This is a genomic window from Cupriavidus sp. (genome assembly GCF_057315035.1).
The window spans coordinates 1-55,915 of record NZ_DBHKYV010000024.1 but is presented as its reverse complement, the minus strand read 5'-3'; the positions used below and the strand labels follow the sequence as shown (position 1 = coordinate 55,915).

The 55,915-nt window shown below is 64.7% G+C and carries 53 protein-coding genes (1 of these 53 cut by a window edge); 28 read left to right on the top strand and 25 right to left on the bottom strand.

Going from position 1 to position 55,915, the window contains the following annotated elements; all coding sequences use genetic code 11:
* A protein-coding gene (locus tag ACO550_RS24805; RefSeq protein ID WP_315596545.1) for an O-acetyl-ADP-ribose deacetylase crosses the window boundary here: on the bottom strand, positions 1-84 show its start. Its footprint begins 438 nt before the window's first position; only the first 84 of its 522 coding nucleotides appear in the window; its start codon is at positions 82-84; the stop codon falls past the left edge of the window.
* Positions 85-366: 282 nt separating this feature from the next.
* Between ACO550_RS24805 and ACO550_RS24800 the strand changes: the two genes are divergently transcribed.
* The 3 genes from ACO550_RS24800 (at position 367) to ACO550_RS24790 (ending at position 2,909) form a co-directional block, all read left to right on the top strand.
* A complete protein-coding gene (locus ACO550_RS24800; RefSeq protein WP_315596550.1) occupies positions 367-1,365 on the top strand; it encodes an alpha/beta hydrolase fold domain-containing protein in 999 nt (332 codons plus the stop codon).
* Between the two features lie 115 nt (positions 1,366-1,480).
* Positions 1,481-2,464 carry a tripartite tricarboxylate transporter substrate-binding protein gene (locus ACO550_RS24795; protein ID WP_315596546.1) on the top strand — a complete coding sequence of 328 codons (984 nt, stop codon included), beginning with the start codon at positions 1,481-1,483 and terminating at the stop codon, positions 2,462-2,464.
* Between the two features lie 7 nt (positions 2,465-2,471).
* Complete coding sequence (locus ACO550_RS24790) at positions 2,472-2,909, top strand: YbgC/FadM family acyl-CoA thioesterase (RefSeq protein WP_315596547.1); 438 nt, start codon at positions 2,472-2,474, stop codon at positions 2,907-2,909.
* Positions 2,910-2,963: 54 nt separating this feature from the next.
* On the opposite strand, the gene denD is transcribed toward ACO550_RS24790, so the two are convergent.
* The 7 genes from denD to ACO550_RS24755 all read right to left on the bottom strand — a co-directional run bounded on the left by denD (position 2,964) and on the right by ACO550_RS24755 (position 9,890).
* On the bottom strand, positions 2,964-3,935 hold the full coding sequence (gene denD / locus ACO550_RS24785; protein ID WP_485994990.1) for a D-erythronate dehydrogenase: 972 nt from the start codon (positions 3,933-3,935) through the stop codon (positions 2,964-2,966).
* 19 nt (positions 3,936-3,954) lie between these two features.
* Entirely contained in the window at positions 3,955-4,737 is a 783-nt protein-coding gene (gene otnI, locus ACO550_RS24780) for a 2-oxo-tetronate isomerase (protein WP_315597051.1), read from the bottom strand.
* Positions 4,738-4,767: 30 nt separating this feature from the next.
* Entirely contained in the window at positions 4,768-6,126 is a 1,359-nt protein-coding gene (locus ACO550_RS24775) for an MFS transporter (protein ID WP_315597052.1), read from the bottom strand.
* A 182-nt stretch (positions 6,127-6,308) separates the two neighbouring features.
* Complete coding sequence (gene otnC, locus ACO550_RS24770) at positions 6,309-6,947, bottom strand: 3-oxo-tetronate 4-phosphate decarboxylase (protein WP_315597053.1); 639 nt, start codon at positions 6,945-6,947, stop codon at positions 6,309-6,311.
* Positions 6,944-8,218, bottom strand: coding sequence for a 3-oxo-tetronate kinase (gene otnK / locus ACO550_RS24765; RefSeq protein WP_315597054.1), 1,275 nt, complete (start codon positions 8,216-8,218; stop codon positions 6,944-6,946). Before otnK ends, otnC begins: the two co-directional genes overlap by 4 nt.
* Positions 8,219-8,222: 4 nt before the next feature.
* Complete coding sequence (gene ltnD / locus ACO550_RS24760) at positions 8,223-9,122, bottom strand: L-threonate dehydrogenase (protein WP_315597055.1); 900 nt, start codon at positions 9,120-9,122, stop codon at positions 8,223-8,225.
* Positions 9,123-9,146: 24 nt separating this feature from the next.
* Positions 9,147-9,890, bottom strand: a complete 744-nt coding sequence (locus ACO550_RS24755; protein WP_315597056.1) for a FadR/GntR family transcriptional regulator — start codon at positions 9,888-9,890, stop codon at positions 9,147-9,149.
* A 176-nt stretch (positions 9,891-10,066) separates the two neighbouring features.
* Here ACO550_RS24755 and ACO550_RS24750 point away from each other — a divergent pair, with 176 nt between their 5' ends.
* Positions 10,067-10,501 carry a GNAT family N-acetyltransferase gene (locus tag ACO550_RS24750; protein WP_315597057.1) on the top strand — a complete coding sequence of 145 codons (435 nt, stop codon included), beginning with the start codon at positions 10,067-10,069 and terminating at the stop codon, positions 10,499-10,501.
* 161 nt (positions 10,502-10,662) lie between these two features.
* Here the strand turns inward: ACO550_RS24750 and ACO550_RS24745 are convergent, their stop codons facing one another.
* From ACO550_RS24745 to ygfZ, 3 genes are read right to left on the bottom strand one after another with little or no spacing between them, the layout of a single operon-like run.
* Positions 10,663-11,520, bottom strand: a complete 858-nt coding sequence (locus ACO550_RS24745; protein ID WP_315597058.1) for an NRDE family protein — start codon at positions 11,518-11,520, stop codon at positions 10,663-10,665.
* A 33-nt stretch (positions 11,521-11,553) separates the two neighbouring features.
* Positions 11,554-11,844, bottom strand: a complete 291-nt coding sequence (locus ACO550_RS24740; RefSeq protein ID WP_315597059.1) for a DUF4936 family protein — start codon at positions 11,842-11,844, stop codon at positions 11,554-11,556.
* 19 nt (positions 11,845-11,863) lie between these two features.
* Positions 11,864-12,874: a CAF17-like 4Fe-4S cluster assembly/insertion protein YgfZ gene (gene ygfZ, locus ACO550_RS24735; RefSeq protein ID WP_315597060.1), complete on the bottom strand. Its 1,011-nt coding sequence runs from the start codon at positions 12,872-12,874 to the stop codon at positions 11,864-11,866.
* Positions 12,875-13,101: 227 nt separating this feature from the next.
* Between ygfZ and mltG the strand changes: the two genes are divergently transcribed.
* The 7 genes from mltG (at position 13,102) to ACO550_RS24700 (ending at position 18,443) form a co-directional block, all read left to right on the top strand.
* A complete protein-coding gene (gene mltG / locus ACO550_RS24730) occupies positions 13,102-14,100 on the top strand; it encodes an endolytic transglycosylase MltG (RefSeq protein WP_315597061.1) in 999 nt (332 codons plus the stop codon).
* A 4-nt stretch (positions 14,101-14,104) separates the two neighbouring features.
* Positions 14,105-14,707 carry a dTMP kinase gene (gene tmk / locus ACO550_RS24725; protein ID WP_315597062.1) on the top strand — a complete coding sequence of 201 codons (603 nt, stop codon included), beginning with the start codon at positions 14,105-14,107 and terminating at the stop codon, positions 14,705-14,707.
* Between the two features lie 86 nt (positions 14,708-14,793).
* On the top strand, positions 14,794-15,816 hold the full coding sequence (locus ACO550_RS24720) for a DNA polymerase III subunit delta' (protein WP_315597063.1): 1,023 nt from the start codon (positions 14,794-14,796) through the stop codon (positions 15,814-15,816).
* Positions 15,817-15,922: 106 nt separating this feature from the next.
* A complete protein-coding gene (locus ACO550_RS24715) occupies positions 15,923-16,339 on the top strand; it encodes a PilZ domain-containing protein (protein ID WP_315597064.1) in 417 nt (138 codons plus the stop codon).
* A gap of 43 nt (positions 16,340-16,382) precedes the next feature.
* Positions 16,383-16,892, top strand: coding sequence for a GNAT family N-acetyltransferase (locus tag ACO550_RS24710; protein ID WP_315597065.1), 510 nt, complete (start codon positions 16,383-16,385; stop codon positions 16,890-16,892).
* Between the two features lie 17 nt (positions 16,893-16,909).
* Positions 16,910-17,707: a YchF/TatD family DNA exonuclease gene (locus tag ACO550_RS24705; RefSeq protein WP_315597066.1), complete on the top strand. Its 798-nt coding sequence runs from the start codon at positions 16,910-16,912 to the stop codon at positions 17,705-17,707.
* Positions 17,700-18,443, top strand: a complete 744-nt coding sequence (locus ACO550_RS24700; protein WP_315597067.1) for an ankyrin repeat domain-containing protein — start codon at positions 17,700-17,702, stop codon at positions 18,441-18,443. Before ACO550_RS24705 ends, ACO550_RS24700 begins: the two co-directional genes overlap by 8 nt.
* A gap of 21 nt (positions 18,444-18,464) precedes the next feature.
* Here ACO550_RS24700 and ACO550_RS24695 read toward each other — a convergent pair whose 3' ends face one another.
* Both ACO550_RS24695 and pdxR read right to left on the bottom strand, forming a co-directional pair.
* Positions 18,465-19,523, bottom strand: coding sequence for a J domain-containing protein (locus ACO550_RS24695; RefSeq protein WP_315597068.1), 1,059 nt, complete (start codon positions 19,521-19,523; stop codon positions 18,465-18,467).
* Positions 19,524-19,689: 166 nt separating this feature from the next.
* Positions 19,690-21,108 carry a MocR-like pyridoxine biosynthesis transcription factor PdxR gene (gene pdxR, locus ACO550_RS24690; protein WP_315597069.1) on the bottom strand — a complete coding sequence of 473 codons (1,419 nt, stop codon included), beginning with the start codon at positions 21,106-21,108 and terminating at the stop codon, positions 19,690-19,692.
* A gap of 307 nt (positions 21,109-21,415) precedes the next feature.
* Between pdxR and ACO550_RS24685 the strand changes: the two genes are divergently transcribed.
* The 7 genes from ACO550_RS24685 (at position 21,416) to ACO550_RS24655 (ending at position 28,229) form a co-directional block, all read left to right on the top strand.
* A complete protein-coding gene (locus ACO550_RS24685; protein ID WP_315597070.1) occupies positions 21,416-23,005 on the top strand; it encodes a cbb3-type cytochrome c oxidase subunit I in 1,590 nt (529 codons plus the stop codon).
* Positions 23,006-23,007: 2 nt separating this feature from the next.
* Positions 23,008-23,613, top strand: a complete 606-nt coding sequence (locus ACO550_RS24680) for a cbb3-type cytochrome c oxidase subunit II (protein ID WP_315597071.1) — start codon at positions 23,008-23,010, stop codon at positions 23,611-23,613.
* Entirely contained in the window at positions 23,610-24,224 is a 615-nt protein-coding gene (locus ACO550_RS24675; protein ID WP_315597072.1) for a c-type cytochrome, read from the top strand. The genes ACO550_RS24680 and ACO550_RS24675 overlap by 4 nt, the downstream gene beginning before the upstream one ends.
* Positions 24,190-24,855: an SCO family protein gene (locus ACO550_RS24670; protein WP_315597073.1), complete on the top strand. Its 666-nt coding sequence runs from the start codon at positions 24,190-24,192 to the stop codon at positions 24,853-24,855. The genes ACO550_RS24675 and ACO550_RS24670 overlap by 35 nt, the downstream gene beginning before the upstream one ends.
* Positions 24,852-25,526, top strand: a complete 675-nt coding sequence (locus ACO550_RS24665) for a hypothetical protein (RefSeq protein ID WP_315597074.1) — start codon at positions 24,852-24,854, stop codon at positions 25,524-25,526. The genes ACO550_RS24670 and ACO550_RS24665 overlap by 4 nt, the downstream gene beginning before the upstream one ends.
* Before the next feature lie 47 nt (positions 25,527-25,573).
* Positions 25,574-26,761, top strand: coding sequence for a DUF3391 domain-containing protein (locus ACO550_RS24660; RefSeq protein ID WP_315597075.1), 1,188 nt, complete (start codon positions 25,574-25,576; stop codon positions 26,759-26,761).
* Positions 26,762-26,888: 127 nt separating this feature from the next.
* Positions 26,889-28,229: a mechanosensitive ion channel domain-containing protein gene (locus ACO550_RS24655; protein ID WP_315597076.1), complete on the top strand. Its 1,341-nt coding sequence runs from the start codon at positions 26,889-26,891 to the stop codon at positions 28,227-28,229.
* 236 nt (positions 28,230-28,465) lie between these two features.
* On the opposite strand, the gene purT is transcribed toward ACO550_RS24655, so the two are convergent.
* The 4 genes from purT to ACO550_RS24635 form a co-directional block, all read right to left on the bottom strand.
* Positions 28,466-29,668, bottom strand: coding sequence for a formate-dependent phosphoribosylglycinamide formyltransferase (purT, locus tag ACO550_RS24650; RefSeq protein WP_315597077.1), 1,203 nt, complete (start codon positions 29,666-29,668; stop codon positions 28,466-28,468).
* Positions 29,669-29,779: 111 nt separating this feature from the next.
* Entirely contained in the window at positions 29,780-31,966 is a 2,187-nt protein-coding gene (locus ACO550_RS24645) for a TonB-dependent siderophore receptor (RefSeq protein ID WP_485994992.1), read from the bottom strand.
* 188 nt (positions 31,967-32,154) lie between these two features.
* On the bottom strand, positions 32,155-32,943 hold the full coding sequence (locus ACO550_RS24640) for an IclR family transcriptional regulator domain-containing protein (RefSeq protein ID WP_315597079.1): 789 nt from the start codon (positions 32,941-32,943) through the stop codon (positions 32,155-32,157).
* Between the two features lie 14 nt (positions 32,944-32,957).
* Complete coding sequence (locus tag ACO550_RS24635; protein ID WP_315597080.1) at positions 32,958-33,740, bottom strand: IclR family transcriptional regulator domain-containing protein; 783 nt, start codon at positions 33,738-33,740, stop codon at positions 32,958-32,960.
* 139 nt (positions 33,741-33,879) lie between these two features.
* Here ACO550_RS24635 and ACO550_RS24630 point away from each other — a divergent pair, with 139 nt between their 5' ends.
* Genes ACO550_RS24630 through ACO550_RS24620 form a run of 3 tightly spaced genes read left to right on the top strand, consistent with a single transcriptional unit; the run spans position 33,880 to position 37,292 of the window.
* Positions 33,880-35,037: an acyl-CoA dehydrogenase family protein gene (locus ACO550_RS24630; RefSeq protein WP_315597081.1), complete on the top strand. Its 1,158-nt coding sequence runs from the start codon at positions 33,880-33,882 to the stop codon at positions 35,035-35,037.
* Positions 35,038-35,076: 39 nt separating this feature from the next.
* On the top strand, positions 35,077-36,057 hold the full coding sequence (locus tag ACO550_RS24625; protein WP_315597082.1) for a tripartite tricarboxylate transporter substrate binding protein: 981 nt from the start codon (positions 35,077-35,079) through the stop codon (positions 36,055-36,057).
* A gap of 14 nt (positions 36,058-36,071) precedes the next feature.
* Positions 36,072-37,292 (top strand): CoA transferase, encoded by a 1,221-nt coding sequence (locus tag ACO550_RS24620; protein ID WP_315597083.1) that lies wholly within the window; start codon positions 36,072-36,074, stop codon positions 37,290-37,292.
* Between the two features lie 71 nt (positions 37,293-37,363).
* Here ACO550_RS24620 and ACO550_RS24615 read toward each other — a convergent pair whose 3' ends face one another.
* The 6 genes from ACO550_RS24615 to ACO550_RS24590 all read right to left on the bottom strand — a co-directional run bounded on the left by ACO550_RS24615 (position 37,364) and on the right by ACO550_RS24590 (position 42,951).
* Positions 37,364-39,343, bottom strand: a complete 1,980-nt coding sequence (locus ACO550_RS24615; RefSeq protein WP_315597084.1) for a hybrid sensor histidine kinase/response regulator — start codon at positions 39,341-39,343, stop codon at positions 37,364-37,366.
* Positions 39,333-40,166, bottom strand: coding sequence for a sensor histidine kinase (locus tag ACO550_RS24610; protein ID WP_315597096.1), 834 nt, complete (start codon positions 40,164-40,166; stop codon positions 39,333-39,335). The genes ACO550_RS24615 and ACO550_RS24610 overlap by 11 nt, the downstream gene beginning before the upstream one ends.
* 118 nt (positions 40,167-40,284) lie before the next feature.
* Positions 40,285-41,331, bottom strand: coding sequence for an ATP-binding protein (locus ACO550_RS24605; protein ID WP_315597085.1), 1,047 nt, complete (start codon positions 41,329-41,331; stop codon positions 40,285-40,287).
* Positions 41,306-41,716 carry an ATP-binding protein gene (locus ACO550_RS24600; protein ID WP_315597086.1) on the bottom strand — a complete coding sequence of 137 codons (411 nt, stop codon included), beginning with the start codon at positions 41,714-41,716 and terminating at the stop codon, positions 41,306-41,308. Before ACO550_RS24600 ends, ACO550_RS24605 begins: the two co-directional genes overlap by 26 nt.
* A gap of 1 nt (position 41,717) precedes the next feature.
* The gene (locus ACO550_RS24595) at positions 41,718-42,077 is read right to left on the bottom strand and encodes an STAS domain-containing protein (RefSeq protein ID WP_315597087.1); all 360 of its coding nucleotides are present in this window, start codon (positions 42,075-42,077) and stop codon (positions 41,718-41,720) included.
* Between the two features lie 16 nt (positions 42,078-42,093).
* Positions 42,094-42,951, bottom strand: a complete 858-nt coding sequence (locus ACO550_RS24590; RefSeq protein ID WP_315597088.1) for an STAS domain-containing protein — start codon at positions 42,949-42,951, stop codon at positions 42,094-42,096.
* 265 nt (positions 42,952-43,216) lie between these two features.
* Between ACO550_RS24590 and ACO550_RS24585 the strand changes: the two genes are divergently transcribed.
* Genes ACO550_RS24585 through pdeM form a run of 5 tightly spaced genes read left to right on the top strand, consistent with a single transcriptional unit; the run spans position 43,217 to position 49,602 of the window.
* A complete protein-coding gene (locus tag ACO550_RS24585; RefSeq protein WP_315597089.1) occupies positions 43,217-43,495 on the top strand; it encodes a hypothetical protein in 279 nt (92 codons plus the stop codon).
* A 29-nt stretch (positions 43,496-43,524) separates the two neighbouring features.
* Positions 43,525-44,607 carry a ligase-associated DNA damage response exonuclease gene (locus ACO550_RS24580; RefSeq protein ID WP_315597097.1) on the top strand — a complete coding sequence of 361 codons (1,083 nt, stop codon included), beginning with the start codon at positions 43,525-43,527 and terminating at the stop codon, positions 44,605-44,607.
* A complete protein-coding gene (locus ACO550_RS24575; RefSeq protein ID WP_315597090.1) occupies positions 44,604-46,265 on the top strand; it encodes an ATP-dependent DNA ligase in 1,662 nt (553 codons plus the stop codon). The genes ACO550_RS24580 and ACO550_RS24575 overlap by 4 nt, the downstream gene beginning before the upstream one ends.
* The gene (locus ACO550_RS24570; RefSeq protein ID WP_315597091.1) at positions 46,262-48,919 is read left to right on the top strand and encodes a ligase-associated DNA damage response DEXH box helicase; all 2,658 of its coding nucleotides are present in this window, start codon (positions 46,262-46,264) and stop codon (positions 48,917-48,919) included. Before ACO550_RS24575 ends, ACO550_RS24570 begins: the two co-directional genes overlap by 4 nt.
* A complete protein-coding gene (gene pdeM, locus ACO550_RS24565; RefSeq protein ID WP_315597092.1) occupies positions 48,916-49,602 on the top strand; it encodes a ligase-associated DNA damage response endonuclease PdeM in 687 nt (228 codons plus the stop codon). Before ACO550_RS24570 ends, pdeM begins: the two co-directional genes overlap by 4 nt.
* Positions 49,603-49,680: 78 nt before the next feature.
* On the opposite strand, the gene ACO550_RS24560 is transcribed toward pdeM, so the two are convergent.
* Complete coding sequence (locus tag ACO550_RS24560) at positions 49,681-51,588, bottom strand: PAS domain S-box protein (RefSeq protein WP_315597098.1); 1,908 nt, start codon at positions 51,586-51,588, stop codon at positions 49,681-49,683.
* 242 nt (positions 51,589-51,830) lie between these two features.
* On the opposite strand from ACO550_RS24560, the gene ACO550_RS24555 reads away from it, so the two are divergent.
* Positions 51,831-53,000, top strand: a complete 1,170-nt coding sequence (locus tag ACO550_RS24555; RefSeq protein ID WP_315597093.1) for a Rieske 2Fe-2S domain-containing protein — start codon at positions 51,831-51,833, stop codon at positions 52,998-53,000.
* On the opposite strand, the gene ACO550_RS24550 is transcribed toward ACO550_RS24555, so the two are convergent.
* The gene (locus ACO550_RS24550) at positions 52,967-54,046 is read right to left on the bottom strand and encodes an oxidoreductase (RefSeq protein ID WP_315597094.1); all 1,080 of its coding nucleotides are present in this window, start codon (positions 54,044-54,046) and stop codon (positions 52,967-52,969) included. The genes ACO550_RS24555 and ACO550_RS24550 overlap by 34 nt on opposite strands.
* A 132-nt stretch (positions 54,047-54,178) precedes the next feature.
* Between ACO550_RS24550 and ACO550_RS24545 the strand changes: the two genes are divergently transcribed.
* Complete coding sequence (locus ACO550_RS24545; RefSeq protein ID WP_315597095.1) at positions 54,179-55,756, top strand: phospholipase D-like domain-containing protein; 1,578 nt, start codon at positions 54,179-54,181, stop codon at positions 55,754-55,756.
* Positions 55,757-55,915: the final 159 nt, after the last annotated feature.

The following is a 55,915-nucleotide window of genomic DNA, read 5'->3' as shown; positions in this document are numbered from 1 at the left end:
TCCGCTATTGGCTGCGTTGACGATGGCGTCGACTGCCATCCGCGTAATGTCCCCGTGCACAACCTGCAAGTGTTCGCCAGTCATGGTGTCTCCTGTTTGATCGGGCCTGCTGATCCTGCGTCATGCGCTGCATTCCTACCAAGCATAGGCGGCGAACGTGCAGTTCGCAGCATGGCCGGTGATCGCGCAAAAGGTGTAGCAAGAGGCGTCCTGAGGGTTATTTCGTAATGCTGCATGCCGGAAACGCTGGCATGATACGAAAATCGAACGACCGTTCACTATTCGACTATTCGAATCTTGTGGTCTTGTCAGGACCTGGCTGGCTATCGGTCTAATATGTCCGATTGTCTGGCTACCATCGTCAATATGTCCGCTCAACCGTCACCATCCGTTCCCGGCTTGCCTGCCCAGCCGCTCGACCCGCAGGTCGCGCAGTTGCTTGAACTGATTGCGAGGGCCAAACGGCCGTCGATCCATACGATGGAACCGGCGGATGCCAAGATCGGCTATGAGAAAAGCGCGCCGATCCTTGACCTGTCACCGGCGCCGGTACACGGCGTCGAGGATCTGACAGTCCCGGCGCGCGACGGGTTCGATATCCCGGTACGGCTCTATGCGCCGCGCGAGGCCAGTTGGGCGGATCCATTGCCGCTGCTGGTCTATTTCCATGGGGGTGGCTTTACCGTCGGCAGCATCAATTCGCATGACTCGCTGTGCCGTGTGTTCTGCAATGGCGCGCAATGCCTGGTGCTGTCGGTTGACTACCGGCTCGGTCCCGAATGGAAATTCCCGACAGCGGCCAACGATGCATTCGACGTGCTGCAGTGGGTATTTGACGAGGCCGCCCGGCTTGGCGCCGATCCCGAACGCATTGCGGTCGGTGGCGACAGTGCCGGTGGCACGCTGGCGGCCGCCTGCGCAATCCAGGCGCGCAACACTGGCCTGGCGCCGGTGCTGCAACTGCTGATCTATCCCGGCACCAGCGCGCGCCAGGAAACCGCCTCGCATCGCGCGCTGGCCGAAGGCTACTTGCTGACCGCGGAGATGATCCAGTGGTTCTTTGCGCAGTACCTGGACCAGGACGCCAGCCGCGATGACTGGCGTTTTGCGCCACTCGACGGTGGCGGGCAGGGGGCTGAGGTCGAGGGCGTGTGTCCGGCGTGGATCGCGGTGGCGGGCTACGATCCCTTGCATGACGAAGGGGTCGCGTATGCGGCAAAACTCGAAGCGGCCGGCGTCAATGCAACGCTGGCCGACTACCCGACCATGATTCACGATTTTTTCAAGCTCGGACGTTTTATTGGTGCCGTTGCCGGTGCCCATGCCGATGCAATTGCCGCATTGCAGGGGGCTTTTGACCGATAGCGTCCGGATTTCGGCCTGACTCCCATAAAAAGCAGATGGAGCGGGCCAGCTACTGATTTGTGGTTTGATCGAAGTCGCAACAGTGCATTTTTGCAGCAGAAGGAGACAAAGACTTATGCAACGCCGCCACTTTATGGCCCATATGGGCATGATTGCCGCATCGGCCGCAGTTGGAATGGCCGCCATGCCGGCACACGCGCAGGCGGACAAGTTCCCGAACCGCCCGATCCGGCTCGTGATCGGCTACACCGCGGGCGGTTCCACCGACATTCCGTTCCGCGTGCTCGCGGACAACGCCTCGAAGATCCTGGGCCAGCCCGTGATCGTCGAGAACAAGCCCGGTGCCGGCGGCGTGCTGCCTGCCCAGATGATGCAGGCCACCGCGCCGGACGGCTACACGCTGGCCCAGGTGGCCATGCCCGTGTACCGCCTGCCGTACACCACCAAGATCAACTGGGATCCGGTCAAGGACCTGAGCTATGTGATCAACCTGGCCGGCTATTCGTTCGGCCTGGTGGTACCGGCCGATTCGCCGATCAAGACGATGCAGGAGTACATCGCCTATGCCAAGGCCAACCCGGGCAAGCTGACCTACGGTTCGCCGGGCTCGATGACCACCTTGCACCTGACCATGGAAGACCTTGCGATGCGCCAGGGCGTGCAGTTCTCGCATATTCCATACAAGGGCAATTCGGAATCGATGCAGGCGCTGCTCGGCGGTCACGTGATGTCGGTGGCCGACACGCCGGCCTGGGCGCAGTATGTGGAATCGGGCAAGCTGCGGTTGTTGTCCACGTGGGGCGAGAAGCGTTCGCCGCGCTTCCCGAACGTGCCGACGCTCAAGGAACTGGGTATGGGCATCGTGCAGACTTCGCCGTTTGGCCTGGTGGCCCCGAAGGGCACCGATCCGGCAATCGTCAAGAAGCTGCATGACGCGTTCAAGCAGGCCATGGAAATGCCGAATTATCGCGAGTCGCTGGCCAAGTTCGACATGGAGCCGTACTACATGAGCAGCAGCCAGTACACGGCCTTTGCAGCGGATACGGTCAAGCGCGAACGCGCGATCATCGAGAAGCTTGGCCTGGGCAAGCCCCAGTAAGACGCAGATGGCCAGCGAAGATTTCCGGCACAGCGTGCCGCTGCGTGTCCGGTGGGCCGAGGTCGATCCGCAATCGATCGTCTTCAACGCCCACTACCTGACTTACTGCGATATCTGCGTGACCGAGTACTGGCGCGCGGTAGGCATCCGCTATCCGGAGGACGTGCTGCACGCGCATGGGGTGGATATCTTCGTGGTCAAGTCCACGCTCGAGTACCACGCGTCCGCGCGTTTCGACGACATGCTGGAGATCCGTGGCCGCATGGCGCGGCTGGGCCGCTCGAGCATGCTGTTCCGCGTGGAAATGTATCGTGGCGACCAGCACCTGATCACCGGTGAGATCGTCTACGTGTGTGCCGACCCGAAGACGCAGAAGTCGGCACCGATCCCCGCGCAGGTCAGGGAAACGATCGATGCCTGGGAGCTGGTGAAGCCGGTGGGGTGAGAAGCTTGGCTCCCCTCTCCCGCCGTGCGGGAGAGGGGAGAAACCAACTTGATTTCAGAGCTTGACGCCCGCATCCTCCGCATACGCGCGGATGACATCGTCAAAGCTGGCATCGCTTTCGAAACCCAGTTCCACGGCGCGTGCCACATCCCATGCCGCCGGCCACGTGCCGACGATCTTCTCGACGCGTTCCTCGCGCTCCCATGTCACGCGATCCGCCACGGCATCGCCTGCCACGCGGCGCAGCGCTTCCACCATCTGCGCTGCCGTGACCGACAGTCCCGGCAAATTCACCACGCGACGGTTGCCAAAACGCGCGCCATCGAGCTCGATACCATTGACCAGCGCCTGGATTGCACCGCGCGGCGACAGCAGCCACAGCGAGGTGTCCGGTGCCACCGGGCAGTTGGCCGCCACGCCCGACAGCGGTTCACGAATGATGCCGCTCGCAAACGACGACGCCGCTGCATTGGGCTTGCCCGGGCGTACGCTGATGGTCGGCAGGCGCAGCACGCGGCCATCGACAAAGCCCCGGCGGCTGTAGTCGGACAGCAGCAGCTCGCCAATTGCCTTTTGCGCGCCGTACGACGATTGCGGATTCAGCGCGGTGTCGTCCTGCACCACCGGCGGCAGCTTGCCGCCGTAGACCGCCACCGAGCTCGTGAACACCACGCGTGGCTGGTGACCCAGCTGGCGGCAGGTTTCCAGCAGCGCGCGCGAGGCATCCAGGTTCACGCGCATGCCCAGGTCGAAGTCGGCCTCGGCCTGTCCGCTGACCACCGCGGCCAGGTGGAAGATGGCGCCGGTGTCCTTGTCGATGGCCTGCGCCAGCACGGCAGGATCGGACAGGTCGCCCGTAACGACACGCACGCGCGCATCGTCGATTTGTGGTGCCACCACGTCGAGCAGCGTAAGTTGCTCGATCGTGACGGCCTTGCCTGCGAGGCTCAGCGCGCCGCGCTTGAGCAGCAGCCGGGCCAGTTGCAGGCCCAGGAAACCGGCGCCGCCGGTGATCAGTACTTTCATGGTTGCAGTGATCCGGTGATTAACGTTGCAGATATGGCTTGAGCCAGCCCAGTCCGTCCGAGGTACCGGCACGTGGCCGGTATTCGCAGCCGATCCACCCGCTATAGCCCAACTGGTCGATCACGTCGAACAGGTACGGATAGTTCAGCTCGCCGATATCGGGCTCGTGCCGTTCGGGTACGCCGGCAATCTGGATATGGCCGATGCCGGCAAAGTCGCGCTGGAGCTTCTTCGCGAGGTCGCCTTCCATGATCTGGCAGTGGTAGCAGTCGAACTGCACCTTGAGGTTGGCTGCGCCCACCTGCTGGCAGATGGACTGGCCGTCGCCCTGCAGGTTCAGGAAGTAGCCCGGCATGTCGCGCGTGTTGATCGGCTCGATCAGCACCGTGATGCCATGGGCCGCGGCCGAGGCCGCCGCATAGGCCAGGTTCTCCAGGTAGACGGCACGGCAGCGCGCACGGTCGGCATCGGCAGGGATAATGCCGGCCATCACGTGAATGCGGTCGTTGCCGATCACGGCCGCATATTCCAATCCCTTGGCAAATGCGGTGCGGAACTCGGTCTCGCGGCCGGGCAGGGCGGCCATGCCGCGCTCGCCGGCGGCCCAGTCGCCGGGGGGCGCGTTGAACAGGGCCTGGGTCAGGCCGTGGTCGTCGAGCCGTTGGCGGATCTCGGCAGCCGGATGATCGTACGGGAACAGGTACTCCACGGCCTGGAAGCCATCCTTCGCGGCAGCCGCAAAGCGGTCCAGGAAATCGTGCTCCGTGTACATCATCGAGAGGTTCGCGGCAAAGCGCGGCATGTCAGGTCTCCTTGAACGACAGAATCAGAATCAGCGGTTCACCATCTTGGCCGGGGTCAGCCATACCAGCAGCGCACCCATGACCAGGATCGCGGACAGCACGTACATCGGCAGCTGCGTGCTGTGGGTCAGGTCCTTGAGCGCGCCCACCATGTATGGCGAGACAAAGCCTGCAAGGTTGCCGACCGAGTTCACCACGGCAATGCCCGATGCGGCGGCAATCCCGCTCAGGAAGGCGGTTGGCAGCGACCAGAACAGCGGCGCGCAGGTCAGCACACCGGCGGCGGCCAGCGACAGCGCCGCGATGGACACCGTCGTATTGTGGGTGAACGACGCCGCGATGGCAAAGCCGGTTGCGCCCATCAGCGCCGGCACGATCAGGTGCCAGCGGCGCTCACGGCGCGCATCGGCGCTGTGGCCCAGGATATTCATGACCACGATCGCGCACAGGAACGGGATTGCCGACAGCAGGCCGATGTTCAGGTTGCCGGTCACGCCGCTGGCCTTGACCAGCGTCGGCATCCAGAACGTCAGCGCATATTGGCCGGTCACGAAACAGAAGTAGATCAGGCACATCCACCACACGCGGCGGTCACTGAAGACCGCGCCCAGCGAGTGCACGTTGCGTCCACCCGCAGTGGTGGCGGCGGCAGCGGCGGCGCGCTCGTCTTCCTCGACATTGCGCTTGAGCACGCGCTTCTCGTCATTGCTGAGCCACGGGGCCTTGTCGATGCCGTCGCGCAGCACGAAGATCGTCACGATACCGATGGCGAATGCGGGCAAGGCTTCGATCAGGAACATCCACTGCCAGCCGGCCCAGCCGTGCGTGTTATGGAACGCGTCCATGATCCAGCCCGACAGCGGGTTGCCGAACATGCCGGCTACGGGAATGCCGGACATGAACAGCGCGATCATCTTGGCGCGGCGGTGCGACGGATACCAGTAGGTCAGGTACAGGATCACGCCCGGATAGAAGCCCGCTTCGGCCAGGCCCAGCAGGAAGCGCATCACATAGAACTGGGTCGGCGTCTGCACGAACACGAAGGCGGCCGAGATGATGCCCCATGTGATCATGATCCGCGCAATCCAGATCCGCGCGCCGATGCGGTGCATCAGCAGGTTGCTGGGTACCTCGAACAGGAAGTAGCCGATGAAGAACAGCCCGGCGCCGAGCCCGAACACGGTCTCGGAGAACTGCAGGTCCTGCGCCATCTGGAGCTTGGCAAAGCCCACGTTGACGCGATCGAGATACGCGATCACGTAGCACAGCATCAGGAACGGCATGATGCGCCAGAACACCTTGTGATAGGCGCGTTTTTCGATCACGCTGTCGGCGTCTAGCCGTGCGTCGGCGGCAGGGGTCCCCACCGCGGGGTTGGATGCGGTCATCTGGAAGTCTCCTTGGATCTTGAACCGGCTGAGGGTTGCGCCCTCTCCCGCATGGCGGGAGAGGGCCGGGGAGAGGGCAGGGCGTTGTTATAAGACGTCGCCAGAACTGGCGCTTGCCCTCTCCCCCAACCCCTCTCCCGCGTGCGGGAGAGGGGAGTAAAACCGTGCGTGCTACAACGTGGTCACCACCTCGCCTTGAATGTGTCGCGCAGTTCCACCAGCGCCGCTTCGTCAAGCGGTGCGGGCCTGTCCCTGAGCATCATCCACAGCTTGGCCGTTTCCTCGAGTTCCTCTAGCGCGTACGCGGCGCGCGAAACGCTGTCTTCCCAGACCACCGGGCCCAGGCGCGCCAGCAGCACACCGCGCACGTCGCGGGCCAGTTGCGCCACGCGTGCGGCCACGGCCGGATCGCCGGGACGGTGGTACGGAATCAGCGGGATATGGCCAACCTTCATCACGTAGTAAGGCGTGATCGGGGGCAGCACATCGTCGGGTTGCCAGACGCCGGCCAGCGTCAGGGCAACCAGATTGGTCGAATGCGTGTGGACCACGCCATGCGCATCCGGGTTGTTGTCATAGACACAGCGATGCAGCGTCAGGGTCTTCGACGGCTTGTCGCCCGAGACCCAGCTGCCATCGCTGGCCACCTTCGCGACCTTGGCCGGATCGAGCGTACCCAGGCAGGCATCGGTCGGCGTGATCAGCCAGCCATCGTCGAGCCGCGCACTGATATTGCCAGCGGTGCCAACCGTATAGCCACGCTGGAACAGGCTCGCGCCGACGCGGCAGATCTCTTCGCGCAGTGCGTTTTCCTTGCTCATTGCGCGGCTCCCAGCGCCTGCAGCGCCTCGTCGAAGAAATTCTCGGCGCCGAAGTTGCCCGACTTCAGGGCCAGCGCCAGCGGTTCATCGTCGAGCGTGACGGTGGCGGGTACGCCCGGTGCAATCTGCTTGCCGATGCGCAGCGATTGCACGCCCAGTGCCTGTACCACGGCGCCCGAGGTTTCGCCACCGGCTACGACAAAGCGCCGCGTGCCGCGTGCCTTGAGGCTGGCCGCGATGCAGGCCAGCGCGTGTTCAACCAGTTCACCGGCGCGGGCCACGCCAAGCTCGGCCTGCACGGCCTTGACCTGCTCGGGAGTTGCTGTCGCGTAGATCAGCACCGGTTGGTCGTGCTCGCGTGCAAAGGCCAGCGCTTCATCGACCACGGCTTCGCCGCGCGCCAGGCGCAACGGGTCGATCCGCAGCGCGGGGCGCCGCTGGGCGATCCAGTGGGCGACCTGACCATTGGTGGCACGCGAGGCGCTACCGGCCAGCACCACACCATGACCGATGACGGCCGGTACTTCGGCGGCATCGGTACGCGCCGGCAGCAAGCCGGCACGGCGGAAATTCTCGGGCAGGCCCAGCGCAATGCCCGAGCCGCCAGTAATCAGTGGCAGCGCGGCGCAGCCTTCGCCCAGTGTGAACAGGTCGGCGTCGGAGATCGCATCGGCAATGGCCAGCTTCACGCCTTCGCCGCGCAGGGCATCGATGCGTGCGCGCACCGCGTCGGCACCCTTGGCCACGGTGTCATAGCGCAGCAGGCCCACTTTCGACTGGCTTTGCCGCTGCAGCACGCGTACCAGGCTTGCATCGGTCATCGGCGTGAGCGGATGATGTTCCATGCCCGATTCATTGAGCAGGGTGTCGGCCACGAACAGGTGGCCACGGAAGATGGTGCGGCCATTCTCGGGGAACGCCGGACAGGCAATCGTGAAATCGCTGCCCAGCGCTTCGAGCAGCGCTTCGGCCACCGGGCCGATATTGCCGGCGTCGGTGGAATCGAACGTCGAGCAATACTTGAATACGAACTGGCGGCAACCCTGCTCGCGCAGCCAGTGCAGCGCCGCCAGCGATTGTTCGACCGCCTCGCTGGCGGGGATCGTGCGCGATTTCAACGCGACGACGATCGCATCGGCCTGTACGGTCGACGTGGGTACGCCAATGGTCTGCACGGTACGCATGCCATTGCGTACCAGCGTGTTGGCAAGGTCGGTGGCGCCGGTGAAGTCGTCGGCGATGCAGCCCAATAGCGGGCGATTCACGGTCATCGCGTTACTCCTTGGCCTTGGCCGCGGGCAACTCGATGCCCGGGAAAATCTTGATCACGGCTGAATCGTCTTCGCCGCCATGGCCAGCGGTGGACGCCATCATGAACATCTGGTGAGCGGCAGCGGACAGCGGCAACGGGAATTTGCTGGTGCGCGCGGTGTCGAGCACCATGCCAAGGTCCTTGACGAAAATGTCGACGGCGGACAGCGGCGTGTAGTCGCCCGACAGGATGTGCGGCACGCGGTTTTCAAACATCCAGGAATTGCCCGCGCTATGCGTGATCACGTCGTAGAGCGCGTCCGGATTCACGCCTTCGCGCAGGCCCAGTGCCATGGCTTCGGCAGCGGCCGCGATATGCACGCCGGCCAACAACTGGTTGATGATCTTGACCTTCGAGCCGGCACCGTGGGCATCGCCCAGGCGATAGACCTTGCCGGAGATGGCCGCGAGTACGTCTTCGGCCAGTGCATAGGCTTCGGCCGGGCCCGATGTCATCATCGTCATTTCGCCACTGGCCGCGCGCGCGGCGCCGCCCGAGACCGGCGCATCGAGCATGTGCAGGCCCTTTGCCGCCAACCGCTTGCCCAGTGCTTCGGCAAAGCCGGGCGGCACGGTGGCGCTGGCAATCACGAGCTTGCCCGCGGCCATCGTGGCCACCGCGCCTTGCTCGCCGAACAGCACGGCTTCGGTCTGCGCGGCATTGACCACCAGCGTGACGACCACCTCGCAGCGCTCGCCGAGTTCGGCAGGGCTGGCGCACGGCACGCCACCGGCATCGGCAAAGCGCTGCAGCACCTCAGGGCGCAGGTCGCATGCATGAACCTTGAAACCGGCGCGCAGCAGCGATTGCGCGACGCCGTTGCCCATTGCGCCCAAACCGATGACGCCAATATTCCTGGACATGGATAACTCCTGAATTGAGTGCGATTAGTGCGACGGGCCGGATGGCAGGTCGCTGGCGGTGGCATCGTCTTCGCCCAGTTGGGAAAGACGGCGCGCCGCGTTGTACATGTGGTTCTGTGCCGCATTGCGCGCGGCATCGGGATCGCCCGCACGAATCGCGGCGACGATGGCCTGGTGTTCCTCGCGCACCTGGCGCGAGAAATCCTCGCGGCGCGCTTCGTTGGTCCGCGTGACGCGCGTGGCGGTCTCGAGGTACTGGCTCAGGAACGCCAGCGTCTTGAGGAAATAGGGGTTGCCGGTGGCCTCGGCAATGGCACGGTGAAACGCCACGTCGGCGGCGACACCATCGCCACCGACCGAGACTTCGGCATCGATGCGTGCCAGTGCGGCGTCGATGGCGGCCATGGCCGAATCGCTGCGGCGGCGCGCGGCCTGCGCGGCGACTTCGGCTTCGATCGAGCGGCGCAGTTCAACGATCTGCAGCACCGATTCCAGCGCGTCGAGATCGGTGTAGTCGATGCGCAGTGGGCGAATGCCAGCCTGATCGGTCACGAACACGCCGCTGCCCTGGCGCGATTCCACCAGTCCTTCGTACTTGAGCCGTGCAATCGCTTCGCGGATCACAGTGCGGCTCACGCCGAACTCTTCGGACAGCACGGCCTCGGTCGGCAGCTTGGCGCCACGCGCAAACACGCCGCCCTGAATCTTTTCGAGCAGCTGTTCGGCCACGCTGTCGGTCAGTGCACGGGCTGGAATTTTCTGGAACATGGTTATCACGTCATCCGGTAGTCAGGTCATCATACAAATTTCACAGAAGGATGGCAGGGGGGTTATCCCTAGGCTGGTGCAACGTGGTGGTCGATAATCGCACCGACGCAATAAGCACCCGGATCGGGCACGGCGTATGATTGCGCCTCTCTTCAGCTTCTGCACAGCCAATCATCATGTCCGCATCCAATGTTTCCGTTCTGGTCTGTAACTGGGATGACGCCCGCGAACGCGCGCGCGCCATCCGCTATGCCGTGTTTGTGGAAGAACAGGGCGTACCGGTGGAACTGGAGTGGGACGAGATGGACGCGCCGAGCTGGCACGCGCTGGCGTTTGCCGCCGATGGCACACCGATGGCGACCGGCCGGTTGCTACCGGACGGCCATATCGGTCGCATGGCGGTGCTCAAGGCGGCACGCGGCACGGGCATGGGTGCCCGGGTGCTGGATGCATTGATGGCCAAGGCTGCCGAGCTGGGCTATCCGGAACTGATCCTCAATGCCCAGACCCATGCGGCGCCGTTCTATGCGCGCGTCGGATTCGAGCAGGTAGGGGATGAATTCGAGGAAGCTGGCATCCCGCATGTGGAGATGCGCAAGCGGATCGGGTAAGCGCGTTATCAGTCGTTATGCGCTCCCCTCGCCCACGAAGTGGGAGAGGGGTGGGGGAGAGGGTATCGAGGTTCAAATTGCGACTTGTCTCAGATTGAGCCGCTGGCCCTCTCCCCCGGCCCCTCTCCCGCGGTGCGGGAGAGGGGAGAACCCAGTCTGGGTTAACGTGGCGCGGGTACGGTTCCCGGATCGCGCGCTACATTAAGGCGGCCCTGATAGGCAACTTCGCCCGTCTGTCCATCGGCATCGAAGCTGCGTTCAACAAAATCGAAGCGGCCATCGTGCTTGACGCGCAGTACGGTGCTGGCACGCGTGCCGTAGCTTGGCGAGCGGATAAACGCCGACGACAGCAGTTTTTCCCATTCCGGCGCCACGCCGGTACTCGGCAATTCCCAATCGGGCGCCTGGCGTGCGTCGGCCAATAGCTGCAGGTAGGGCTCGGGACTGGCGCCAAGCTGTCCGCGATCGGCGGCCAGCACCTCGCACAGCGCACCGACACGGCTGCGCACCTTGGGCCATGGCGTATCGAGCAGCGCGTTCGACATGCCATACAGGCCCGGTTTCAGCTTCTGTGGCTGGCGCGACTTGGATCGGTTGCTGTACCACCAGAGATCGTGCAGGTCGCTGGCCAGCAGGTTGAAGCCGTTATAGGCGCCATGCGCGCCGGCCAGTTCGTGCAGGTATTCGTCGGGGGTCTGTTCGCCGCGCAGGAAATGCGCCACCAGTTCACCGCGCGAACGTGCGTCGGTGCGTTTTTCGGAAGGGGCGCGATAGTTGGTCAGCGCGGCAAAGCGCGCGCCAGGGGCGTGACGCGCATGGTGCGCGTCGCCGCCGGCAATGCCCATCCAGGTTCCGGCATCGCCAATCACCTCCGCCAGGTCGCGGCCGCCCAGCACCTCTGGGGCATCCTGCCACCAGTGCGCAGCCGCCGCGGGGCGGGCATAGAATTCGTCGCGGTTGCCAGCAACCACCAGGGCATAGTCCGGGTGCGATTGCCAGGCCACCAGAATCAGGCACATATTGCTTCCTTTACCACTTGCGGATCGCCGATGTCAGAGGACATCGAGATCGACGAAGCACTCGCTCATGCGGTCGCCGCTGATCCATTGCGCCAGTCCGCTCTGGCGCCACAACCCGTCCAGCGTGGCTTCGAACGCGGGCGGTATGTCTGCATAGCACTCCATCCACGTCTGCTGGCCGGCACGAGTCTCCGGCCTGCGCATCAGCGTACCACCAATCCCGGTCGCCTCGGCGACCGTTTCCATCCAGCGGTGCCAGTGCGGCAGCGCTGCGGCGGCGCGGTCGTCCGGTACCTTGAAGTAGACGTAGAGATGATCGCTCATGACGAAGTTCCCGTGGCGTTCAACCGGCCGCTTCGGCCTCGTTTGGCAGCGGCACTTCGTACGGCAGCGCACGTGTGCTCACCGCGGCGCCGTCCGCGGACCCCAGATGCAGGGCGCCGGCGGCCGCGTCGATCTTCAGTTCGGCCAGGCCATCCCAGCCACCTTGCGGCGCGGCAGCGGCATTGACGATCATGCCGCAAGGCTGGCCCGGATCTTCGGGACGGAAGATCTCGGCAGCGGCGGGCGGTACGTCGCCTTCGCCATGCACCAGCCACATGCGACGCTTGAGCGTACCGCGATACTGGCTGCGCGCCACCACTTCCTGGCCGGGATAGCAGCCCTTGCGAAAGTTGACGCCGCCGATCAGTTCGAAGTTGATCATCTGCGGCACGAATTGCTCCTGCGTGGCGGTGGCGATACGCGGGATACCCGAGCCGATATCGAGCCAGTCCCAGAAAGCCGGTGCGGCCGTGGCCAGCGTAGCGCCCAGTGTCTGGCGCAGCGCATCGATCCGGTCGGCAGGGCCAACCAGTTGCCAGCGCGGCTCACCAGCGGCATCTGCGAGGCGGATCACGGTCACGCCGTCGGCATGTGCAACGGCCAGAGGGCCTTGCGGTGCGGGCAGGCCGGCTTGCGCGAGCGCGCTTTCGGCGTTCGCGCCGGCCACGCCGAGCACGCGGTGGGTGGTGCCCAGGTCGGTCAGCTTTGCCTTGGCGCGCAGCACGAACATGCTCAGGCGCTTCTGGATCGGCGGCTGGATCTCGGCCGATAGCTGCAGCACGATGCCGTCGGCATCGCGCCACATCAGGAAGCTGGCCATCAGGCGGCCTTTCGGCGAGCAGTAGCCAGCCAGCCGCGCGGTATCGACCGACAGGTCTTCCACGGCATTGGTGAGCTGGCTGTGCAGGAACGTGGCGGCATCGTCGCCGGCCACGCGGATCAGGCCAAGCCCGGCGGGCGCGGTCACGATGCCGGTGCTGGTCAGGGTGGCAAGACTGTCGGCGAGGGACGGGAATTCAGTGGCGGACATGCAGGCGGATCCTGGGAGACTGTTGGATGCGGGTTGGATACGGTAACTGGGGGCGACCGGGTCATTGCGCAAGGCAGGGCCGCGGCGCATGCGTTGCAGTAACGCTCGGTGACACATTGGGCACAAGGCTCCCGGTATTATATTGGCCTGTCGTCATTCCGACCGGCCACTCCAAATGATCCCGACCTGCCGGCGGGGGCATGGCGTCCGGTCTTTGTCCTGCTTACATGAAACGTCTGTTCCTGCGCCTGGTCGGGGTTGTGCTGATTTTCGCGGTTGCCGCCGCGGGCGGCTTTGCCTGGTGGGCCCATCAACCGCTCCGCCTGTCGGCATCGCCGGTCGAAGTCATTATCAAGCCGAATTCCGGCGTGGCCAGCGTTGGCCGCCAGATCCAGCGTGGCGGCGTTGCCATGGATCCGCGCCTGTTCCAGATGCTGGCCCGTGTCTCCGGACATGGCGCCGACCTGAAGGCCGGGGGCTACCAGTTCGAAACCGGCGTCACACCGCTTGACGTGATTGGCAAGCTTTCCAGGGGCGAGGTTACCCATTACGTGGTCACGGTGATCGAGGGCTGGGAATTCCGCAAGATGCGCGCCGCCGTGGATGGCAGCCCGGCCCTGAAGCACGACACGCAGGGCATGTCCGACGGCGATCTGATGAAGGCAATTGGCGCCACGGAACCGTCGCCGGAAGGGCTGTTCTTCCCGGACACCTATCTGTTTGCGCGCGGCAGTAGCGATATCGAGCTGTACAAGCATGCCTACCGCGCCATGCAGAAGCGCCTGAACGACGCGTGGAATGCCCGCGCGTCGGACTTGCCATACAAGACCCCGTACGAGGCCCTGGTCATGGCTTCGATTGTCGAAAAGGAAACCGGGCAGGCCGCCGAACGGTCGATGATTGCCGCGGTGTTCGTGAACCGGCTGCGCAAGAACATGATGCTGCAGACCGACCCGACCGTGATCTACGGCATCGGCCCCGACTTCGATGGCAATCTGCGCAAGAAGGATCTGCTGACCGACACCCCGTACAATACGTACACCCGGACTGGTCTGCCACCGACGCCCATCGCGCTGCCAAGCCTGGCCTCGCTGGCCGCGGCCACCACGCCGGCGCCGTCCGATGCGCTGTACTTCGTGGCCCGTGGCGACGGCAGCAGCCATTTCTCGAACTCACTTCCCGAACACAATCGCGCGGTCGACAAGTACCAGCGCGGCAAACCATAACTTCATGCGCGGCAAATTCATTACCTTCGAAGGCATCGACGGCGCGGGCAAGAGTACCCATATCGAATGGGTGGCCGAGCGCCTGCGTGCACGCGCCACTGTCGTGACGACCCGCGAGCCCGGCGGCACGCCGCTGGGCGAAGACCTGCGCGGACTGCTGCTGCATCGCAAGATGGATCTCGAAACCGAGGCCTTGCTGATGTTCGCGGCACGGCGCGAACACATCGCGCAAGTCATCGAGCCTGCGCTGGCGCGTGGCGACTGGGTGATTTCCGACCGCTTCACCGATGCGACCTTTGCCTACCAGGGCGGCGGCCGCGGCCTGCCACGCGAGCGGCTGGAAGTACTGGAGCAGTGGGTGCAGGGCGGCTTGCAGCCAGACCTGACGCTGCTGTTCGACGTGCCGCTGGAAACCGCCGCCGCACGCCTGGCCAATGCGCGCGAGCCGGACAAGTTCGAGGCCGAGTCGCGAGCCTTCTTCGAGCGCACGCGTGCCGAATACCTGCGCCGAGCTGCCGAGGCACCCGCGCGATTCCGCGTGATCGACGCCACGGAGTCAATCGATGAGATTCGCGTAAAGCTTGAGAAGATAATCTCAAGTATTTGATTTTAATTGTTTATATTTTCGGAGTGATATCGCTGCGCGAAGCTCCGACAATACATGAAGCCCGAAGGCTAACTGACTGAACTGGCATGCTTTATCCCTGGCAACGAGAAGACTGGCAACGCCTGACCGCGCTACGTGACCGACTGCCGCATGCGCTGCTGCTGCACGGCCAGCAAGGCATCGGCAAGCGTGACCTGGCGCTGCATTTCGCCCAGGGGCTGCTTTGCGAAACGCCACTGGCCGACGCCCAGCCATGCAATACCTGCGGTGCCTGCCACTGGTTCGGCCAGGGCAATCACCCCGATTTCACGGTGGTGCGGCCCGAAGCGCTGGACGCCAGTGGCGATGCCGAGGGCGATGGCGAGAGTGGCGGCGGCGGCAGCAGCAAGAAGAAGGCGCCGAGCAAGATCATCCGCATGGAACAGGTGCGTGGGTTGATCGAGGCGGTGGGCGTGGGTACGCACCGGGCGGGCCTGCGCGTGGTGGTCGTGTATCCGCTCGACGCCTTGCAGACCGAGGGTGCCAATGCGCTGCTGAAGACGCTGGAGGAGCCGCCGCCGTCGACGGTCTTCCTGCTGGTCACCGACCGTATCGATCGCGTGCTGCCGACCATCCTGTCACGCTGCCGCCAGTTTTCGCTGACCCGGCCCACGGGCGCCGCCGCGCTGGACTGGCTGCGCAGCCAGGGTGTGGCCGATGTCGAGGCGCAACTGGCCCTGGCAGGCGGTGCGCCGCTGACCGCGCTGCATGCTGCCGAGGCGGAAGAGCAGCCGTTGCAGCGCTGGCTGGTGGGCCAGCTTGGCGCGGGTGCGGCCTTTGACGCGCTGGCCGCCGCCGAGCAGTTGCAGAAGCTGCCGGTGCCGGCGGTGCTGGGCACCTTGCAGCGCTGGAACTACGATCTGCTGGCGTTGAGCCTGGGGATGGGCGGGGCGCGCTATTTCCCGAAAGAGCAGGCCGCACTGGGCCGTTGCGCTGGCGCCACCGATGCCCACCGGCTGCAGGCGTTTGCCGCGCGGCTGGTCAATCACCGGCGCAGCGAGAACCATCCGTTGGCTGCGCGCCTCGTGATGGAGTCGGTTTTCCTCGATTACCGCCAATTGTTCCGCTAGCCCATACAAAGGCGTAGGCATCGCGGGGCACACGTGGTAAAAATCGAGGCACGTATTTCCCAAATCCAATAGCTCGCGCAAAGCGGGCAAAGCCAAGGGGTCAACCATGAACGCACCAGTCACGATACCGGCACGGCCGGCGTCGCCTGCGCCAGCCAGTCCTAGTCCTTCAGGAACTGCCGCCCCGCAGCGGCCCAATGTGCTGTCCTTGTCGATCAAGGATCAGGCCGGGCTCTACGGCGCCTATATGCCGTTCCTGACGCGTGGTGGAATCTTTGTGCCGTCGAACCGGCCATTCCGGCTCGGCGAGCAGGTATTCCTGGTGCTTTCATTGCTGGACCGGCCACAGAAGTACCAGGTGCAAGGTACCGTGGCATGGATCACCCCGGCCGGCACGCCGATGAAGACGCCCGGCGTGGGCGTGCATCTGCCGGACGATGACAACGGCCGCTCGCTCAAGCGCGCGGTTGAGGAACTGCTGGGCAAGACGATTGAATCCGGGCGGCCCACGCAGACCCTATAACCTAATGAATGACGCGAGGTCTTCCTCGCAAGTCTTTGGATGTATGAGTAATTCTGGTTTTACAGTGCGCCTGGCGACGCGCGATGACCTGGCTGGCATCGTCGACATATACAACAGCACGGTGGCGTCGCGCATGGTGACGGCCGATACCGAACCGGTCTCGGTGGCGTCGCGCGAAGCGTGGTTCGACGCCCATCAGCCCGAGCGCCGTCCGCTCTGGGTATGCGATGCCGCCGATGGCCGCATGGCCGGCTGGGTCAGCTTCTCGGACTTCTATGGCCGCCCGGCGTATGGCGCCACGGCCGAGGTGTCGATCTATCTGCACGAGGATTTCCGTGGCCAGGGTTTGGGCCGCTTCCTGCTGGAAGCAGCGATTGCCCATGCCCCAAAGGTTGGCGTGGATACGCTGCTCGGCTTTATCTTTGGCCATAACGCACCGAGCCTGGCGCTGTTCGAGCGCCATGGGTTTGCGCGCTGGGGCGACCTGCCGCGCGTTGCGGTGCTGGACGGGGTCGAGCGCGACCTCGTGATTCTCGGCCGCCGCCTGGCCTGATCCGTCCGGGGTACGCGATGTTTGTTGATTCCCACTGCCATATCGATTTTCCAGACCTGGCCCAGCGTCTGCCCGAGTTGCTCGAGAACATGCGGGCCAACCAGGTCACGCATGCGTTGTGCATTTCGGTGACGCTGGAAGACTTTCCGCGTGTGCTGGCGCTGGCCGAGCAGCATCCGAACCTGTATGCCTCGGTCGGTGTGCATCCCGACTACGAGGAGGATGCAGAGGAACCTACGCTGGAGCGCCTGGTAAGCCTGTCCGCGCATCCGCGCGTGGTAGGTACCGGTGAAACCGGCCTCGATTATTACCGCCTCAATGGCCGCAGCATCGCCGACATGGAGTGGCAGCGCGAGCGCTTCCGCACCCATATCCGTGCCGCGCGCCAGACCGGGAAGCCGTTGATCATCCATACGCGTTCGTCGGCCGATGACACCTTGCGGCTGATGCGCGAGGAAAACGCCCGCGAAGCCGGGGGCGTGATGCATTGCTTCACCGAGACCTGGGATATCGCCAGGCAGGCGCTGGACGAGGGTTTCCATATTTCGTTCTCGGGCATCGTCACGTTCAAAAGCGCTGCCGACCTGCAGGAAACCGCACGTAAGGTGCCGCTGGACCGGATGCTGATCGAAACCGATTCGCCGTACCTGGCCCCGGTGCCGTATCGTGGCAAGACCAATGAGCCGGCCTGGGTGCGCCATGTGGGCGAGTTCATCGCCAAGCTGCGCGGGGTGCCGGTGGAAACAGTTGCGGAACAGACGACGGATAATTTCTTTCGTCTTTTCAAGCACATAGATAGGAATTCTCATGCTTGAGATGAAGATTCGACGGCTGGCATCGACCATTGTTCTGGTCGGTTGCACGGCCATGGCGGGCTGTGCGCTGGTGCACGCGGCGCCCGCAGACGATATGCGCAAGGCGGTGGAATTCGACGACGGCAACACCGTGCAAAAACTGCTGGCGCGCGGTGTGGACCCGAACCTGGTGGATAACCGCGGCAATCCGATGCTGGTGGTGGCGCTGCGCGAAAAGTCGACCAAGGCGGCCACGGCACTGATCAAGGCCAAGAACATCGACTTCGAGAAGACCAATCCGGCCGGCGAGAACGCCGTGATGATGGCTGCGCTGCAGGGTCAGCTCGACATGCTCAAGCTGATGGTCGACGGTGAAGAAGCCGAGGTGAACAAGAAGGGCTGGGCGCCGTTGCACTATGCGGCCACGAATGGCCACAACGACGTGGTCAAGTACCTGGTGGACCATGCCGCGTATATCGACGCGGAGAGCCCCAACGGCACCACACCGCTGATGATGGCCGCGCGCGGCGGCCATATCGAGACCGTCAAGCTGCTGCTCGACGAAGGCGCCGACCTGCGCCTGAAGAACCAGCAAGGCATGACCGTGATCGATTTTGCCGAGCAGTACAACCAGAAGGAAATTGCCGACGGCCTGAAGTCGCGCTGGCAAAAACTCTACGGCAACGTGCCGGCGCCGGCGCCCAAGCCCAAGCCTTATACACCGCCCAACGGCCAGCCACAGCCGCAAGCCCACTAGGCTGACGGCTGAAGCCGGCTGCTACGGAAACTCGCGCTCGGAGATCGGTACCGAGCGCGACGTGCCGCCCGGCACCGCATAGAGCTTGAACAGGTTACGGTTGGCGCTGGTGCCGCCAGCCTCGCGGATTTCCGCCAGTTCAAAGCGCTCCGAACGGTAGATCTCTCCTGTATCGAGGCTTTGGTAGCGCAAGTCATAGCTGCCGGGCGCGATGTTTTCCATCGTGAAGGTCGATTCACCGCGCACGAAGCTGGTGCGCACGGGCAGTGGCGTGTTGCCGTCGATGGCCACGAGCTTCAATAGCACATCCGACCGACTTCCCGAATTGTCGACCGTCAGCGTCGATAGCCCGCTACCGGCAAGCACCGGATAGCCAGGCAGATAGCCCGAAGTGTCGGGCCACGGCAGCCCGCGCGGTGTCAACGACGGGCGCACATATCTGGTATCGCGTACCACGCTAGCCGTGCTGGGCGTCACGGATCTTGCCAACACCTGCACGGCGCTGGCTGGTGCGGGCCTGGCAATGGCACGTTCGGCGGAGGCTTCGCTGACTGCCGACCAGTCTCCCAGCATGATCACGATGACGGCGCCAATCGCCGCATACAACGCGAACGATCCATACTTTGGCAGCGGGGTGGCCGGGCCATGGTTGACCGGACGCTCGGCGCGCTCGCGGCGGGGGCGGCGTGGCCGCGGTGGAGGTTCGGATGCAGGCTCGGCTTCCCGGGTGCCGGCACGCGGGCCGGGCTTGGCCGCCTGGCGTGGTGGCGGCTGCCGATGCGCGGTCTGGGGATGGCCCTGGGCTTGTGCCGCTGCCGCGCGTTGCGCTTGCGCACGCCGCTGCTTCCGTTCGGCATCGATTTTTTCCTGCGCCGTGATCCACTGATCGTGCTCCGCGCGCCGTTCCGGATCGCGCAGCACGTCATAGGCCGCGTTCAGCAGCCGCATGATGCGATTGGCTTCCTCGCTGTCGGCGTGGCGATCAGGATGGTATTTCTGGCTCAGGGACTTGTACGCGGCCCGGATGACTTCGGGCGGTGCGTCGCGTGAAACCTTGAGGTTGTCGTAGTGGGTATGCATCAAGCGGAATGGACGCAATAGCGGTAGTCGACCACAAATAACGGCAAGCCTCCGCCATTTTCAAGTCCGCATGCGCGTGCCCTGGGGCGGCGACGCAAGTTTTGCGCGATCGGCAGTGCCAGTCTGCGGCTTGCCGAACAAAGCAGACAATTGTGGTGCCGCTGCGTCAGAGCGCCCTGGCCAGGCGCGTCAGGCCAGCCTCGATCTGATCCACGCCGATGCCGCCATAGCCGAACAGGATGCCGGGCCGGACCCGCTGGGTGCCGAACATGCCCGAGATGCCATACAGGCCCACCGAGGCCCGCGCGGCGCTTTCTATCACGGCGGCCTCGTCCACGCCGTCCGCCAGCACTGCCACCAGATGGATGCCGGCTGCCGATGGTAGTGGCTTGAACCAGCGCGACAGTTCGCGATCGAGACCATCCAGCAACATCGCGCGCCTGGCCGCGTATTCCTTGTGCATGCGGCGCAGGTGCTTGGCGAAGTACCCGTCGAGCATGAACTTGGCCAGCGCAGTCTGGGTCATCGTGCAACTGTGCCAGTCACCGACCTGCTTGGCCTTGCGCAACGCCGCGGCCAGTGGCGCGGGCGGAATCACATAGCCGATGCGCAGTTCAGGAAAAATGGTCTTGGAGAAGGTGCCCACGTAGGCCACCACGCCCGCGTTGTCGAGACCCTTGAGCGATTCCATGGGCCGGCCTTCGAAGCGGAACTCGCCGTCGTAATCGTCCTCGATCACCAGCGCGCCATGCTGCCGCGCCCAGTCGAGCAAGGCGAGACGCCGCTCCAGTGCCATCGGCATGCCCAATGGAAACTGATGCGATGGCGTGACATAGACCAGCCGCGCATCGGCGGGCAGGGCGTCGACCACCAGGCCATCGGCGTCGACAGGCACATGCACCACGCGCGCGCCGAGCGCCGCAAAGATGGCGCGTGCCGGCGGATAGCCAGGGTCTTCCATGGCCACCACATCGCCGGGCCGCAGTACCACGCGTGCCAGCAGGTCGATGGCCTGCTGCGCGCCCTGGGTGATGACGACTTCGCGCCAGCTACCGACCACGGCACGGCTGAAGGCAAGGTAGCGTGACACGGCCATGCGCAGTTCCTGTTCGCCGGCCGGATCGCGATAGCTGCCGCGGCCGCGCGCCTGCACGCGTAGCGCATGATTGATGCAGCGGCGCCATTGGTCGAACGGAAACAGTTGCTTGTCGGTGACACCACCCACGAAGTCGTATTCGGGAGGTGCCTCGGAGCGCGTGAACGGCAGGGCTTCGGGCAGTGTGTCCCAGACCGTGTCCGTGGCCTGCAAGACCGGGCTACGTGTTGCTGCCGGGGTCAGCCGGGTCATCTCAGCCGCCACGAAGGTGCCGTCTCCAGTACGGGTACGCAGATAGCCTTCGGCGATCAGCCGTTCAAACACATCGAGCGTGGTCTTACGCGACACGCCGAGCTGGCTGGCCAGTTCGCGCGTGGAGGGCAGGCGTTCGCCCGGCGCCAGGCGGCCGTCGACCACGCCGGCGCGCAACTGCCGATAGATCTGGCCGGCCAGCCCCTGGCGGCCGTGAAGGGTCAAGTGCACGTTCATGGAGTTTGGCAACAGGCGTGGTCTGGGCCACGGTTCGAGGCTGCGCTGGCTACCTGTACGGCCAGTGGATTGGCTGCATATTATGAACCGGTGACGCGGCCTGCCAGTTGCACCTAAGGATGATTGCCGCGATTCTATTTAAAAGGTATTTGTAATGCAAGATTTTGGGTGGTTACCCGAAAAATGAAAAAAATGGCTATGTGCCATGAGCCGGCTTCAGTCGTAATCTCCGCTCGAAACGCCCCTTTGTGCGGCGCCATATCCGAGTTGTTCCGCCCCCGATGTCCGCCTCGCATGCGAGCCTGCCATGAACACCGTAGCCATACTGTTGTCGGCCTTCCTGCTTTCCGTGATTGCGCTTGCGGCGTTTATCTGGAGCATGCAGAAGGGCCTGTTCGATACCTCGCCAGCCGCCGCGCGCGTGATCTTCGACGATGGGGAGACCGGCCATCCGGAAGATCCAGCGTCAAGTACTGGTGACCACGATATCGGCGCAGCGTCGCGCGAGGCGGCCGACCAGTCTTCAGCGCCGGTGGTCTTCCTGTTCATCTGTTGCGCGATGGTGTGGCTGCTGGTGGCTTCGGCCGCCGGCCTGACCGCATCGGTCAAGCTGCACGAGCCCGATCTGCTGGCATCGGTGCCGTGGCTGTCGTTCGGGCGCATCCGTACCATCCATCTCAATGCCGTGGCTTACGGATGGGCGCCGATGGCGGGGCTCGGCATCGCCATGTTCCTGTTGCCACGGCTACTCAAGACCGAACTGGTCGGGGCGCGCTGGGCCGTGCTGGGCGCCGCGCTGTGGAACGCGGGGCTGATTGCCGGCATCGGCAGTATCGGCGCCGGGATTTCCGATGGGCTCGAATGGCTCGAGATTCCATGGCAGGTCGATATCCTGCTCGTGATTGGCGGTGCCTTCGTGGGCATTCCGCTAGTGCTGACACTGGTGAACCGCAAGGTCGATCACCTGTACGTGTCGGTTTGGTACATGGGGTGTGCGCTGTTCTGGTTCCCGGTGCTTTTCCTGGTCGCCAATTTCCCGGGACTGCATTTCGGCGTGGAGCAGGCCACCATGAACTGGTGGTTCGGCCATAACGTGCTGGGCCTGTTCTATACGCCGCTGGCGCTGGCATCGATCTACTATTTCCTGCCGAAGATCATCGGCCAGCCCGTGAAGTCCTACGGTTTGTCGCTGCTGGGGTTCTGGGCACTGGCGTTCTTCTACGGGCAGGTTGGCGGCCACCACCTTGTGGGCGGTCCGGTGCCGGGCTGGCTGATCACGCTGTCGATCGTGCAGAGCATGATGATGCTGATTCCGGTGATTGCGTTTTCGATCAACCAGCACCAGACGCTGCGCGGCAATTTCCGGCGGCTGATCGATTCGCCGACGCTGCGCTTCGTGACCTTCGGCGGCATGATGTACACGCTCAGTTCGATCCAGGGATCGTTCGAGGCGCTACGCGCGGTGAACCGCGTGGCGCACTTCACGCACTACACCGTGGCGCATGCCCATCTGGGCCTGTACGCGTTCGTCAGCTTCGCATTCTTCGGCGCGATCTACTTCATCGTGCCGCGTGTCACGGGGCGCGAATGGCCGTACCGCTGGCTGATCTATTGCCACTTCTGGCTGGCGGTACTGGGCATCGGCATCTATTTCATCAGCCTGACCATCGGCGGCTGGCTGCAGGGGCTGGCCATGCTCGATGCCGCGCGCCCGTTCATGGATTCGGTGCTGCTGACCGTGCCATACCTGAAGGCGCGCTCGCTGGGCGGGCTGTTGATGCTGACCAGTCATCTGTGTTTCGTGGCCAATTTTGTCTGCGCGATCTTCGGCATGGGCCCGAATCGTGATCGGCCGGCGCTGTTCCACCAGGGCCGCAAGCCTGCACAGGGAGTCTGACCGTGAATAACGAAAGCGTCCTGTTGGCAGGCGGCATGACGATGCTGGCGCTGGCCACCAGCGCACTGGTGGTGCTCCCGTATCTGCAACTGCACGACGTGAAGCCGACCGAGGGCCTGAAGCCCTATACCGCAGCCCAGTTGCGCGGCCGCGAAGTCTATATCGCCAATGGCTGCATCTACTGTCATTCGCAGCAGCCGCGCGACAGCAGCTTCGCGCCCGATGCCAAGCGCGGGTGGGGTCGGGCTGCCGTGGCCAGCGACTACTACTACGACAAGCCGCACCTGCTGGGCACCATGCGCACGGGCCCCGACCTGATGAATATCGGCGTGCGCCAGCCCAGCGCCGACTGGCACCTGGGTCACCTGTACCAGCCGCGTGCCTACGTTGGCGGCAGCATCATGCCGAGCTATCCGTACCTGTTCGACGTCAAGGACGCGCCCGAGACCGGCGAGAAGGCCGTGCCGCTGCCACCCGGCTATGCGCCCATCGGCAAGGTCGTGGTGCCCACCGCCGCCGCGCTGGACCTGGTGGCCTATCTGCAATCACTGAACCGCACCGGTGCCGTGCTGCCGCCGCCAGAGGTTCCGGAGACCCGCACGCCATGACCGATCAACAGGAAAAACGACAGGCCGATGCGGCGCGTGCCCGCGAGCTGGAAGACCCGCACGAGAACCGCATGCCGATTCCACGCTACGTGCTGGCGCTGGTGGCCGTGCTGGTGGCATGGGGCGCCTGGTATATCGTGACGGCGCCGATCGACCAACCGCCCAGTCTCGGGGACCAGCGCACGACCGCCGACCTGCAGGGCAAGCCGAAGGCCGCCGGTGGTGGCGCCGCCGTGGATGGCGCGGCAATCTTCCAGGGCCGTTGCGTGGCTTGCCATCAGGCCAACGGGCAGGGTCTGCCCGGCGTGTTCCCGCCGCTGGCGCAATCGGAATGGGTCAATGGCAAGGATGCCAAGGCAGCGCAGATCGTGTTGCGCGGCGTGACCGGCAAGCTGACGGTCAAGGGTACGGCGTACAACGGTGCCATGCCCGCGTTTGCCGATCAGTTGAACGATGCCGAGGTTGCGGCTGTGCTGACCTATGTGCGCAGCCAGTGGGGCAATGCCGCGCCGCCCGTGACCGCGGAGACCGTTGCGGCGGCGCGCGCCGACACCGCGGCCATGAAGGTGCCGTTCGATGGCGATGCCGCACTGGGCGCGCCGGGCGGCTAGGCCGGCTCCGTGGCTGGTGTTATGTGCCGCACTGGTGTGCGGCGCGGCAGCCATCCATTACCTCACATACGGGCTGCGTGCGTGGACGCTGGACCAGCGGCGCGAGGCGCGTATCGCCAGCCATGCGTTGATGCTGCCTGCCATCGATCTGCTCAACCAGCATGGACAACGGTTGCGCCTGTTCGCGGATTCGGCGCAAGGATCCGTGCCAGCGGTTTACATCGTCGATTTCATCTATACGCGGTGTCCGTCCGTGTGCCGGGCGCTGGGCGCCGAGTTCGCCCAACTGGCGCGGCAACTGGCCGCCGACGGCATGTCAGGCCGTATCGGCCTGGTGTCGCTGTCGTTCGATCCGCGCGATACCGTTGCCGATCTGCTGGGCTATGCGCAAACCTATCGCGCCCGCACGCCCGACTGGCAGGTGGTTGCCGCAGGGTCCGCTGAAGCCATGGCCGCGCTGTTGCGCCAGGCCGATGTGATTGCGATTCCAGACGGGCAGGGCGGCTTCGAACACAACGGCGGGCTCCATGTCGTTGACGCGCATGGCCGCGTGCTGGCCGTCTACGCGCTGGAAGATTTTCACGCTGCCTATGCATTCGCGCTGGCCCATACGCGCGGGAGCCGGCCATGATGCGCCGTCGTACATGCCTGACTGCGTGTCTGGCCCAGGTCGTGTGCCTGTTGCCGGCGTTGCCACCGCTGCGTAGCCGGTTCGAGGCGTCGATGGCTTTGCTGATGCTGGGCCTGCTGCCATGCCTGTTCGCGGCTGGCTGCCTGGCGCCGTTGCTGTTGCCGGAGCGTCGCCGTGCCCGCCTGATCGTTCGGCTGCGACCCCATGCACTGACCCTGCTGGTGGTGGCATCGGTCGGCTATGGCATCTGGATGCTGCCGATTGCAATCGATCTGTCGCGCCTGTCAGCGGGGCTCGGATTGGTCCGCGACCTGTCCGTGTGGGTGGCAGGCATGGCCGCTGTAGTCGCCATGCGTGTGGCGCCATGGCCACTGGTGTTGTTTTTTGGCGGCAACATGGTCTGGATGGGCCTGACTTTTGGCATGCTGTTCGTCGACGCGCAAATGCGGCTCTGCGCGAATTACCTGCTTGGTGACCAGCGCATTGCGGGTGCTGGCCTGGCGGCATACGCAATCGCGCTCGGTACCTGGCTGCTGGTCTGGGCGACGCGGCAGGCAGAGGGAGCGAAAACGGCTTCCAGTCAAAAAATACTAAAGAAATCCGGTCGGCTGCCGATAAAGGCGGCCAAAGATAAGAATCAGAGCAAGGGGCCTGACAAGAGCCCCGCTTGAACGGGAAACGCGAAGGCCGCTTCGCGCCCATTGATAGGGGCTAGTGCATGCTGAGAAGAATCAAGGCAGAACAACTGCAGGTAGGCATGTTCGTGGCCAGACTGGGTGGGCCGTGGATCAACCACCCGTTCTGGCGCTCGCGCTTTCTGGTTACCAGCGACGAGCAGGTAGAGCAGATCCAGTCCGCCAGTGTGCAGGATGTCTGGATCGACATCCTCAAGGGGCGCAATCTTCCGACGCCGGCCACGCCGGAAATGATGGAGGCCGATGTCAGCAACGACCCGGAATCCAGCTTCGAGGAAGAACTCGAACGCGCGCGCGAACTGATCAAGACCGGGCGCGCGCTGATCGGCAACCTGTTCAACGACGTGCGCATGGGTCGCGCGCTGGAAGCCAATGGCGCGCTGCTGCTGGTGGATTCGGCGTCCACGTCGCTGTCGCGCCATTCGCAGGCACTGCTGGCCATGGCCCGGCTCAAGGCCAAGGACGACTACACCTACCTGCATTCCTTCTCGGTCTGCGCCCTGATGATCGCGGTGGGCCGCAACCTGAAGCTGCCGGATGGCGAAGTGCGTGAACTTGGCGTGGCCGGACTGGTGCATGACATCGGCAAGCTGACCTTGCCGGAATCGCTGCTGATGAAGGCGGGCGACCTGACGCCACGCGAGGAAGAGCAGATGCGCCGCCACCCGTCGGCGGGCTACCGGATCCTGAACGAGGCCAGGCTCTATACGAACATCCCGCTCGATGTGTGCGTGCATCACCACGAGCGCGTGGACGGGCGCGGCTATCCGTTCGGCCTGGTCGAGCACGAGATCAGCATCCACGCCAAGATCGCGGCAATCTGCGATACCTACGATTCGCTCACCTCGCCGCGTCCGAATCATCAGGCGTGGTCGCCGGCGCGCGCCATGGAATACATCGCCGTGCGCGTGGACACGCTGTTCGACCGGCGCGTGTTCAAGGCCTTTACGCGTACGGTTGGCATCTATCCGCTGGGTACCGTGCTGCGCTTGCGCTCGGGCCGCCTGGCGGTGGTCTGCGGCCAGAACCAGGACGAAGCGTTGCGCCCGCGCGTGATGACGTTCTATTCGGTGGCCGAGTCGAAGCCCTTGGCGCCCGAAGTGCTGGACCTGACCCAGAGCGAAGACACCGTGATTGCGTTCGAGGAAGCCAGGCATTGGGGCTTTACCGACGAGCAACTGATGGCGATGTACGCGCCGCACGCGCAATAGGGCGGCTTGCCGGTTCGGCGCACTGAGATTATTCCGAATTTTGTAGCAAATGCACGTGAAGGGTGGCAGTCCGGCGCATGGCTAGTAGACTTGTGGCCTGTCCGGACCGAACGAAGCTTTACCCGTCATGACATTCGACGCCCTGCTGGACCTGTTCCAGCAACGCATTCCAGCCCATCCGTGGGCGCAGATCTCGTTGTACGTACTCGCGCTGGTGCTGATCGCGGCCTTGGCGCAATGGCTGATCGCCCGCGTGGTGGGGCGGGTCGTCTATCGCGTCCTGAGCCTGTCGGGCAATCGCGAGTGGGCGGCGGCGCTGATGCGCCACCGTACCTACCGCAGGCTCGGCTACGCGGTATTCCTGGCCGTGATCACGGTCGGCATCAGCCAGGTGCCGGATCTGGGCAAGTTCTCGACATTGATCGAGCGGCTGGCCCATGCCGGAACGTGGGTCAGCGTGTTCCTGATGCTGTCCGGCGTGCTCGGCGCGTGGCAGACCGTGTTCGCCAACAGCCGGCGCGCGCAGACGCGCTCGATCAAGGGCTATGTACAGATTGCCCAGTTGGCCTTGTGGCTGGTCTGCGGTGTACTGGTGCTGTCGATCCTGATCGACCGTTCGCCGTTGTGGATGCTGTCCGGCATCGGTGCAATATCTGCGGTGTTGCTGCTGGTGTTCAAGGACACGCTGCTGTCGCTGGTAGCCAGCACGCAGCTGACGTCGAACGACATGCTGCGCATCGGCGACTGGATCGAGATGCCGCAGTCCAATGCCGACGGCTTCGTGATGGATATCGCGCTGCATACCGTCAAGGTCAAGAACTGGGACAACACCGTAACCACGGTGCCGACCTACAAGCTGTTCTCGGAAAGCTATCGCAACTACCGGCACATGTTCGAGTCGGGCGCACGCCGCATCAAGCGCACGCTGCGCATCGATGCCACGACCGTACGCTTTCTCAGCGATGATGAAATCACGTCGCTGATGCGCTTCCGCTTGCTGCACGATTACCTGGAGGTCAAGCAGCAGGAGGTGGAGCAATCCAACCGTGCGCTGCTGGGCGAGAACACCGATCCGGTCAACCGCCGCCGGCTAACCAACCTGGGCACATTCCGCGCCTATGGCATCGCGTTCCTGCGCGCGCATCCCGATATCCATCATGACCTGCTGCTGAACCTGCGCATGATGGAACCCGATTCGCAAGGTATCCCGATCGAGGTCTACTGCTTCAGCACGCGTACGGGCTGGACGGACTACGAACGTATCCAGGGCGATATCTTCGACCACCTGTTGGCGATCCTGCCGGAACTGGGATTGCGGCTATACCAGGCGCCTTCCGGCGCCGATCTGAGCGGCCTGCGCGAGCATTCGCAGTATGGTGCCCATGCGGCGCTGGCGGCAGCGGCGACGGATCCGGGCGCGCGTGATCCGATGGTGGCGCATACAGATAGAGCAGACCGGATCGCTTGATTATGGCGATTTGTGGGTTTGCTCCCCTCTCCCGCGTGCGGGAGAGGGGAGCAGACCGTCGGTGAAAATTTGGCGATAGCCGTCGCTATGCGCTCCCCTCGCCCACGAAGTGGGAGAGGGGTGGGGGAGAGGGCATGGCGCTTCAAATAGCGACTTGTCTCAGCTTGAGCCGCTGACCCTCACCCCCGGCCCCTCGCCCGCGCGCGGGCTGAGGGGGCAAACTGTCAGCAGAATCTTCAGGCCTTGCGCGGCTTGACCTTGCTTGCGGCTTCCTTGGCGCGGTCGCGTGCGGTGTCGACATCCGCGGCATAGGCCAGTGCCACGCCCATGCGACGCTTGGTGAACGATTCGGGTTTGCCGAACAGGCGCAACTCGGTCTGCGGTACGCGCATTGCTTCATCGACGCCATCGAACACAATGCCTTCGGCATCGACGCCGCCGTAGATCACGGCGCTGGCACCCGGAGCGCGCAGCGTGGTGTCGACCGGCAAGCCCAGAATGGCGCGGGCATGCAGTTCGAACTCGTTCTGCCATTGCGAGATCATGGTCACCATGCCAGTGTCGTGCGGACGCGGGCTGACTTCGCTGAACCAGACCTGCTCGCCCTTGACGAACAGTTCCACGCCGAACAGGCCCTGGCCGCCAAGGTCGGCGGTCACGGCGTGCGCAATATGCTGGGCGGTCTGTAGCGCCTTGGCGTGCATCGGGTGCGGCTGCCAGCTTTCCACATAGTCGCCGCTGACCTGAACATGGCCGATCGGTTCGCAGAAATGCGTTTCCACTTCGCCGTTGGCGCCCAGTGCGCGTACAGTCAGCAGCGTGATCTCGTAGTCGAAATCGATAAAGCCTTCCACGATCACGCGGCCATGGCTGACGCGGCCACCGGCCATTGCGTAGTCCCATGCTGCCTTGACGCCTTCCGGGCCGTCGATCTTGCTCTGGCCCTTGCCCGAGCTGCTCATCACGGGCTTGACCACGCAGGGATAGCCGATGCCGCCATCGATGGCGGCCTGCAGTTCTTCGAGCGAATCGCAGAACTTGTACGGGCTGGTGGGCAGGCTCAGCGTCTCGGCGGCCAGACGGCGGATGCCTTCGCGGTCCATGGTCAGGCGGGCGGCGCGCGCGGTAGGAATGACGCGGACCACGCCAGCAGCTTCCAGTGCTTCAAGCGTCGGGGTGGCAATGGCTTCGATCTCGGGCACCACCAGGTCGGGGCGCTCGGCTTCGATCAGCGCCTTGAGCTGGTCGCCGTCGCTCATCGTGATCGTGCGCGCATGGTGGGCTACCTGCTGGCCCGGTGCGTTCTCGTAGCGATCCACGGCAATGGTTTCCACGCCAAGCCGCTGCAGCGCGATCAACACTTCCTTGCCAAGCTCGCCGGAGCCCAGCAGCATGACTTTGGTGGCGGACGGGGAGAGGGGGGTTCCAAGGGTGGTCATGGCGGGCGGCTCGCGGCAGGAAGAAAAGACGCGATTGTAGCAAGCCACCCCGGGTTTTTTCCCACTCCCGCGTGCGGGAGTGGGGCGCCAGGCGGCGCGATCAATACCGGATCAATACGCGATCTTCGCGCTCAGGCTGATGGCGCGCGGGTCGGCCGGCTGGATGTAGTTTTCATACTGGAAGCCCCAGTAGCGCTTGTTGGTCAGGTTGGTCAGCGCCGCACGCAGCGTGAGTTCCTTGCCAGCCACACGCGTGTTGTACGTGGCACCGAGGTTGAATACCGTGTAGCCGCCCAGCGTCAGGTCGCCCGCGGCACGTGCCTTGGTGGTGCCCGTGTACTTGCCGTCGACCCCAAGCTTCAGGCCCGGCACGAATGGTACGCGGTAGGCCACGCGGCTGGTCAGGATGAAGTTCGGCGCGCCCGCCACGCGGTTGCCGATATTGTCCTGGCCCTTGCTGTAGTAGCTGTCCAGGTACATTGCGCTGCCACCCACTTCCCATTGCGAACCGATGCGCGTCGAACCGGCAACTTCCAGGCCCTGGTAGATCGACTGGCCGTCCTGTACGAACGTGGGCAGGGCGCTGGTGCCGTTGAACTGGCTGAACTCGCTGCGGCGTTCGATGCGGAACAGGGCAGCCGTGGCGTTCCACAGGCCCTGGTCGGTCTTCACGCCCACTTCATACTGGCGGCTCTTGGCCGGCGTCAGCCCCTGGCCCGCGTTCGCATACGAAGTACTGACAATGCCACCACCATCGAACGATTCCACGTAGCTGGCATAGAACGTCGTGCTGGCCAGCGGCTTGTACATGATCGCCGCCGTGGGCGTCAGCAGGCCGTTCTTGGTGAAGTTCGTGTCGCCCACGCCGGTACCCGTGAAGCTGTTCTGCTCGTAATTGGTTACGCGCAGGCCGGCCAGTACCGACCATTGATTGGTCAGGTGAATCGTGTCGCTGACGAAGGCGGCTTTCTGGGTGGTATCGCCGGCGCGGTACTTGTTGAAGCCAACCTGGCTCCAGTAGACGCCCGTATACGGCGCAAAGATATTGCCGTTGGCCAGTTGCGTGTACACGAAGTTGTTGCTGTAGCGGTCGATCTGCTTCTGCCAGCTCAGGCCCGCCACCAGTTCATGACGGAATGGGCCAGTGCGGAACTTGCCCTCGACCTGCGTGGTCCAGTTGCTGAATTGCTGGCTTTCGGCACCGTCGTAGCGGAAATCGGTGTAGTCGCCCGCCGAGTTGTACAGGTTCAGCGTGGTTTCGTTCCGGCTGCGCGACTGCTTGCTGAAGCTGTAGGTCGTGCTGAGGGTCCAGTCCGGGTTGAGGTTGTAGCGCAGACCGGTCTGGTACACCTGCAGGTTCGAGTAGAAGTGTGCGTCCGGACCCGCCTGCAGGCCGCCGCGGCCATTGATCACGCCCGGGATCTGGCCGTTGGTGGGGATACCGCCGATATAGAACGACGGCGTCGCGCCAAAGGTATTGCGATCCTGGTAGATGCCGTCAAAGGTCCAGGTCAGGTCGCGCGTGATGCGGGCATCGAGGCCCAGCGATACCGAATTGCGGTTCAGTCCAACGGCATTGGACGGCTTGCCTTCCTCGTGCGTCACGTTCAGGCGGTAGCCGAACATGTTGTCCGGGCCCGCGCGGCCACCCAGGTCGACGTGCTCGGTCCACACATGCGACGAACGGTAGCCCAGTTCCACGCTGGCCGTGAACTGGTCGGTCGGCTTCTTGGTGACGTAGTTCACCGTGCCGCCAGGATTGCCGAAGCCGTACATGAAGCCCGACGCGCCCTTGAGCAGTTCAACCTGTTCGAGTTGCTCGTACGGCAGGGTCAGCCCGTAGCTGATGAACGGCATGCCGTTGATCTTGTACGCGTTGCGCCAGTCCAGCTGCAGGCCCCGCACCGTGGTGTACGACGCCCACGCGTTATTCCCGTTGCTGTTGTCCGAGACCGAGGCGTCGTTGAAGAAGATGTCGCCGACCTTGGTCACCTGGCGGTCAGCCAGGTCTTCACCGGTAACCACCGTGGTGGAGAACGGAGTGTCGAGCTGCGAGCGGCTACCCAGCGCGCCGCCCGAAGCTTTCTTCTGGAGCTGCGGGCCGATGTCGACTTCCTGCTTTGCACTGACGGTCACCGACGGCAGTGCCTGATCGGCCGGTGCCGTGGGTGCCGTTTGTGCCAGCACGGTTCCGCAGAGCGGAAATCCGGCCAGTACCGCAATGCGGGCGAAAGCGGCAAGGGGGCGGATGCGCGAAGGGGCGTGCTCCCGGCGATAGGCCGGAGTCTGGCAGGACATCATGATGCGTTGGCTCGTAATAAGAATGTAAACACAAATGCGAACGACTCGCATTAGCTTTAAGGGCGAATAATCCCAGCGCGCCGTTACGGCGTCAAGCCATGTCCCGGCCGGGCAGTGACTACTGTGGTATTTCGATCAAGCGGGGAGTTGACTGCTCAAGTGAGGGCGTGGTGTGCCTCAGCGGCTCAGCGCAAGCCAAGCAGACTTTCGAGGTGATGGACCACCGTTACCAGCCGTGGCCCGACAAACTTCTGCATGTCCGGAAATGTGCCGGCACGCGCGCGCACTCCGCTGTTGAGCACGAACCATTGCGAATCCACTGGCCTGCACAGTGGAACCGCAAATGCAAAGACGTCGTGGCGCCATTCCGCACGGTTGGAGCAGAAGCCAAGCTGTTCCAGATCCTGGCGCGCCTGCGTCAGTCCCGCTTCGGCACGGCGCACCGCGTCGGGGTCTTCAAGGCGTAACCGGTTCAGCACCGGGTCGCGCAATTCGGCCGGCACCCGGCATAGCCAGGCTTTGCCAATGGCCGTGGTCAGCATCGGCAATGCCGCGCCAATGTCGGGTGGTACGACGAGGTTGTCGGTAGATCGCGCCGTTTCGACGTAGATCATCTGGGTGCGATCGCGAATGCCCAATGACACGGCACCATCGACTTCATCGGCCAGCGCCTTCATCAACGGCCGTGCCACCTGGCGGATCTGCATGCTGGCCAGCAGCGGATACCCCGGCGCCAGCACCGGTGCGCCCAGCCGATACTTGCCCAGTTCAACCTCGTGCCGCAGGTAGCCGAGCACAGTTAGCGTGTGCGTAAGCCGCGCGACCGTGGATTTCGACAATCCGGTTCGCTGCACGAAATCCTTGTTGCCGAGCAGTACTTCTCCGGGTCGGTAGGCCAGCAGGATGTCGAGTCCGTTGGCCAGCGTATTGGCGAACTGGCGGTCCCTGGCTTCGTCGGTGTTGCCTGCTGTCATGGGATTCCTTCCAGTCAGGAGGTCAGCAGTGATTCGACTTCGGCAACCAGCGCCAGCAGGGCCGGGCCCATCTCGTGCTCGAGTTTGCGTGGTGTCATGCGCGCGGCGGGGACGCCGCAATTGAACACCAGGATCTCGCCGTCGATCGGTTGGCGCATGGGTACCGCAACCGCATGCACATCGCGCAGCCAGTCACCGGGCGAGCGTGTGAAGCCCAGCGTGGCCAGATCGTTGACCGCGGCGGGAATGGCATCGGCATGGCGCCGCCAGTCGTCGGGTTCGGCCAGGTGCAACGCGTCGAGTACCGTCGCACGCAGTTCGGCCGGGGCCTGCGCAAGCCAGGCGCGGCCCATCGCCGAGGCCAGCATGGGCAGCGCCGCGCCAATATCGGGGCGGAACGCAATGGCGTCGTGGCCCCGGCTGGTTTCCACGTAGACCATGCGTAGACGGTCACGCAGCCCCAGCGATACGGAACCGCCCATGCGGTCGGCCAGCGCCTTCATCAGCGGGCGGGCCACCTGGCGCACGCGCAGGCTGGCCAGTAGCGGATAGCCCAGCGACAGCGCGGTGGAACCGAGCCGATAGCGGCGCAGCCGCGTGTCATACAGCAGCAGGCCGCGTGCCGCCAGGGTGTAGGTCAGCCGGCTGATGGTGGCCTTTGACAGCCCCGTTCGCTCGGCCAGTTCCTTGTTGCTCAATACCGTCTCGCCCACTCGAAAGCACTGCAGCAACGACAGGCCATGGGCCAGCGTCGTGGCGAAAGCGGGATCGGGGTGGTGTCGGGTCGATCTGGGCATGGGCATCGCACGCATCTTACCGAAGCAGTGTGGCGCCTGGCGGCTCGATGTTCAAGATAGCGAAACAACAGTATTGGCATATCGAAGCCGGGCGTAGTCTCGCGCTCATCATCCAGAACAGAAATTGGAGCGAGACACGATGATCCGAGACCCCGAGGTGTTCCAGCCATTCCTGCACTCGCTGCAGCGTTTTGTCCGGGAAAAGCTGGTGCCGCGCGAGGCGGAGGTGGCCAGCCGCGACGAGGTGCCGCAAGACCTGGTCGACGCGATGGCCGCGCAAGGCATGTTCGGCTATTCGATTCCCGAGGAATTTGGCGGCGCGGGCATGACCACCGAGGAACTGGTGCTGGCGGCCATCGAATTGTCGCAATGCTCGGTGGCTTTCCGGGCGCGAGTCGGTACCAACACGGGCATCGGTTCCGAGGCCCTGGTCGCCGATGGCACACCGGAGCAGAAGGCGCGCTACCTGCCGCTGCTGGCCAGCGGCGAAGTGACCGGATCGTTTGCACTGACCGAGCCCGATGCCGGTTCCGACGCCACGGCCCTGCAAACCACGGCGCGCCGCGATGGCGACCACTACATCCTGAACGGCACCAAGTGTTTCATCACCAATGCGCCCATCGCGGGGCTGTTCACGGTCATGGCGCGCACCGATCCTGACAAGCCGGGCGCGAGCGGTATCTCGGCGTTGCTGGTGCCGCGCGATACGCCGGGGCTCAGCACCGGCCAGCCGTACCAGAAGATGGGGCAGGCCGGATCGCCGGTGTCGGAAGTACATTTCGATAACTGCCGCGTGCCGGTGGCCAACCTGATCGGCGGCGAAGAGGGTCAGGGCTTCCGTACCGCAATGAAGGTACTGAACAAACAACGCATCCACCTGGCCGCGCTCTGCACGGGACCAGCGATTCGCATGCTCGACGACGCCGTGCGCTTTGTTACCGAACGCAAGCAGTTCGGCCAGCCGCTGGCGGACTTCCAACTGGTGCAGGCGATGATCGCCGATTGCCAGACCGAGATCCACGCGGCCCGCGCACTGATCCTGGAAACCGCGCGCAAGCGCGACGATGGCCAGGACGTCACCATGGAAGCGTCGATCTGCAAATACTTCGCCTCGGAAATGTGCGGCCGCGTGGCTGACAAATGCGTGCAGTTGTTTGGCGGCTACGGCTACATCGCCGACTACGGTATCGAGCGGTTCTATCGCGATGTGCGTTTGTTCCGCCTCTATGAAGGCACCAGCCAGATTCACCAGATCAACATCGCGAAGCGCACCTTCGCACGGGGCGGCAGTCGCTGAGCCCGGCCCCCACATATAGGCACATAGACGGAGACCCTCATGTTCAAGCCCATCCTGATCGCGGCCGGCCTGTTGTGCGGCATGGCGCTGACTTCCACGCACGCCGCCGAAGCCGAAGCCAGATACCCAAGCAAGGTGATTCGCCTGGTGGTGCCGTTTGCGCCGGGCGGGTCCACCGATATCGTGGCGCGGCTGATTTCAGAACCACTGCGCGAGGAACTGGGCCAGACGATCATCGTCGACAACCGTCCGGGCGCGGGCGGCAATATCGGCGGCGATATCGTCGCCAAGGCAGCCCCTGACGGCTATACGCTGCTGATGGCCGCCGCAGGCCAGGCCGTGATCAATCCGAGCCTGTACGCGAAGATGAGCTATGACCCGGCCCGCGACCTGGCAGCCGTGACGATGATCGCGCGTGACCACAACCTGATGGCGGTCAACGCGTCGCTGCCGGTCAAGAATGTGAAGGAGTTCATCGCTTACGCCAAGGCGCATCCGAACAATGTCACGTTCGGCTCGCCCGGCAATGGCAGCCCGGCGCAACTGGCCGGAGAACTGCTGAACCGGACGGCTGGGCTCAAGATGCAGCATGTACCCTACAAAGGCAGCGGCCCGGCCGTGGCCGACCTGATAGCCGGCCATATCACGCTGATGATCGACAATATGCCGGCGCTTTGGCCGCATGTGCAATCGGGCAAGCTGCGTGCGCTGGCCGTGACCAGCGAGAAGCGCGCCTCCGGTGCACCCGAGGTGCCGACCGCCGAAGAGGCCGGGCTCAAGGGCTATGTGGTGACGGCATGGAAGGGCCTGATGGTGCCGGCCAACACGCCGCGCCCGATCATCGACAAGCTCAACCACGCCGTGGTGAAGGTGCTGGCGCGGCCGGAGATCCGCAAGCGCCTGATCGAACAGGGCGCCGAGCCGGTCGGCAACACACCGGAACAGTTCACGCAGCAGATCCGCTCGGATACCGCATGGTGGGCCGCGCTGGTCAAATCCACCGGCACCACGCTCGACTGACCGGAGCTATGCTCATGCAACGCAATCTCAGCAATGCCGGTGGCCCGCTGTCCGGCATCCGTATCCTTGACATGGCGACCGTGATTGCCGCCCCATTCTCGAGCACGCTGTGCGCGGACATGGGAGCGGAGGTGGTCAAGCTCGAACTGCCCGATGGCAGCGACCCGCTACGCGGCCTGGCGCCGGTGAAGGGCGACCTTGCGCTGTACTGGAAGGTCACCAATCGCGGCAAGCGTGGCATCACGCTCGATGTGCGCAAGCCGGCGGGCCGTGAACTGTTCCTGCGCATGCTGCCCGATTTCGACGTGCTCGTGGAAAACTTCCGCACTGGCACACTCGATCGCTGGGGGCTGGACCTCGCCACGCTGCAGCGTGCCAATCCACGGCTTACGGTGCTGCGGCTGACTGGCTTTGGCCAGACCGGCCCTTATGCGCGGCGTGCCGGGTTTGCGCGCATTTTCGAAGCCATGAGCGGATTCACGAACCTCAGCGGCGAAACCGATGGCGCGCCGCTCCATATGAACTACCCGATGGGCGATATGGTGGCAGGCCTGTTCGGTGCGTTTGCGATTGCCAGTGCCATGGCCGAGCGGCGCTTGCCCGGCAACGATGCACTGCCGGGCCAGGAGATCGACCTGTCGGCCACCGAGGCGCTGTTTCGCATGCTGGAGCCACTGGCTGTGGAGTATGAACAGTTGGGGCAGGTACGCCAGCGCGCCGGCAATCGCGCGACGTATACGGCGCCATCGAACATGTACGCGACCGCGGACGGAGAATGGGTGTCGCTGGTGGCATCGTCAGGCGCGATCTTCACGCGGCTATGTCGCGCGCTTGGCCAGCCCGAGATTGCGGACGATCCACGCTTCGCGACCAACCCGGCCCGTGTGCGCCATCTCGATGCGCTCGACAGCGTGATCGCCGACTGGTTTGCGGCGCACCCTTACGCCGAGATTGCCCGTACGCTCGATGCGCACGAGATCCCGTTCAGCAAGATTTTTTCGATTGCCGACATCGTCGACGATCCCCATTTCCAGGCGCGCCAGGCCATCGTGCGCCTGCCCGACCCCGACCTTGGCTCGATCCCTGCGCCATGCGTGGTGCCCCGGTTCTCGCGGCATGCGGCAGTGCCGATGCGCAGCGGACCCGGGGTAGGGGAGCACAATGCGGAGGTTTATGGCGCGTTGGGGCTGACGGCGGAGGATGTTGAGGGTTTGCGGAGGGATGGAGTGGTGTAGCGTTGACCGAGGCGATACCCGTCGTTATGCGCTCCCCTCGCCCATGAAATGGGAGAGGGGGGCTGAATTGGCTACCGTGACAGCGCCAGGGCCATCTCGATGGCGTCCATCAGTTCCTGCAGGCGTAGCGGTTTGCCGCATACGGCATCGAAGCCTGACTCGGTGGCAATGCGGCGGTCCTGCTGGCGGGTGAACGCGGTCAGGGCCACGGCGGGGACGCGCGGCAGGCTTTCCACGGCCTCGCGCATGCGGATCTCGCGGATCAGGTCGTTGCCGTCGCGGCCAGGCAGGCCGATGTCGCTGATGATCAGGTCCGGCACGCGGCGCGCGAACTCGTCGAGCGCCTCGTCGCAGTCGCGCGCGGTGCGCACATGCGCGCCATAGTCGCTCAGGATTGCGGCCAGCGCCGCCGATGCATCGGCATCGTCTTCGATCACCAGCACATCCAACGCCCGGAGCGGCACCGACTGTTGCAATGCCGGCCCGTTTTCCGCCGGCGCATCGGCAGTGGCGCCATCCTCCAGCGGAATCGTAATTTCGAACGTGGCGCCCTGGCCCACACCGGCGCTGAAGGCGTGCGCCGTGCCGCCATGCATTTCCGCCAGGTGCTTGACGATGGCCAGCCCCAGCCCCAGGCCGCCATGCTTGCGCCGGTTCGTATCCTCGCTTTGCGTAAAGCGGTCGAACAGCAGCGGCAGGAACTCGGCGGGAATGCCACGCCCCTGATCAATCACGCGTACGCGCAGATTGTCGGCATCGGACGATGCCTCGATGCGTACCGTGCCGTCTTCCGGCGAAAACTTGATTGCATTCGAGACCAGGTTCCACAGGATCTGCTGGAAGCGTGCGGCATCGAGCCATGCCGACCGGGTCAAGGTCGGGGCCAGTTCGACGGCCAGTGTCACATGGCGTTCCTCGGCCTGGGCCTGCATGGTGTCCATCGTGCCGCGCACCACCTCGGCCGGGTTCACGCGCTCGCGTTCCAGCCGCATCTTGCCGACATTGAGCATCGACACATCGACCAGGTCGGCCACCAGGCGGCGCTGAATGCCGATATTGCGTTCCACCGCGGCCAGGCCGCGGCGGCCTTCCTCCGAATCGATATGGCGTGACAGTACGTGCGTCCAGACCGAAATCACATTGAGCGGATTGCGCAGTTCATGCGACAGTATCGCGATGAAGTCGTCCTTCATGCGATTGAGCCGTTCCACGGCCGCGCGGGCGGCCTGTTCGCGTTCGATCAGCTGTTCGCGCTGGTGCTCCAGGTTGACATGGTCGGTGATGTTCGACACCACCGCTACCTTGACGCCGGTTTCCAGTACCGCCGAAATGCTCCACTCCAGGTGCATGGTCTCGCCACGCACGTCGAGCAGCGGGAACGTGCCCTGCCAGCCGTCTTGCCGGTTGTACCCGGTGGCATCGTCGACCCTGTCGCGCCAGTCGGACGGCGCGAAGGCAGATACCGGTTGCCCCACCAGTTCGTCGGCGGGGCGCCGCAGCATGGTCAGCATGGCCGGGTTCACGTCGACAAAGCGGCCGGCCAGGTCCAGCGTGCAGATGCCGCCAATCGCCTGATGGTAGATGGCGCGGAAGCGGGCTTCGCTCTCGCGCATCGAGCGTTCCGCCGCGCTGGCGCGCAGCAGCGACGAGATCGTGGCCACCAGCACGGCCGGCTCGGCCGGATGGATCAGGTAGGCGCTGGCACCGGCATCCAGCCCGCGCACCTTGTCGTAATCCGCTACATAGGTAGCCGACAGGTGGACCACGGGCACGGTTGCCGTTTCAGGGCGGTCGCGCAGCATGCGGCAAACCTGGAAGCCGTCGATATCGGGCAGGTTGACGTCGAGCACCACTGCCGACACGGTGGTATCGGCGCGTTGCAGGGCTTCCTGGCCACTCTCGGCTTCGAGGGTCTGGTAGCCGGCGGCGCCGAGCACCAGCACCGTGGCATAGCGTGTGACCGGATTGTCGTCCACCACCAGCACGCGTACCGGGGGCTGCGTCCGCGTGATATCGGGTTGGGCGGTATCGGGAGGGATGTCACCCGGCATGGTCGACTCCGGAAGACGCCACGGCACTGGGGTAGGTGGTCGGTAGCGTCACGTAGAAGCGTGAACCCACGCCGACTTCGCTTTCAAAGCCGACGTGGCCGCCAAGCAGTTCGGCCAACCGTTTCGACAACGCCAGCCCCAGGCCAGAGCCCCGGTAGCGCCGTTGCAGCGGCGAATCGATCTGCACAAAATCCTGGAAAACTTCGCGATGCGATTCGGGCGGGATGCCGATGCCGGTGTCGCGTACCGAAAACGTGATCGTGCCCGGTGCGTCGCAACTGGCCGATACGCGGACTTCGCCATTGGGCGTGAATTTCAACGCGTTCGAGACGTAGTTGCGCAGGATCTGTGACAACTTGCGGTCGTCGCTGAACAGCTTGGACACCCCATGGGGTTCCTCGAAGATCAGGGAAACGTCGGGGTTGGTCAGCACGGGCTTGAACATGCCGCGTAGCGCGTCGAACAGGGCCACCATGTCGAACCAGGCCGGCGACACCTCGACGCGGCCCGCTTCCAGCCGGGCCAGGTCCAGCAGGTCGTTGACCATCTCGGCGAACTCGGCGGCGGTGTCGCGCACGAACATCACCTGCTTTTCCTGCTCGGGCGTGAGCGGGCCATCCACGCGATCGATCAGCAGGCGTGTAATGCTCTGGATCGATACGATGGGCGTGCGAAACTCGTGGCTCATATAGGCCAGGAAGCGGCTCTTGAGTTCGGTGGCATGGCGCAATTGCTCGGCCTGCATGTCGAGCTCGGAATAGAGCGCCACCACGCCGCGGTTGGTTTCCTCGATCTCCGCGCGCAACGCTTCCACTTCCTGCATGCGGGCCGCCAGTTGGGAGCGCAGTGAGTCCAGCGTGCCGGCGTCACCGGCGTTTCCGGAGTCACCAGATGCGCCGGATTGATTCGATTCGTCGGGGCGTGAGGCTTGGGCGTTCATCTCAGATCTCGGCGCGTCGGACGACTACCACGGTGGCATCGTCGCGACCACGGCTGAATTTCCACAGGACAAAGGCGGCCACGATGGCCGGGTCGCGCTGCAACACGGCCGCGTCATCGAACTGCCAGCGTGACTGGATGCCGTCCGAATGCACGATCACCAGCGCATGCTCGGGCCACTCCAGTTCCTGCTCCTGCACGGTACGCATCTGGAGGCCTGCGGTACCGCTCTGGGTCACCAGCGTGCGGTCGGCAATGCCGGAGATCACGCGGCCGAGGATATTGCCGGCGCCGGCAAACCGGATGCGGTTCGAATTCGCGTCGATGCGCAGCGCACCGACAGCCGCGCCGCGCGTGCCCCGCAGCGCGGCATGCGCACGTTCCACATAGGAGCCGGGTGCCGTGCCAGATTGGGGGTCGAGAGCGGTAAGCGCGGCCACGGCGGCGACCGCTGCGTCCGGGCCATGGCCGAGGCCATCGGCCATCACCACATCGGCGCGACGGTCATGGATTGCCACGTCCCAGCCATCGCCACTGACACGCTCGCCGGGTGCGGCCAGGCAGATCGCTCCCACGGCGAACCCGCCGTTGGGGCGACGCGGCTCGCCTGCGGCGTCACGTTCGCGATAGAAGCGCGCCAGCACCAGGCTGCCGTCGCCGGCACGCGTGTGGACATCGAAGTCGTCAGCCAGCCGGCGCACCGCGCCCAGGCCCTGGCCCGCGCTGCCACCGGTGGAGTAACCATCGCGCATGCACGCCTGCAGGTCGGCCATGCCGGGACCATCATCGATCGACAGCAGATCGATGGCCAGGCTGCCGGCCACTTCATGCACGGCCAGCAGCAGGCGCCCGCCGGTGGCGTGGCGCAGCAGATTGTTGCCGAGTTCGTTGACAGCCACCGCCAGGCGGCCAGCCTGTATCGCATCAAATCCAAAGCGCGCAGTCAGCTCGGCCGCATAGCGCCGGGCTTCGCCAACGCGGCTGGGGTCTCCGATCGGTACCGCATGATGCGGCCCGTGGTTCCTACTTCCACCGAGTGATGCTGACACAGGTTCCCTCGCCAACTTGAGTCCGGATTGAGAACTCGTTCACCAGCCGCCTGGTTCCAGACAGGCCCATACCCAGGCCATTGCCAGTGGTCCAGCCGTCGACCAGTGCCTGCTCCACGTCAGGAATGCCCGGCCCCTGGTCCTCGAAATGGAGCCGCAGCCCATTCCGGGCGCCTTCGGACAGGATTTCCCAGCGCATTTCGCCGCCACCGCCGTACACCATCGTATTGCGCGCCAGTTCGCTGGCCGCCGTAATCATCTTAGTCTGCTCCACCAGCGAGAATTTCAGCTGGGCCGTAAGGGTGCGTACGAGCGCGCGCGCCAACACGATGTCGCGCTCATCCCGGATCGGTGCCTCGCCCGCGGGGGCCAGTTCGGTCGCCACGTCAGAGCACCTGTGCAGCGTCGAGCATCGCCATGCCGCGCTCCACGTTGAGCGCCGTCTTCACGCCCCCAAGCGACAAGCCCAGTTCCACCAGTGTGATGGCCACGGCAGGGCGGATACCCACCACCACGGTCGTCGCGCCCAGGATGCGGCTGATATCGGAAATGCTGACCAGCATGCGGCCGATAAACGAATCAACCATCTCCAGCGCGGAGACATCGATCAGCACGCCGTGCGCGCCGGTTTTCTCGACTTTCGTCGCCAGGTCTTCCTGCAATTGCAATGCGGTCTGGTCCTGCATGTCGATCTGGATGGTCACCAGCAAGTTCCGGCCCATCCGCAGGATTGGAATACGTTCCATGTTGGCCTCGGCTCGCTCAGGCTGTGGCGCGCACGACGGTGTGCCCGGTCAGGCGCATCGCGGTGGCCAGTGCATCGGCCAGCGTGGACTTGGTGATGATGCCTTGCAGGTCGATGCCCAGATGAACGATGGTCTGTGCAATCTGCGGACGGATCCCGCTGATAATGCTTTCCGCGCCCATCAGGCGGATCGCGGTGACGGTCTTCATCAGGTGTTGCGCCACCAGCGTGTCCACGGTAGGCACGCCGGTAATGTCGATGATCGCCAGTTGCGACCCGGTTTCCACCAGGCGTTCGAGCAGCGATTCCATGACCATTTGCGCACGGCTGCTGTCCAGCGTGCCGATCACGGGCACGGCCAGCACGCCATCCCAGAGCTTGATCACCGGCGTGGACAGCTCCAGCAGCTCTTGCTGCTGGCGCACGATGATTTCCTCGCGCGTTTTCTGGTAGGTCGAAACCGTCCACTGGGCCATGCGGTCGACGATCGCCGAGGTGGTCCAGATCACCTCGATCTGGCCCTCCAGCCCGCTGGACTTGGCCTGCCGTTGCAATGCATCGAAGATCGGCCGCTTCAGCGCCAGCACAAAGCCGCTGGTCACGTCGGCGGTTTCGCCTTGTGCCGCGCGGGCGCTGGACAACTGCGCCAGCGTGTCGCGCAGCGCCGCCCACGAGGCGTCGTTGAAGTTGCCCGCATCGCCGTCTGCGCGCACGCCGCTCTCCAGGCCGCGCAGGATGACTTGCTGCTGCGACTCCAGGTTCTGCGTCAGGCCGCGACCTTCGGCGTAGTTGTGGTATTCCGCGGTCCAGCCGCGCAGGATACTTTCCTGTTCGTCTCGCAGGAGTTCGGCAAGTCGCTGGTTTTCTTGGCGCATGGACGTAGCAAAAATAGTTTGGGTGACCGGCCGCGTAACGTCGGCAGGGGATTGGGTTGCTTGATTCTAGGAGGGATTGATAGCTCACACTATCGGCCAGCGGCTGATTGACGAAATCCATAAAATAGGCTGCATGCCAATAAGTGTTTCATGAGGCGCTTTTAGTCGATGTGAGAATACGCCGACAGCCGAACCGGAGCGGTGCTGCTGCCGGGAGTCCGGCGCCCCGCCTAGTCTGGGAGCATCTGGCAACGGAGGCACTGCGGTGGACTGGCTCGATGCGCTGCAATGGCCGGCGATGGCCGTGACCATAGGGTCGACGTGGCTGGTGGGAAGCCAGTCCGCAGGCCGGCGCAAGCTTGGCTTCTGGTGCTTCCTGCTCAGCAACCTGTTGTGGGTCGGCTGGGGCTTGCATAGCGGGGCCTGGGCGCTGGTGTTGCTGCAGTTCGCCCTGGCCGTACTCAATGTGCGTGGGCAAGCCGAGGCGCGGAAGGAAGGTGGCAGCTCGGACCATGACGCTGGCGGGGAGTGCGTCACCAACTGATCAACGTACTCAAGCAGCGCGCGACGACTATGGCATCGGACCTGATCGTGGCAAGGCCGGAAGGGTTGTATTGCCCGCCCGGCGACTTCTATATCGATCCATGGCGGCCAGTGGCCCGGGCCGTCATCACGCACGCCCATTCGGATCATGCCCGCCTGGGGCACGCGCATTACCTGTGTGCGGAGCCCGGGCGCGGCGTGCTGCTGGCGCGCCTGCCGGGCATCACCCTCGACACACTGCCCTACGGGCAACAGATCACGCACCACGGCGTCAGGCTCAGCCTGCATCCGGCCGGACACGTGCTTGGTTCCGCGCAGGTCCGGCTCGAACACGGCGGGCAGGTCTGGGTGGCATCGGGCGACTACAAGGTGGAAGCCGACGGCACCTGCAGCCCGTTCGAACCGGTGCGCTGCGATACCTTCATCACGGAAAGCACGTTTGGGCTGCCGATCTATCGTTGGACGCCGCAGGCTACGTTGATGGCCGAGATATTTCACTGGTGGCAAGTCAATGCGGCGGCCGGGCGCGCCAGCGTGCTGTACTGCTACGCATTCGGCAAGGCGCAACGGATCCTGCATGGACTGATGCGGCATGCCGGAGCGGAAATGGCCATGCCGGGCCCGATCGTGATCCATGGCGCGATGAGTGCGCTGAATCGGGCATATGCGGAAGCTGGCGTTGCGCTTCCGCCGACGATCACGGCCGCCGACCTGCCGCCGCGCAGCCCGGCGTTGCGGCGCGCGCTGGTGGTGGCGCCGCCATCGGCGCAACGGTCCACCTGGCTGCGCCGCTTCGGTGATGCATCCGATGCGTTCGCGAGCGGCTGGATGCAGTTGCGCGGCACGCGTCGCCGGCGTGGTGTCGACCGCGGCTTCGCGCTCTCGGATCACGCGGACTGGCCGGGCCTGCTGTCCGCCATTGCGGGCACCGGCGCGCAGCGCGTGATTGTCACGCATGGCAATGTGCCGGTCATGGTGCGCTATCTGTCGGAGCAGGGACTGCAGGCCCAGGCATTCGAGACCGCATTTGGCGATGACGATGACGAGAGCACCGGGAGCGCCGGGAGCGCGGAGGGCGACGCCCCCGGCGTACCGGCGGAGCCTGCCATATGAAGGCCTTCGCCGATCTCTACAGCGCGCTCGATGGCACCACGTCGAGCAATGCCAAGCTGGCCGCGCTGGTCGAGTATTTCCGCCAGGCGCCCGCGGCCGACGCGGCCTGGGCCGTTTACTTCCTGGCGGGCGGCAAGCCGCGCCAGATCGTGCCGGTGGCGGCCCTGCGTGACCTTGCCCAGCGTGCGGCCGGCCTGCCGCCATGGCTGTTCGAGGAAAGCTACCAGGCCGTGGGAGACCTGGCCGAGACCATTGCCTTGCTGTTACCCGATGCCGTTCATGCCGACACGGCCGGCCTGGCCGAATGGGTCGAGCAGCGTCTGCTGCCGCTGCGCGGCCAATCGCCCGAGACCTTGAATGCCGCGCTCGATGCGTTGTGGCAACCGCTCGACGCACGCGGGCGGCTGGTACTGTTCAAGCTGATCACCAGCAGTTTCAGGGTCGGGGTGTCGAAGCTGCTGGTCACGCGTGCGCTCGGTGAAGTCGCCGGCATCGATCCGAAACGCGTGGCCGAGCGCATGATTGGCTATACCGATGTTTCCGTGCGGCCGTCGGCGGAACGGTTCCTGATGTTGATTGCGCCCGAACACGGAGATAACGCGATGCGCGGCGGCCAGCCGTATCCGTTCTTCCTGGCGCATCCGCTGCAGCTGCCGGTCGAAGCGTTCGACGCCGCGCTCGGCGACCCGGCGCAATGGCTGGTGGAATGGAAATGGGATGGCATTCGGTCGCAACTGGTACGCCGGGCAGGGGAGGGCTGGCTCTGGTCGCGCGGCGAGGAACTGATTACCGAGCGGTTCCCGGAGCTGATGGAGGCTGCGCGGACCCTGCCGGATGGCACCGTGCTCGATGGCGAGATCGTGATCTGGATCGATGGGCGCGTGCAACCGTTTGCGTTGTTGCAGCAGCGGATCGGCCGCAAGACGCTGAATGCGAAGCTGCTGCGTGAGGCGCCTGCGATTCTGATGGCGTATGACCTGCTGGAATGGCAAGGCGAGGACTGGCGCAGCCGTCCACAGACCGAACGGCGCGCGCAACTGGCGCGAGTGATTGCCGATCATGTACATCCCGCACTGGAACTCAGCCCACAGGTGGAAGCCGCCGACTGGCCGCATCTGGCCCGCCTGCGCGACGGCTCGCGCGAGCTCGGCGTGGAGGGCTTCATGCTCAAGGCTGCCGATGCAGCCTACGGCGCCGGGCGTACCCGGGACGTGGGGCTCTGGTGGAAATGGAAGATCGATCCATACACCGTCGATGCGGTACTGCTCTATGCGCAACGCGGCCACGGCCGGCGCGCCAGCCTCTACACCGATTTCACGTTCGCGGTCTGGAATGCCCCGCCCGGCGTGCCGGAACGGGCGCTGGTGCCGTTTGCCAAGGCCTACTCCGGTCTGACCGACGAAGAAATGCGCGCGGTCGATGCGATCGTGCGCCGTACCACGATCGAGTCATTCGGCCCGGTGCGCAGCGTTACGCCTACCCAGGTGTTCGAACTCGGCTTCGAGGGCATTGCCCGCAGCGGCCGCCACAAGAGCGGTATCGCGGTGCGCTTTCCGCGCATGCTGCGCTGGCGCACCGACAAGCCGATCGACGAAGCCGACACACTGGCCACGCTTGAAGCGATGCTGCCGCAACCGCCCGCGAAGGACGCCGCATGAGCCCGGCCGAGGCCAGCTTCGTGCGGCAGCCGCCCGTCGCGCAGTCGCTCCCTGCGCTGTTCGCCGCCCGGAACTGGCAACCATTCGACTTCCAGCGCGCGGTGTGGGATGCCATTGGCAAAGGGCAAAGCGGCCTGCTGCACGCGACCACCGGCACAGGCAAGACCTACGCGGCATGGCTCGGCGCCTTGCTGGCATTCGCCGAGCCGCCGGCGCGCGCCGGTGCGCTGCCACCGCCGCTGACGGTGCTGTGGCTCACGCCGATGCGCGCACTGGCCGCCGATACCACGCGGGCGCTACAGGCGCCGCTGGCCGAACTGGGGCTCGACTGGACCGTGGGCTTGCGTACCGGCGATACCAGCAGTACCGAACGGGCAGCACAGGCGCGGCGCCTGCCCACGGCGCTGGTGACCACGCCGGAAAGCCTGTCGCTGCTGCTCACGCGCGCCGATGCGCGTGAAACGCTGGGTCGCGTACGGCTGGTGGTGGTCGACGAATGGCACGAACTGATAGGCAGCAAGCGCGGCGTGCAGGTGCAGTTGGCGCTGGCACGGCTGCGCCAGTGGCAGCCTGACCTGTGTATCTGGGGATTGTCGGCCACGCTTGGCAACCTCGCGCATGCGCGTGATGTACTACTGGCTGGCGTTTCACCCACGCGTCGCGTGCTGGTGCACGGCCATACGCCCAAGCAGCTGATCGTCGATACGCTGCTTCCCGATTCCGCCGGCAGGTTCCCGTGGGCCGGGCATCTTGGTCTGTCGATGTTGCCCCACGTTCTGCGCGAGCTCGATTCAAGCAGTACGTCGCTGGTGTTCCTGAACACGCGCTCGCAGGCCGAGCTCTGGTATCAGGCCATGCTCGATGCCAGGCCCGAGTGGGCCGGGCAGATCGCGCTGCACCACGGCTCGCTCGATCGCAGCGTGCGTGAATGGGTCGAGCTGAACCTCAAGAACGGCGCGCTGCGCGCGGTGGTCTGCACCTCGAGCCTGGATCTCGGGGTCGATTTCCTGCCCGTGGAGCGCGTGTTGCAGATCGGGTCGCCCAAGGGCGTGGCGCGGCTGCTGCAACGGGCCGGACGCTCGGGGCATGCGCCAGGCCGCGCGTCGCGCGTGACCGTGGTGCCGACACATAGCCTGGAACTGGTGGAAGCCGTGGCCGCGCGGCGGGCCATCGAGGCGGGTCACATCGAGGCACGGGAGTCGCCCGACAAGCCGCTCGATGTGCTGGTGCAACATCTGGTGACCGTGGCCCTGGGCGGCGGCTTCCGGGCCGATGACCTGCTGTGGGAAGTCCGCCAGACATGGGCCTACCGGGACCTGACCGATAACGAATGGCGCTGGTGCCTGGACTTTGTGCGCCAGGGCGGGCCGACGCTGTCGGTATATCCCGACTACCGTCGCGCCATTCCCGACGACGCCGGCATCTGGCATGTGCCCGACGCACGCCTGGCGCGGCGGCATCGCATGAGCGTGGGCACGATCGTCAGCGATGCCACGATGCAGGTGCGTTTCTGGACCCGCGCGGGCGGCGGCGGAGCCTCGCTGGGTACGGTGGAGGAGGGCTTTATCGCCCGGCTGGCCCCCGGCGACTGTTTCCTGTTCGGCGGGCGGCTGCTGGAGCTGGTGCGCGTACAGGAGATGACGGCTTACGTGCGCCGTGCAACCGGCAAGCGTCCGACCGTACCGCGCTGGAATGGCAGCAAGATGCCGTTGTCGACGGAACTGGCCGACGCCGTGGTGGCAACGCTCGACGCGGTGCAGGCCGGACAGCTCGATGTTGCGACCACGCCGGAACTGCCACTGATCGCACCACTGGTCGAACTGCAGACGCGCTGGTCGGGGCTGCCGTCACCGACGAGCCTGCTGGCGGAAACGCTGCATTCGCGTGAAGGCTGGCATCTGTTCCTGTATCCGTTTGCCGGTCGCTCGGTCCATCTGGGCCTGGGCAGCCTGCTGGCGTGGCGACTCGGGCAGAAGGTGCCGGCCACATTCTCGGTGGCTGTCAACGACTACGGGCTCGAACTGCTGGCATCGACATCGCTGGACTGGGCGCAGTGGTTGCCCGAGGTGCTGGCCGAAGCCTGCCAGCGAGATCTGGCTGCCGATGTACTGGCCAGCCTCAATGCCGGCGAGTTGTCATTGCGCCGGTTTCGTGAGATTGCGCGGGTGGCCGGGTTGATATTCCAGGGCTATCCCGGCGCCCAGTATGGGGCGCGGCAGTTGCAGGCATCGTCGAGCCTGTTCTACGAGGTCTTCCGCAAGCACGATCCTGGCAACCTGCTGCTCGGGCAGGCCGAGCGCGAAGTCCTGATGCAGGAGCTCGACGCGCACCGTCTGGCGCAAACACTGGCGCGGCTGGCAACCTTGCGGCTCGACCTCCACGCGCTGCGGCGGCCTTCACCGCTGTCATTCCCGCTGATCGTCGAATTCTTGCGCGAGAAGCTCAGCACCGAGAAACTCGCCGATCGGATTGCCCGGATGCTGGCCGAACTGGAGCTTGCTGCAGGACAGGCTCCCGACACCAACGATGTCCCGGTGGATCCCGCGCGCGTGGCTGCCGTTGCACGCTTCGGCATGACCGACCATGCTGGCCCGGCGGGCCCGCGCAAGCCGCGCCGGCCCCGCAAGCCCTCCAAACCGCTGCCACTGCTATGACATCACAAGCAGCAGGCGCCCAGACCGTGCAACTGGCCGGCGAAACGCTCTGGCTGTTGCCCGAACACGCGGTCTGGTGGCCGCGCATGGCCATGCTGATGGTCGCCGATATCCATCTGGGCAAGGCCGCGGCATTCCGCGCGCTGGGCCAGCCCGTGCCGCATGGCACCACGGCCGACAACCTGGCCCGCCTGCTGGACCTGTGCCGACGCTATCCCGTGCATGAACTGGTGTTCCTGGGCGACTTCCTGCACGCGCGCGCGGCACGTACCGCCGCCGTGCTGCTGGCCCTGCACGACTGGCGCCGCCAGCTTCCGGCGCGCGTGAACTGCACGCTGGTGCGCGGCAACCACGACACCCATGCCGGCGACCCGCCGCCCGGGCTGGCCATCACGGTGGTTGCCGAGCCGTTGGTGGTGGCGCCGTTCGCGCTATGCCATGAACCGGGGGCACGGCCGCAAGGCTACGCGCTGGCCGGGCACCTGCATCCGGCGTGCGTGTTGCGCGGGACCGGCGCCGATACACTGCGGCTACCGTGCTTCGTAGCGGGAGCGCACGGCATGATCCTGCCGGCTTTTGGTGCTTTCACGGGGCATGCAACGGTAAAGGCGGGCAAGGGCGAGGCAATCTATGTGGTCGGCGACGGTAGGGTGTGGGTCCTGCCGGTGCGATTTTCTCGCTGAGTGCAAACCGGCAGCGCTGGTTATGCCCTCGGTGGTCTCCCCTCTCCCGCATGGCGGGAGAGGGGAGCAAACATGCCCTTACTCTCCGGCTATCACCTTCAGCAATACTTCGAGTTCCACCGGTTTGACCAGGTGCGTGTCGAACCCTGCGGCAGCCGTCTGCTCGCGGTCGGAGGTTTGACCGAAACCGGTCAGTGCCACGTAGCGCGTGTTTGCCAGTGCAGGCATGCCGCGCAGTGCATGAATGACTGCAAAACCATCCATGCCTGGCATGGCCAGGTCGATCAGTGCGATATCGGGGCGTACGCGTGCGGCCGCGTGGATCGCTTCCATGCCGTCGTAGGCAATGGTCACCTCATGGCCCGACATTTCCAGCAGTATCGACATACTGTCGGCGGCGTCGCGGTTGTCGTCGACCAGCAACACGCGCCGACGGTGGCTCGGTGCAATGCCAGAGCCGCCAGGCGTGTCTGGCATGTCGGGCATGGCGGCCATCGGCAACTGCACCGTAATGGTGGCACCCAAACCGGGGCCGCCGCTGGACGCCGAGATCGAACCGCCATGCATTTCCACCAGTGAGCGGCAAAGCGACAGGCCGATACCGAGTCCGCCCTGCGCGCTGCTGCCGGGGCGGTCTTCCTGTACGAAAAGGTTGAAGATCGACTCCAATGCGCCGGGCGAAATGCCACGGCCGTGATCGATGACCTGGATCACCAGCGTGCGCTGGCTGGTCGAGGCCGAGACGGCGATCGCCGTTCCGGGCGGGGAAAATTTCGAGGCGTTGAGCAGCAGGTTCTGCATGACCTGGCTCAAGCGCGTCTTGTCGGCCAGCAGCGGCATCTGCGAAGCTCCGGTGGTCACCGTCACCGTCTGCGATTTCGCGGCCAATGCCGGTTCAGCCGCCTCGATGCCCAGCGCGATGATCTTGGTGGCGTCCACCGGCTCGTGGCGCAGTTCAATCTTGCCCGATGCGATGCGTCCCACGTCAAGCAGGTCATCGACCAGGCGCGTCAGGTGCGACATCTGGCGTTCGACCAGCCCCACGCTCTTCTGGATGGCCTGCGGATCGTCAGGGCGCAACTGCATGACGGTCAGTGCGTTGCGCATCGGCGCCAGCGGATTGCGGAGTTCGTGCGATAACGTGGCCAGGAACTCGTTCATGCGGCGTGCCGACTGTTCTAGCTCCTCGAGCCGCTTGCGCTCGCTCATGTCGCGCGTGACCTTGGCGAAACCGCGCAGTACGCGGGTCTCGTCGTAGACCGCGGTAATGGTCACGTTGGCCCAGAACAGCGAGCCGTCCTTGCGCACGCGCCAGCCTTCGTCCTCCACGCGGCCTTGTTCACGGGCAATCTGGAGTTCGCGGCCGGGCTTGTCGGCGGCCACGTCGTCGGGCGGGTAGAACACCGAAAAATGCTTGCCGATGATTTCGTCGCGCCGGTAGCCCTTGATGTAGGACGCGCCGGCATTCCAGCTGATGATCCGGCCGCTGACGTCGAGCATGAAGATCGCGTAGTCCTTCACGCTTTCCACCAGCAGGCGGAAGGTTTCCTCGCTCTGGCGCAACGCCTCGGCGGTGCGGCGTTGCTCGGTCATGTCGCGCGTGACCTTGGCGAAGCCGATCAGCTTGCCATGCGGGTCGCGCAACGCCGTGATGATCACGTTGGCCCAGAACTCGGTGCCATCCTTGCGTACGCGCCAGCCTTCGTCCTCGAAACGGCCCAGCCGCGTGGCGGCTTCCAGTTCCATGGCCGGCCAGTTGCGCGCATTGGCTTCGGCCGTGTAGAAGCGCGAAAAATGCTGCCCCAGGATTTCCTCGCGTGCGTAGCCCTTGATGCGCTGCGCGCCGGCGTTCCAGCTCGTGATATGGCCCGTGGCGTCGAGCGAGAAGATGGCGTAGTCGGTAATGGTCTCGACCAGCGTGCGATAGGACGCGGCAGGCTGGACGGTCGCGCGATGCTGGTCGGACGAAGGCGTGGCAGGGGACATGATCGGTGCAGGCATGTCTCTATGAAGTTGCCGCCAAGCATACCCGATCGGCGCGTGCCGGTCGAAGCGGCATGCCCAGACCGGTGCGTGGTTGACTATGCTGGAATAGCCGCCAGTCGGATAAAAGCTGACAGACTGGCGATGCCGCATTGGGTTAGTATCGTCCGATTTCCTACCCGATACCACCGGGCTGCCACCTTGGCGCCGGAGATCGAGTGCCAGGATGCAAGGAGACGTCCCGCATGTATGCAGAGTCTGCGCTTGACCGCCGTACCACCGATCCCGCTGCGCAAGTGGCCGCCGAACCGGTCACCGCGCCGCCGACGCTGCCCGAGGCTCCCGTACGCGACCTGCGCCGGGTGCCGATCCATCCCGATCACTGGTATCCGCTGGCCTGGTCCCGCGAGGTAAAGGCAGGGCGCGCCCACGGCGTACGGTTCGCGGGCGATCCGATCGTGCTGGTACGGACCGAATCGGGCAAGGTTTTCGCGCTGGAAGACCGTTGCGCGCACCGCCAGGTGCCGCTGCATGCCGGCGTGGTCGACGGCGAGTCGATCCGTTGCTGCTACCACGGCTGGACCTACGACTGCACCGGGCGATGCATCGACGTGCCGTACCTGGGCAAGGAGCGCCTGCCCAACGGCGTGCGCGCCTATCCGTGCCAGGAACGGGCCGGGCTGATCTTCGTATTCCCGGGCAATCCGGCGCTGGCGGAACACAAGCCGCTGCCCGAATTCGCGTCGGTATCGGACAAGCACTACAAGACCCGCCGCCTGGGCCGCGAGGTGAGGTGCCACTATTCGTTCATGCACGAGAACCTGATGGACATGAACCATCAGTTCCTGCATCGCAAGCAGATGGGCATGATGCGCGCGCGGTCACTGGGCCGGCGTCGCGGCGAGGGTTTTGTCGAAGTCGACTATGTATTCACGCGCGAAGGCGGCAAGCAACCGGTAGGCGAGGCGCTGGTGTTCGGCAAGGATGGTGGCCAGAGCAACAAGGACGTCATGACCGTACGCACCGGCTACCCATACCAGACCCTGCAGATCCGGTCCGGGTCGGGCACGCTGGTAATGGACCTGTGGATTGCCTACGTGCCACTGGATGCGGCGCAGCGTACCAACCGGACCTTCGGCACGCTGTCGATCCGCCGCCCCGGCGTGCCATTCGCGCTCGATCTGGCGTGGCCGCTGCTGGTGTGGTTCACCGAGCGGATCTTCAAGGAAGACCGCGAGATCGTGGAAATGGAACAGGCCGCGCACGACAGCCAGGGCGAGGACTGGAACCACGAGGTGTTCCCGGTGATCCGGGAACTGCGCGACCTGCTGCGTGAATGCGGCGGCCGCACCGTGATTCCAATCCAGCCGGTCCAGGCGGCTCAACCGGCTTGCAGCGCGCCCAGCGTCGGATAGTCGGTGTAGCCAGTCGCCGGTGCACCGCTGGCGCCGTACAGCGTGGCCGCGTCGAGCGTATTCAGTTCGGCGCGTTGCTGCAGGCGCTCCACCAGATCGGGATTGGCGATATAGGCACGGCCGAATGCCACGGCGTCGGCGTTGCCGCTGTCCAGTGCCGCCTGGGCAGAATCCTGGTCGAATCCATCATTGGCGATGATCGCGCCGCCAAACTCACGCTTGAGCAACGGCAGCAACGCGCCTTCACCCTGCGTTTCACGGACAAACAGGAAGCCCACCCCACGCTGGCCTAGTGCGCGGGCCACATGGCCGAACGTTTGGGCCGGCTGGCTTTCGGCGACCGAATGGCTTGGCGAGCGCGGCGCCAGATGCACGCCCACGCGCGTCGCATCCCAGACCGCGGTGACCGCGTCGGTAACTTCCAGCAGGATCCGCGCGCGGTTCTCGATCGAACCGCCGTAGGCATCGGTACGTGTATTGCTGCCATCCTGCAGGAACTGGTCGAGCAGGTAGCCGTTTGCGGCGTGGATCGTCACGCCGTCGAAGCCCGCGGCCTTGGCATTGGCGGCTGCGCGGCCAAAGTCGGCTACCACGCCCTGGATCTCTTCGCTACTGAGCGCGCGCGGCACCACGAACGGACGCTGCGGACGCAGCAGGCTGACATTGCCGCCGGCGGCAATCGCGCTCGGTGCCACCGGAGTACGGCCGTCGAGCAGGCTGGGGTCCGAGATGCGTCCCACATGCCACAGTTGGGCCACGATGCGGCCGCCTGCGCGATGCACGGCGTCTGTGACCTGTTTCCATCCGGCCACCTGTTCGTCGGACCACAGGCCCGGCACATTCGGATAACCCACGCCTTCGGGCGAGACCGGGACGCCCTCGGAGATCAGCAGGCCGGCGCTGGCGCGCTGCGCATAGTATTCGGCCATCAGCGCGTTGGGCACATGGACCGGATCGGCCGCGCGCAGCCGCGTAAGCGGCGCCATCACGATACGGTTGGGCAGGTGCAGCGCACCAATCTGCAGCGGATCGAACAGAGTAGTCATATGCTTATTTGGCTGAGCTATTAAGCTATCAAAATGAAAGTATCGAAAGCATAGCAGTGCGGGTTACCATGGCAAACGTCGTTTTCGTATATGTCCATTGTTCGGTTTGGAACAATCCCGGGAGGCGGCACGATGCATGTCACGCTTGCTGCGCCTGGCGGCTCTGCCCGCCGGCTGCTGATGATGGTCCTGGCGCTTCTGACGGCGGCTTGTGCAGGATTGCCGCCACGGCCTGAAATGGCGCCGGAGCTGGCATTGGAAGACACCGGCGACACCGCGCTGGCGCGCGGCCTGGCGCCGAAGCTGGCTGCGCACCCGGGCGACTCGGTGTTCTATCCGCTGATGTCGGGCACCGATGCATTCGCCATGCGCGTTGCACTGGCGCGCACGGCGCAGCGCAGCCTCGACGTCCAGTACTACATCTATGAGCCTGACAACACCGGCCTTACGCTACTGGCCGAGATCATGGCCGCGGCAGATCGCGGGGTACGCGTGCGGCTGTTGCTCGACGATATTCATCTGGCGGGGCAGGACAAGGCGCTGTCGGCCGTGGACGCGCATCCGAATGTCGAGGTCCGGCTGTTCAATCCGTTTGCCAGTCGCAATATGCGGCTGTTCGAGTACGTGACTGACTTCCGGCGCATCGACCGGCGCATGCACAACAAGTCGATGACCGCCGACAACCAGCTGACGATCGTTGGCGGACGCAATATCGGCGATGAATACTACGGTGCCGCCGATACCGATTTCACCGACCTGGACTTGCTGGCGGCAGGGCCGGTGGTGCCCCGGGTATCGCACGTGTTCGACGACTACTGGAACAGCGAAGCCGTCTATCCAATCACGGCGCTGGCCAAGCCGCTCAGCGGTGACGAGGCTGCGACACAGCAGCAGAAGCTGCGTTCCTATCTGGACGAGCATGCTGTTGCGATGCGCGCGACACCGTATGGCCAGTCGGTGCTCGAGACCGGCATCGTGCAAATGATCCAGCAGGACAAGCTGCCCGCGTATTGGGGCCGCGCCACGGTAATTGCGGACCAAGCCGCGAAGGTCCTGCATCCGCCCGAGGACGATTCGACCCACGCGATTCCGCAACTGGCGAAGTTTCTCGAAGGTGCCCAGCACGACCTGACGCTGATCTCGCCGTATTTCGTACCGCCCGATACCGCAATGAAGTGGCTGGAAGGGATGCAGCAGCGCGGCGTGCAGGTACGCATCCTGACCAATTCCTATGGCGCTACCGATGTCTCGGCCGTGCATGCCGGCTACGCGCCAAAGCGCAAGGCGTTGCTCAAGGCCGGCGTGATCCTGTATGAACTGAAGCCGACCGCCTATGCCGAACTGGCCAAGGAGAAGAAGCGTCGTGGCCCTGGCGGTAGCAGCCGGGCCAGCCTGCATGCCAAGACCTATATGGTCGACCGGCACCAGCTGTTTATCGGCTCATTGAACCTGGATCCGCGTTCCGCGAGGCTCAATACCGAAATGGGTATCGTGGTCGACAGCAAGGACCTGTGCGACATGATGGGCCAGGGCATCGACGATGCGCTGCTCGACGCCGCATACCAGGTGGTGCTCGACGGCGACGACTTGCAATGGGTAACGCGCGAGGATGGGGTGTTGCGTACCTATACCAGTGAGCCAGGCATGGGCACATGGGACAAGTTCAAGCAGGGAGTGCTGAGGATACTGCCGGTGGAAGACGAGCTATGAGCGCTTAAAGATCTGTGTGTTTTCTCCCCTCTCCCATGAAATGGGAGAGGGGCGGGGGAGAGGGCCAGCGCTTCAAATTGCGAGAGTCGGCAAGCAGAACCTCATACCCTCTCCCCCAACCCCTTGTATGTCGCACAATTCGATCTGGATGCATTAGAT

Excerpts from the sequence above, each read along its gene's own strand:
- ACO550_RS24710 (WP_315597065.1), top strand. The coding sequence starts at position 16,383 with ATGAGTAATTCTGGTTTTACAGTGCGCCTGGCGACGCGCGATGACCTG.
- mltG (WP_315597061.1), top strand. The coding sequence starts at position 13,102 with ATGAAACGTCTGTTCCTGCGCCTGGTCGGGGTTGTGCTGATTTTCGCG.
- ACO550_RS24555 (WP_315597093.1), top strand. The coding sequence starts at position 51,831 with ATGTATGCAGAGTCTGCGCTTGACCGCCGTACCACCGATCCCGCTGCG.
- denD (WP_485994990.1), bottom strand. The coding sequence starts at position 3,935 with ATGAAAGTACTGATCACCGGCGGCGCCGGTTTCCTGGGCCTGCAACTG.
- ACO550_RS24615 (WP_315597084.1), bottom strand. The coding sequence starts at position 39,343 with ATGCCGGGTGACATCCCTCCCGATACCGCCCAACCCGATATCACGCGG.
- otnI (WP_315597051.1), bottom strand. The coding sequence starts at position 4,737 with ATGCCGCGCTTTGCCGCGAACCTCTCGATGATGTACACGGAGCACGAT.
- ACO550_RS24545 (WP_315597095.1), top strand. The coding sequence starts at position 54,179 with ATGCATGTCACGCTTGCTGCGCCTGGCGGCTCTGCCCGCCGGCTGCTG.
- ACO550_RS24670 (WP_315597073.1), top strand. The coding sequence starts at position 24,190 with ATGGCGATGCCGCACTGGGCGCGCCGGGCGGCTAGGCCGGCTCCGTGG.
- ACO550_RS24705 (WP_315597066.1), top strand. The coding sequence starts at position 16,910 with ATGTTTGTTGATTCCCACTGCCATATCGATTTTCCAGACCTGGCCCAG.
- ACO550_RS24610 (WP_315597096.1), bottom strand. The coding sequence starts at position 40,166 with ATGCAGGAAGTGGAAGCGTTGCGCGCGGAGATCGAGGAAACCAACCGC.
- pdeM (WP_315597092.1), top strand. The coding sequence starts at position 48,916 with ATGACATCACAAGCAGCAGGCGCCCAGACCGTGCAACTGGCCGGCGAA.
- ACO550_RS24560 (WP_315597098.1), bottom strand. The coding sequence starts at position 51,588 with ATGTCCCCTGCCACGCCTTCGTCCGACCAGCATCGCGCGACCGTCCAG.
- ACO550_RS24750 (WP_315597057.1), top strand. The coding sequence starts at position 10,067 with ATGTCCGCATCCAATGTTTCCGTTCTGGTCTGTAACTGGGATGACGCC.
- ACO550_RS24685 (WP_315597070.1), top strand. The coding sequence starts at position 21,416 with ATGAACACCGTAGCCATACTGTTGTCGGCCTTCCTGCTTTCCGTGATT.
- ACO550_RS24800 (WP_315596550.1), top strand. The coding sequence starts at position 367 with ATGTCCGCTCAACCGTCACCATCCGTTCCCGGCTTGCCTGCCCAGCCG.
- ACO550_RS24700 (WP_315597067.1), top strand. The coding sequence starts at position 17,700 with ATGCTTGAGATGAAGATTCGACGGCTGGCATCGACCATTGTTCTGGTC.
- ACO550_RS24590 (WP_315597088.1), bottom strand. The coding sequence starts at position 42,951 with ATGCGCCAAGAAAACCAGCGACTTGCCGAACTCCTGCGAGACGAACAG.
- ACO550_RS24635 (WP_315597080.1), bottom strand. The coding sequence starts at position 33,740 with ATGCCCAGATCGACCCGACACCACCCCGATCCCGCTTTCGCCACGACG.
- ACO550_RS24620 (WP_315597083.1), top strand. The coding sequence starts at position 36,072 with ATGCAACGCAATCTCAGCAATGCCGGTGGCCCGCTGTCCGGCATCCGT.
- ACO550_RS24625 (WP_315597082.1), top strand. The coding sequence starts at position 35,077 with ATGTTCAAGCCCATCCTGATCGCGGCCGGCCTGTTGTGCGGCATGGCG.
- otnK (WP_315597054.1), bottom strand. The coding sequence starts at position 8,218 with ATGACCGTGAATCGCCCGCTATTGGGCTGCATCGCCGACGACTTCACC.
- ACO550_RS24720 (WP_315597063.1), top strand. The coding sequence starts at position 14,794 with ATGCTTTATCCCTGGCAACGAGAAGACTGGCAACGCCTGACCGCGCTA.
- ACO550_RS24630 (WP_315597081.1), top strand. The coding sequence starts at position 33,880 with ATGATCCGAGACCCCGAGGTGTTCCAGCCATTCCTGCACTCGCTGCAG.
- ACO550_RS24775 (WP_315597052.1), bottom strand. The coding sequence starts at position 6,126 with ATGACCGCATCCAACCCCGCGGTGGGGACCCCTGCCGCCGACGCACGG.
- ACO550_RS24580 (WP_315597097.1), top strand. The coding sequence starts at position 43,525 with ATGGCATCGGACCTGATCGTGGCAAGGCCGGAAGGGTTGTATTGCCCG.
- ACO550_RS24755 (WP_315597056.1), bottom strand. The coding sequence starts at position 9,890 with ATGTTCCAGAAAATTCCAGCCCGTGCACTGACCGACAGCGTGGCCGAA.
- tmk (WP_315597062.1), top strand. The coding sequence starts at position 14,105 with ATGCGCGGCAAATTCATTACCTTCGAAGGCATCGACGGCGCGGGCAAG.
- ACO550_RS24740 (WP_315597059.1), bottom strand. The coding sequence starts at position 11,844 with ATGAGCGATCATCTCTACGTCTACTTCAAGGTACCGGACGACCGCGCC.
- ACO550_RS24675 (WP_315597072.1), top strand. The coding sequence starts at position 23,610 with ATGACCGATCAACAGGAAAAACGACAGGCCGATGCGGCGCGTGCCCGC.
- ACO550_RS24745 (WP_315597058.1), bottom strand. The coding sequence starts at position 11,520 with ATGTGCCTGATTCTGGTGGCCTGGCAATCGCACCCGGACTATGCCCTG.
- ACO550_RS24790 (WP_315596547.1), top strand. The coding sequence starts at position 2,472 with ATGGCCAGCGAAGATTTCCGGCACAGCGTGCCGCTGCGTGTCCGGTGG.
- otnC (WP_315597053.1), bottom strand. The coding sequence starts at position 6,947 with ATGAGCAAGGAAAACGCACTGCGCGAAGAGATCTGCCGCGTCGGCGCG.
- ACO550_RS24645 (WP_485994992.1), bottom strand. The coding sequence starts at position 31,966 with ATGTCCTGCCAGACTCCGGCCTATCGCCGGGAGCACGCCCCTTCGCGC.
- purT (WP_315597077.1), bottom strand. The coding sequence starts at position 29,668 with ATGACCACCCTTGGAACCCCCCTCTCCCCGTCCGCCACCAAAGTCATG.
- ltnD (WP_315597055.1), bottom strand. The coding sequence starts at position 9,122 with ATGTCCAGGAATATTGGCGTCATCGGTTTGGGCGCAATGGGCAACGGC.
- pdxR (WP_315597069.1), bottom strand. The coding sequence starts at position 21,108 with ATGAACGTGCACTTGACCCTTCACGGCCGCCAGGGGCTGGCCGGCCAG.
- ACO550_RS24695 (WP_315597068.1), bottom strand. The coding sequence starts at position 19,523 with ATGCATACCCACTACGACAACCTCAAGGTTTCACGCGACGCACCGCCC.
- ACO550_RS24655 (WP_315597076.1), top strand. The coding sequence starts at position 26,889 with ATGACATTCGACGCCCTGCTGGACCTGTTCCAGCAACGCATTCCAGCC.
- ACO550_RS24595 (WP_315597087.1), bottom strand. The coding sequence starts at position 42,077 with ATGGAACGTATTCCAATCCTGCGGATGGGCCGGAACTTGCTGGTGACC.
- ACO550_RS24795 (WP_315596546.1), top strand. The coding sequence starts at position 1,481 with ATGCAACGCCGCCACTTTATGGCCCATATGGGCATGATTGCCGCATCG.
- ACO550_RS24550 (WP_315597094.1), bottom strand. The coding sequence starts at position 54,046 with ATGACTACTCTGTTCGATCCGCTGCAGATTGGTGCGCTGCACCTGCCC.
- ygfZ (WP_315597060.1), bottom strand. The coding sequence starts at position 12,874 with ATGTCCGCCACTGAATTCCCGTCCCTCGCCGACAGTCTTGCCACCCTG.
- ACO550_RS24570 (WP_315597091.1), top strand. The coding sequence starts at position 46,262 with ATGAGCCCGGCCGAGGCCAGCTTCGTGCGGCAGCCGCCCGTCGCGCAG.
- ACO550_RS24660 (WP_315597075.1), top strand. The coding sequence starts at position 25,574 with ATGCTGAGAAGAATCAAGGCAGAACAACTGCAGGTAGGCATGTTCGTG.
- ACO550_RS24640 (WP_315597079.1), bottom strand. The coding sequence starts at position 32,943 with ATGACAGCAGGCAACACCGACGAAGCCAGGGACCGCCAGTTCGCCAAT.
- ACO550_RS24665 (WP_315597074.1), top strand. The coding sequence starts at position 24,852 with ATGATGCGCCGTCGTACATGCCTGACTGCGTGTCTGGCCCAGGTCGTG.
- ACO550_RS24575 (WP_315597090.1), top strand. The coding sequence starts at position 44,604 with ATGAAGGCCTTCGCCGATCTCTACAGCGCGCTCGATGGCACCACGTCG.
- ACO550_RS24715 (WP_315597064.1), top strand. The coding sequence starts at position 15,923 with ATGAACGCACCAGTCACGATACCGGCACGGCCGGCGTCGCCTGCGCCA.